The sequence below is a fragment of the Desulfoplanes sp. PS50 genome (genome assembly GCF_053851535.1).
The window spans coordinates 115,344-165,271 of sequence record NZ_JBSPZA010000002.1 but is presented as its reverse complement, the minus strand read 5'-3'; the positions used below and the strand labels follow the sequence as shown (position 1 = coordinate 165,271).

The window sequence follows — 49,928 nt, the reverse complement described above, 5'->3', positions numbered from 1 at the left end:
TCTCATTCAAGCAGCAAAAGCTAAAGCCCGTGGATACCGTTCAACTCGTAATCTCATCACCATGATTTACCTCCTCGGGGGCAAGCTCGAATTTCCCCCTACCCACACGAAATAGCGAGGAGCCAAAAATGATCCCAAAATGAACCTTGGCAAACATCAAGCTATCCCTTAAAAAACCACTTCTGAACCCTGGGCTCTCCCCCACCAAACCCAACCCCCACGTACCCCTTAACCCTTAACCCTTCAAACTCCTTACCTAAAACTTAAAACCTAAAACCTAAAACCGCCTCCCCATGCCCGATATCTCTTCCATAGACATCCTGGTCCAGCGGCTCGAAACATATAACGCAGCCTACAGGGCCGGAACCCCCCTTGTCAGCGACGAGGAATATGACAACCTGGTCGAATCCCTGCGCAGACTCGATCCCAAAAATCCGTTTCTGCATCAGGTCGAACCTGAAATCTTCAGCAACAAGCAGGAAATCCGCCATCCCGTGCCCATGCTCTCCACGGACAAGGCATACACAATCGGTGAACTCAAACGATTTGTGGACCGGGTTCACAAGGAGGCCCTTGGACGTGGTATCGACACGATCACCTTCAGGGTAACGCCCAAACTGGACGGACTTGCCGGCCGCGATGACGGACAGATCCTGGCCTCACGGGGAAACGGGCAAAGCGGTTTTGATATCACGTCAGCCCTGACCAAGGGGGTTGTGGTCGAAGGTGAACGAGGCATGGGACTCGGGGAAATAATCATCTCCCAATCCTATTTCCAGGAACATCTGGCCGACAAATTCGAACATCCCCGGAACCTGGTCGTGGGGATCGTCTCTTCGGACAATGTGAACACATTGGCTTTGCAGGCATTGGAGGACAAGGCGGTCCGGTTCGTGCCCTATGCAACCCTTCCCGATTGGCAGGGAACCGGAGAGGAGCTGCTCGCACACATCGAAACGATCAAGCACGACCTGCAAAGCAAGGTCGACTACCCCATGGACGGCCTGGTGGTCGAGGTCGTGGACCAGCCAGTCAGAGAGATCATGGGGGCGACCAGTCACCATTATCGCTGGCAGATCGCGGTCAAGGACAAGGGGGATACGGCTGAAACCCGGGTTGAAGCGATCCTCTGGCAGGTCGGCAGAACCGGCAAGGTCACCCCGGTCATGCAGGTACAGCCTGTATCCCTGTCCGGGGCGACCATCAGACGGGTTACAGCCCACAACGCGGGATTTCTGAAAAAACAGCATATCGGCATAGGATCGATCATCGAGGTTATCCGAAGCGGCGAGGTCATTCCCAAACTCGAGGCCGTGATCACACCGTCCGACAAGGTCACCATCCCGGAAAACTGCCCGGTCTGCACGACCCCTCTTGTGCAGGCAAATGATTTTCTGATCTGTCCCAACACGCAATGCCCCGCCCAGATCCGCCAGACCATCGAACATTGGTTCAAGATCCTGGGCAATGCCGACTGGTACGGAACCAAAACGGTCGAGAAACTTGTGGACAATGGAATCGATACCCTGGAACAGGTCTACGCCCTGACCGAACAGGATTTCATGGAAATGGGATTTGGACCGGTCCAATCCAGAAATCTCTTTCAGGCCTTGACCATCAGTCGGACCAAACCGGTGGAAGACTGGCGCTTCCTGGCCGCCTTCGGCATCCCGGATCTGGGCAAGGGCGACAGCCGCAAACTGCTGCAACACTATCCATTGGAAACGATCACCACGATCACGGCGGAAGATATCCTGGCCATCAACGGATTCGGTGAGATCACCAGCCGGTCCATCTCCACGGGCATTCAAGCGATCCGTTCGACCATGGAGCACATGATCGATCTGGGATTCAATCTGGAATCAACCCCGCTTCAAAAGGAGCTGGCCGCCCTGGATTCCCCCATCAAGGACAAAGGAGTCGTGTTTACGGGAAAGATGGTCCAGGGAACACGGGAGGAGATGCAGAACATGGCCCGACAACAAGGAGCCAACGTCCAGACATCCGTGTCCGGGGCAACGGATTACCTGGTCTGCGGTGAAAAGGTAGGGGCCAAAAAAATTGCCCAGGCAGAAAAGCTGGGCACAACGGTCATTTCGGAACAGGAGTTCCTGGATCTGATCGGATCGTGATCCGCCTCTCATTCCCCATCCCGAAATCCGGTCAGATCCGTCTGCAGACTACATCCTTGAAGGTTTTTCCTGAGCCCGGAAAGAAACCGGGCACGTGGAATTTCCCGGGCCCCGAAACGGAGCATATGTTCGGTTGTCTGCTGGCAGTCGATCATCCTGAATCCGAGTGTCTCCAGGTACCGGACAAAGAGGACAAACCCGACCTTGGCCGCTTCGGAACAGCGGTGAAACATGGATTCCCCAAAAAAAACCCTTCCCAGGGCCACCCCGTAGAACCCCCCTGCCAGCCGCCCATCCTTCCAGACCTCAACGGAATGGGCATATCCCTGCCGATACATGTTTTCGTAGGCCTCGATCATTTCCGGAACAAGCCAGGTCCCCTTGGTCTCCCCCCGATCCATGTCCGCGCATCCCTGGATGACCCCGAAAAAATCCCTGTCAACCGTGACCTGAAAGGGATGCTGTCTGACTAACCGGGCCAATCGCCGGGGGACATGCAGGCGGTCGGGGTAAATGACCGGCCTGGGGTCCGGAGACCACCATAAAATGGGCATCCCCTCGCTGTACCAGGGAAAAATTCCCCGGGAATAGGCAATGACCAATCGATCGACCTGCAGGTCCCCGCCAACAGCCAGAAGACCGTCCGGTTCGGCCAATTCCGGATCCGGAAACAAGGGGTCGCTGGGGAGATAGAAGATTGGCATACGGGCTCTGGGTGTTGTTTCAAAACCGATTCTGGAAGTTCTTCACACCGGGAAGGGGGACACAAAGACGCGAGCAAGGACCGCATCATCTCCCGAAAACACGGACACTGCAGCGCCATGCAACAGTGCGATACCGACAGAGCACCAATCACGAATACGTGAACGTGAGCCCCGACTTTTTGGAAAATCCCACCGTGACCTTCCCACCCCTGGACAGCCTGCCGAAAAGGATTTCATCGGTGACCACATCGCCAATCTCGCGTTCGATCAGCCGTGACAGGGGTCTGGCTCCGTAGGCCGGGTCATACCCTTTTTCCGCCAGCCATTTTCTGGCCCTGGGGGTCAGTTCCAGACGCACCTTGCGGGATGCGGAACGTTCGTTGAGTTCTTCCATGTACTTGTCGACCACCTTTTCCATGACATTCTGATCCAGGGAATGAAATTGGACAATAGCGTCCAACCGATTCCTGAATTCCGGACTGAACAACTTTTCAGCCGCCTTGAGCCCCCGGTCCGAGACATCCGATGAATCTGCGGATCCAAATCCAATGGGAGCGGATGCCATTTCACGGGCCCCGACATTGGAGGTCATCAACACAACGACATGTCGGAAATCGGCCCTGCGTCCGTTGTTGTCCGTCAGGGTGGCGTGGTCCATGACCTGAAGGAGGATATTGAACATATCCTCATGGGCCTTTTCGATTTCATCGAGCAGAAGAACGCAATAGGGATGCTTGCGCACCGCGTCCGTGAGCAATCCACCCTGTTCAAAGCCCACATAGCCCGGAGGGGCACCGATGAGTCGGGCAACGGCGTGCTTTTCCATGTATTCGCTCATGTCGAAACGGACAAATTCGACCGTCATGGCCCGGGAAAGCTGCCGGGCCAATTCCGTCTTGCCCACGCCCGTGGGGCCGACCATGAGAAAACACCCCGAGGGCTTGCGCTGATCCCCCAGCCCGGCCCGAGAGCGCTTGATGGCCTGAACCACTGTCTTCACCGCCTGATCCTGGCCGTAGACCTGATCTGCGATCCGCTGCTCGAGGTTCTTCAACTGATCCCTGTCCGAAGAGGTGATATTCTGACTGGGTATTCCGGCCATGCGCGCAACCACCTTTTCCACATCCGTCTTGGTGATGCTTTTTTTGGTCGACTTCCCCAGGCGGAACACCGCCCCGGCCTCGTCCATGACATCGATGGCCTTGTCCGGCAAAAACCGGTCGTTGATATGCCTGGCCGACAATTCAGCGGCCGCTCGCAGGGCTGAAGGCCGGTAGGTGACTTGATGGAATTTCTCGTAATGGGAGCGCAATCCTTCAAGAATTTTAACGCTCTCCTCAATAGAGGGTTCATTCAGATCGATCTTTTGAAACCGCCGGGACAGGGCTCGGTCCTTTTCAAAATGATTCTTGTATTCCTCAAACGTGGTCGATCCGATACACCGGAGTTCACCAGATCCCAGCACCGGCTTGAGGATGTTCGAGGCATCCATGGTTCCGCTGCTCGTGGCCCCGGCCCCGACAATGGTATGGATCTCGTCGATGAACAAAATGGCCTCGGGGATCTTGGTGATTTCTTTGATCACCCCCTTGAGACGAGCCTCGAAATCCCCTCTGAACTTGGTCCCGGCCAGAAGGGCGCCCATGTCCAGGGCAAAGATGCGCACGTCCTGAAACGGATCGGGCACGTCCTTCTCTGCGATGCGCAATGCCAAACCCTCGGCCATGGCGGTCTTGCCCACCCCGGGATCTCCCACAAAAACAGGGTTGTTTTTTCGCCGCCGGGCCAGAACCTGAATGATCCGGCGGAGTTCCTGCTCCCGCCCGACCAGGGGATCGATCTTGCCCTGCCGGGCCTTTTCCACCAGATCCACGCAGTACTGAGCAAGCATGGACTTTTTCCTGTCAGGACCGTCCTGTTCGGCCTTCTCCTCCAGTTCGGGGTTGTGGGAGATGTATTCGAGCACCTCCAATCGACTGACCCCCATGGAATTGAGATAATAGACGGCAAAGGAGTCTTTTTCCTCGAGCATGGCCGCCAGAAAATCCCCTGACATCACCACCTCTTTGCCGGCCGACTGGATATGATTCATGGCCCGCTGCATGACCCGTTGCACGCCGATGGTCTGGACGATCTCATAGTCCCTGCGCGGCTGGACCTCGACGTGGTCCTGAAAAAAACGGGTCAGCAGGTTCTTGAGCCGGTGCACGTCCGCCCCGACCCCGCCCAGAAGTTCCTGGCCCTCGGGATCGATGACATAGGCGAACAAAAGATGTTCCAGGGTCAGAAATTCATGCTGCCGCATCTTCACTTCCCTGATGGCCAGGGCGATGATCTTTTCCAATTCTCTGCTGATCATTTAGACCTCTTCCATTGTGCATTTGAGGGGGTACCCCTTGCCGTGGGCCATGGAATGCACCAGGGAGACCTTGGTCTCGGCAATTTCGGCCGTATAGATGCCGCACAGACCGACCCCTTTCTTGTGAATGTTCATCATGATCAGATGGGCTTCCGCCTCGTTCTTGTGAAAAACGCGTTTGAGTACCTCGACCACGAATTCCATGGTCGTGTAATCATCATTGTGCATGAGGACCTTGAACCGTCTGGGTTCATCGAGATCATCCTCGATCACGTCCTCGGGTTCCAATTCCCGCATATCATTGTTCCGGGCCATCAATCACGTCCCTTTTGGATCATTGTTGGGTTTCACGTCCTGGCTCGACGACGCATGCAACCATGAAGAGTTCTTACTCTTCCCCCTCGTCCATCCACTCCTGAAGCTTGCCGGTGATCTCCCTGGCCTGTTTGACCGAAGAGATGTTGAACTTGGAGTGGGGAAGATAGCGGCCATTTCTTTTCTGATAGCGCCCGACACGGAATTTGACCGGCCCGAATTCGCCGGTTTGGCGATTGCGCTCCTGATAGGCGAACATGATCGTGGACCAGGCACCTTTGGTCAGAACATGTTTTTTGATCTGCCTGACCTGCTGCTCGCCATCTTCATTGGTCCAATCGATGCTTATTTCGTCAACTGTTTCCGCCATTTCTCTCTCCTGAGGTTTGTGATCATCCCGTCATATGCAGGAAAAAATCTGATCAATGTATGTGTAATCCCTTCTTCGGGCTTGTAAAGTAGGAACCAAGCCGCTGGGATACAGATGCGCGATCATTGTGCATACCCTCTTAAATTTCAACCCCCAATCACATCCCCCAAGACAAAGGGGTTCGTTTTCAATCACCTGGAATATCCTGACCGGCTCACCCCTGGCATCCTTTCCGCCGGATCTACCCCCTTTTTGCACCTTACGATTTCAGACAAAACATGCTAGGGAGCACCCTTCATTCACGCCAAGGATACCATCATGCTTTATTATATGCTTCACCTCGCCGCCCTCGGGGGAATCTACATCCTGCTCGCCTCGAGTCTGAATATCATTGTCGGACTTTCCGGTCAGGTCTCTTTGGGGCACGGGGCCTTTTTCGGCATCGGGGCCTACACCTCGGCCCTGGTTTCCCAGGCCTTTCCCGAAATCCCTTTTATTCTGCTCATGCCCCTGTCGGGCATCCCGGCCCTTATGGCAGCTCTGCTCCTCAGCCCCCCGGCCCTCAAACTCAAGGATGAATATCTGGCCGTGGTCACCCTGGGATTCGGGATCATCTGTGAACTGGCCATCAAAAATCTCGACTTTACCGGCGGCCCGGACGGGTTGTACGGACTGAACAACTTCGGCATGTCCGCAGGGGGATTCATCCCCCCCATCTGGTTCTGGGTCGTCATCTGTCTCGTGGTCACCTGGAGAATGAATGCCGGACAATTCGGCAGGAACCTGACCGCCATACGTGAAGGGGAACAGACCGCCATGACCATGGGCATCTCACCCCTGCCCATCAAGGTTATCTGTTTTGGTGTTTCCGCCTATTTCGCAGCCGTGGCCGGCTCCCTGTACGCCCATTTCATCACCTTTATCCAACCCGGGGTCTTTGGTCTGTCCACGTCCATCCTCCTGCTGTGCATGGTTGTGCTCGGCGGCATGGGCACGGTCTTCGGACCGGTGGTGGGAGCGATCATTCTCTTTCTGCTTCCGGAATTCCTCCAGGCCTTTGCCGATTACCAGGAATTGATCTACGGGCTCCTGCTCATCCTGACCCTCATCTTCCGCCCCCAGGGCATCGTGGGCAAAACTTCAGGACACGGCCACGGATTGATCGGGGAGTTGGTCAAGACGGTACGGGGAAGGGGGAAGGCGGTTTTAGGTTTTAAGTTTTAGGTTTTAGGTCAAAAAACCATAGACTTGGACGTAGAATCGCGGATGTGATGACGCCGGAACCCGAACGGTACTCGGTAGGGAATGATGCTGTTCGGTAAAACGTTTTTATAGCCAACATCATCCTTAATAGATACAATGATTTCAGACTTAAAACCTAAAACGTAAAACCGAATCTAAAATGCTCAACGTCCGCAGCCTGCAAACCTATTACGGGCGGATTCATGTCCTGAAGACTGTCTCCCTGCATCTCTCTCCCGGCGAAATCGTCGCGGTTATCGGGGCCAATGGAGCGGGAAAGACCACCCTGCTCAAGACCCTGGTCGGGCTGCTTGAACAGCGATCCGGCTCCATTCAATTCGGGGACCAGGATATTTCACGCATGCCCACGGAAAAACGCCTTCAGTCCGGGCTGGTTTTATGCCCGGAAGGACGCAAGCTGTTCGGTGCGTTGAGCGTACAGGACAATCTGGCCCTGGGGGCCTATTCCAGAAAGGACCGATCCAGGATCAAGAATGATATGGAACGGCTCAGGGAACAATTTCCCATCTTGAACAAATTCTGGACCCGCCCCGCATCCAGCCTGTCCGGTGGCGAGCAGCAGATGGTTGCCCTCTGCCGCGCCCTCATGTCCAACCCCAGAGTCCTTTTGCTTGACGAACCATCCCTGGGGCTCTCACCGCTGCTCTCCCAGGAAATCCTCAAGGCCATTGTCACCCTCAATCAGGATCAGGGACTGAGTGTCCTGCTCGTGGAACAAAACGCCCGGGCCGCCCTCAAGATCTGCCACCGCGCCTATGTGCTGGAAACAGGCAGAATCGTCATGGAAGGAGAGGGCCGGGAACTCCTGCACCACAAAGGCGTCCAACGGGCCTATCTGGGGAAGGGATACGACAAGATATGGGAACGATAACCATGGACGAACATACCATCCACCCCCTTCTGACCCTGGATGGGGTGAGTAAGAATTTCGGCGGTGTCCAGGCCGTTCTGGAGGTGGGCTTTTCCATCCCCCAGGGTCGGATCACCGGGTTGATCGGCCCCAACGGTGCCGGCAAGACCACCCTGTTCAACCTCATTTCAGGAACCGTTATTCCTAGCTCCGGGTCCATCTTTTTTGCCGACCACACCATAACCAGATTCCCCCCCCAAAACCGAAGCAGACTCGGTATGATGCGCACTTTCCAGAATTTGAGCCTCTATCCCGAACTCTCCTGTCTGGAAAACGTGACCATCGGTTCCAACGCCTGGTATCGGCCGGGCCCCCTGTCGCTTGTCCGGCCAAAAGGCGGACCCGTCGAACGATCGATCATGACCCAGGCCAGGGACTATCTCGCCCTGGTCGGCCTGGAGGAAAAGAGTGGGCTCGCGCCGGACGAATTGTCCTACGGGGACCAACGCAGGCTGGAGATCGCCCGGGCCATGATGGGCAACCCGAAACTGCTTCTTCTGGATGAACCCGCTGCCGGACTGAACAACCAGGAATCTCAGGAGCTGGCCGAACTCCTGATTACCCTGCGAAAGGATACCGGACTGACCATTTTGATCATCGAGCACGACATGGACGTGGTCATGACGGTCTCGGACAGGGTCCTGGTCCTGGTGGAGGGACAGCTCCTCCTGGAGGACACCCCCCGCAAGGTCCAGCAGGACCCGCGGGTGATCGAGGCGTATCTGGGGAAGGAAGAATAACTGAAGGACGCAGTTCGCAGTACATGGTTAGTGCGCAGTACACAGTGCGCAGTGCGCAGAAAAAACCAAAAAACGGTATTTTTTCAGGACTCGTCAGCCAGCGTAATCAAACATTACAAACTATATTTCGATAGAATACTCTGCAACAGAAACATATCAACAAAAAATACAAAGCATATCTCGATTTTTTGTCGTTACTGCGTACTGCGAACTTATTTGCACTGCGAACTGCGAACTTATTTACACTACGAACTACATCAAGGAGAACTCCATGTCCCAACATATAGTCATAATAGGCGGTGTCGCCCTTGGTCCCAAGGCGGCCTGTCGTTTGAAGCGGGTTCAACCCGATGCCCGGGTGACCATGATCGACTCTCAAAAAATCATTTCCTACGGGGGATGCGGGATTCCCTACCTGGTTTCCGGGGATGTCAGCGATCCGGACCAACTGCGTTCCACGAGTTTCCATGCCCTGCGCGACGAGCAGTTTTTCAAGCAGGCCAAGGGGGTGGACATCCTTTCTGAAACAACGGTCCTGAAAATCGACCGCAGCAACAAGACAGTCCTTGTTCGGGAAAAGGATTCGGAGTCTCGTGAGATCGCTTATGACAAACTGGTCCTGGCCACAGGAAGCCGCCCCCGTTCCCTGCCCATTCCCGGGACCGACCTGCACGGATGCCTGCCCGTAGCCTCCATGGAAGACGCCCTGACCATCAGGGAAATGGTGACAACAGGTAAGGTTTCCAAGGCAGTTATCGTGGGAGCGGGATTCATCGGTTTGGAAATGGCCGAGGCCCTCACCGACATGTGGGGTATCGAGACATCGGTCATCGAGATGGCAGATCAGGTGCTGCCGGGGGTTGTGAGCAAAACCATTGCCTCCATGGCCCAGAAACACCTGACAGACAACGAAGTCACCCTGCATCTCGAAGAAATGGTCACAGCCATACAAGGAACGGGCAAGGTGGAGCGGGTCGTGACCACCAGGCGAACCATAGAAGCCGATCTGGTCATCCTGGCCGCGGGGGTGCTGCCCAATTCCGAATTGGCCAGGGAAGCCGGGCTGACCGTGTGTTCGGCAACAGGCGGCATTCTGGTCAACAAGACCATGCAGACCTCGGACCCGAATATTTACAGTGGCGGCGATTGTGTGGCCATCGAGAATCTGGTCACCGGCAAACCGGGCCTCTTTCCCCTGGGTTCCATGTCCAACCGCCAGGGCAGGGTCATCGGCACCAATCTGGCCGGTGGCCGGGTCACCTTTCCCGGTGCAGTTGGTTCCCTGTCCATCAAAATTTTCGAACTGGGGGTGGCTGGGACCGGGTTGACATTGGATCGGGCCAGGGCCGAAGGGTTCGACGCCATCAGTGCCCAGGTCATCCAATTCGATCATGCCCATTTCTATCCGGAAAAAACCCTGATCACCCTGGAACTGGTCGTTGCGAAGGGATCCCGACGGATTCTGGGCATCCAGGGGTTGAGCAAGAATCTCGAAGGCATGGCCACCCGGATCGATGCGGTTGCCGCCATGCTCAAATACCAACCCACCCTGGAAGATATCAGCAACATCGAACTGGCCTATTCGCCCCCCTTCGCCGCGGCCATGGATGTCCTGAACGTGGTTGCCAATGTGGCCGACAATATCCTTGCCGGACGGAATACGTCCATCGGCCCGGACGAATTCGCCGCCCTCTGGGAAAACCGCGACAATGAAAACTTCATCGTCCTGGACTGCCGGGACCGGGACAATGCCGTGGCCTTTCTGGAAAAACACCCTGATTTCTGGATGAACATCACCGGCGAAACCGTGCAGGAACATCTGGACGAGATCCCCAGGGACAAGAAGATCATTCTTCTCTGCAATACCGGGGCCCGTTCCTACGAGGCCCAGGTCAAATTGGCCACGGCCGGACTGACCGATACGGTCAATCTCCAGGGCGGCTGGGGCAATCTGCGCCTCTGGGGACTCGATCCCACGGCTGAGGATTGAACCACCTTGCAGACTAATTATCGTTAACCAACCTGCGCACTGCGTACTGTGCACTGCGCACTTCCCCCCAGGAGCACCGCATGTCTCCCTGCCCAGCCAAGCATCTGCGTTTGACAGTGGAAGAAATTCGACAGGTCCAACTCGAGCGGCTGCAATCCACCCTGCACAAAGTCCGCCGCAGGGTGGCCTTTTACAAGCAGCGATTCCAGGATATCGGCTTCAACCCCGACTTTTTCGAATCCCTCGAGGATCTCGCCGAAATCCCCTTTACCACTGAAAAGGATCTCTCCGACGCCTATCCCTACAACATGTTCTGCATCCCCCTGCGCGACGTTGTCCGCATCCACACGACAACGGGACGGGGAAGCGAACCCATTGTCATTGGGAATTCCGAACGCGACCTGACCAACAGGGCCAGATTGCTGGCCAGGGTGTATGAGACCCTCGGACTGAACAGCGAGGATGTCTTTCAGATCACCCTACGCTACGGGTTGGGAACAGGTGCCTTCTCCTTTCACGATGCAGCCCGGGAAATCGGCGCCTCGACCATCCCCACCTCGGTGGGACACACGGACAAGCAGCTCAAGATCATGCGCGACTTTGGGACCTCCTGTCTCATCGCTACACCGGGATATGCCAGGATTCTGCTCGAGGCCATGGAGACGCGCGGAATCACCCCCTCCATGCTCAGACTCAAGGCGGTTCTTCTGACGGGGGAGCCGTGGTCCAAAACATTGGCAGCCGATCTCGAACAAGGGTTTCAGGCCCCGGTCTACGATATCTACGGACTCAGTGCGGCCTGCGGACCGGGGATTGCGGCGCAATGCCGGGAACGGACCGGGCTGCACATTCAGGAAGACATGGTCTATGCGGAGATTGTCGATCCCCAAACAGGTGATCCGGTGAAACCCGGCGAATGGGGCGAGCTCGTCCTGACCACGCTGATGGAAGAGGCCGTCCCGGTCATCCGCTACAAAACAGGCGACAAGGCCAGGTTTTTGACCACGTCCTGTCCCTGCGGAAGCACCTTCCGCCTGCTGGATCATATCCCGGGAAGGATCGACGATGTTTTGATCGTCAAGGGAATCAACATTGCCCCGGAAATGATCGAACGGGTCCTGCTCGACCAATTGGGCACCACGGTCGATTGGGACGCACAGGTCACAGGACAGGGATCCACCCAAGAACTTGTCCTGCGTATCGGGATCACCGATTCCCTGTTCTTCGATCAGATGAAACGTCAACGAGCCATGGTGGACACCCTGCGTCACGCCTTTGCCCAATGGGTCGGCGTCACCCCCCGGGTCCTCCTGGTCGAACCCCAAACCATGAAAAAACAACCACCATTCGCCCCTATGGATTGATACCGGGATCAATCGGGCACATTGTTCAGACGTTTGGATTCATTACCACACATATGCCAGATCGAACGGGGTACATTTGCGATCATGCCAAACCACGCACACCCCATTCCCACGTAGGGGCGAACCTTGTGTTCGCCCTGTTTTTCCGAACCACGGATTGATACCGGGGTCGATCGGGCACATTGCCAATTATCGATGATGCGAAAAAAGAATGACATCCTCGCCTCAAACCGTCCACAGGACGAACCCGTCTATTTTCTCTCCCTCCGATCACGCACATAGCTGTTTCCGGGAATCGACTTGGCGTATTTCTTTATGGCCGCCGCCTGTTCGCTGAGTTCCCGCATGGTGCAATAGTCGTAGCAATCAAGAATTCCCAAGGAAACACTGACCAGGGGAAATTTGCGTTTTTTGCCGTCACGATCCTTGCCCATGATCCAGCCCTTTTTCCAGTCCTCTTTATTATAGCAGGATCGTGTCAGACGCCCGAAACATCGGGCCACAGTCTGGGCCATGGACATGATCCGCTGGGGATGAGAAATGAGCACGAAATCATCGCCTCCCACATGATAGAGGGCATCCCTGCCCGTCCCCCGTTTGTCGAGCGTCTTTGTGAGCAGCTTGGTGATCAAGAGAAGTATCTTATCCCCTTCATTGAATCCGTAGGTATCGTTGTACACCTTGAAGTTATCCAGATCCGCATACATGAGGCTGAAGGGACGACCATTCTGCAACCGCTCCTCCAATGCCTTTTCCAGGGCGATATTTCCCGGCAGACCGGAAAGCGGATTGGTCCCCTTGGCCATCTCCACCTGAACCTCGGCCAGGGTGTTCAGAAGTTTTTGTACCGAAACCGAACCCAGCAGTATGCCATCCCGGGTGACGATGATTTCGTCATAGGCCTTCATCTTGCCCCTGGCCATGGCACGTTTGGCCACTTCCTCCACCGGACAGGATTCATCCACGATCAAGGCGTCCCCGTCCATGAGGGTCGCGATATCCCGCCGCGCGTACAGGGCGTGGCCATAAGGGGCCGCCAGTTTCCTGTCCAGGGAATATCCCATGACCAGCCCCAAGGGCTCCTGCCCCTGGCAGACAACAATCCCGGTCAGCTCTGGATCCTGTTTGAACATTTTCTGGACCTCGTGGACCTCCCTGCCGGGCGCAACCGTTACGGCCTCGGCAGCGAGCAGGCCAACGGAAATGGAACAACTGAGCCGATCAAGGCTGGGCGGGCGAACAAACGACAGATTCCTGATATCGATCGGACTCTCTGCTTTGGGAAATACCGGTTTGCCCATATAGAATCCCTGCCCGTAATGCATCCCGAGTTCCACAAGACGCATGGCCTCGCTCTTCTTCTCGATACCCTCGGCTATGACCTTGGCCCCGATCCGGGTGGCAAAGGCGACAAACGTCTCCAAAAGGGCCTGCTTGACAGGATCTTTGTGCACATCGCGCACCAGCCCCATATCTATCTTGATATACTCGGGTTGCAGAGTGGCGATGGACGACAACCCCGAGTATCCGGTTCCAGCGTCATCAATAGCGATCTGAAATCCCTGGGTCCGGTAATGATCCAATGTCAGATGAAACAATTTGAAATCCTTGATACTATGGCGTTCGGTGATCTCGAAAACGACATTCTCGGGCCGCAGTCCGACCTTTTCCAGAAGATCCAGCGTGCGGCCAGGTGTGAACTTCGGATCCACCAGGGTCCGGGGATGAATATTCAAAAACAGTTTCCTGCCTTTGTGCAGCGGTCCAATCCGCTGAATCGCCTTTTCCCTGCAGACATTTTCCAGAGCAAAGAGTTCCCCGACCTGCTCGGCAAAATCAAAGAGCACCGAGGGAGAATGAAGGCACGAGTTCTTTGGGCCGCGACTCAGGGCCTCCCAGGCCAGGATCGATCCATTGGAAAAATCGAAAATCGGCTGATAGAGCGTCTGGACATTCTCCTGACAGATCACGTGATGCAGTTCCTGGGCGATATTGAGATTTTCGAGATCAAATCGTTTGAGGGACATTTCCCGAGCCCGCAGCACCGACTCGAAAAAATTCTTTTCAAATCCCCCATTGTCGTTCCCGGCCTCAAAGACCGCATAACCGGCATCGAGACCGATATCACGCCCTGTCAGGGTAATGGCCTCCTGCCGAAGGACATTCAGCACCTTCAGACGGAAGGAGTAGGCAGTATCGTGAATGGCAAGACTGGCCAGATTGTCGTTGTAGAGCAGCAGATGTTCGCCTGCGCTCAAGGACAGGACAAAGGCATCCTTGTGCAGATCACCATACTTGAAGGTAAGATTTCCAATGGCCTGGGCAATCAATCCATCCAGACGTCGGACCAACTCGTCCCCGTAAAGCTCTCTGAGCAAAAAATAGTCATGGATACGAAACAGGACCACATTGAACTGATCATGAGAGCTCAAGATAGAGGTCAGTGAAATATCCTTGCCCATATCCGCTTCACAGCATGAAAAAAAAGACATTGTTGAAACCGAATGCTCTCTTTGTGATAACTCCAGCAATCTTTTATCCATGGTCCTTCCAGGTAGTTTCAATCATGCCAAGGTACCTTGTTCAAAAAATCCTGTCATCCCAAACAAAAAAACTTCAAACCGCCAAACAGTTATCAACTCCCGGCATGTTCCCTATGCCTCGAGGGGTATGCACAGCCAGTCAACCGCCATATACGGGACATCACGAAGCAAGCGCTCTCTGGACCTCTTTGCGACCGTTATCATCTGTAAAGGCGGTTAGATACCCAGAATGCACTTCGAGATTTCCCGACGGATTCGAAGCCCCCTCTGTCTGCGAACAACGTTGTGTCACCTGCTTGAGCTGGTCCATCTCCTCGACCAGCCGGCTGATGATGCTCAGGGATTTCCGGATATCCGAGCAGGTGGTCGCGGCGAACATGTTCATCTTGTGCAAGGCGGAGTCAACCTGCTCGGCAGTGGCGGCCTGTGCTTCCGATTGAGTCAGGATCTCCCGGGAGCCTGCTTCGGCATCTCTGGAAAGAGTGACGATCTCTTCGAGACTTTCCCGGGATTGCGCAGACATGGTCACGCAATGTTCAACGGCCCTGGTAGCCTTTTCCATCCGACTCGTGCTGCTCACAATGACCGACCGGGTGGATTCCACGTTGTTCGTGACCTCTTTGGTCGCGGTCATGGTCCGTTCCGCAAGCTTGCGGACCTCGTCGGCCACAACGGCAAAACCTCGTCCGGCCTCTCCGGCCCGGGCCGCCTCGATGGCCGCATTCAAGGCCAGAAGATTGGTCTGGTCGGCGATATCTCCGATGATCCCGGCAATGGAGGTGATCTGGCCAAGCATATTCCCCAACCCGTCCATGTCGGTCTTCAACATTTCGGTGATCTCGTTGACCGAGGACACGGCATCTACGCTGGCCTGCACGCGTTGCAACCCATCATCGGCCTTCTGACGGACACTGTGGGAACCATCCACTGCAGTTCGAGCGGCCTCTGCTACACCACTGACAGCATGGAGCATGACGGCCATGGCCTCTGAAATCTGCGAGGCATGCTCTTTCTGATCCTCTGCTCCTCCACCAACGGTATTGAGTTCCATGTCGAGTTCTCCGGCCAGTTCCTGAATGACGAGAGCCAGTTGATCGGCCTTATGGACCAGGCTGTTCAGGCTCTCGAACATGTCAGCCAGCTTCTGCTGCTGGGCCTCTGTCTCCATTTCGGACGCCTCTGCACGCCTGGCATGCACTTCAGCCTGTTCCGCCTTGGCCCGGGCATCGTCGGTACGGGCGCGCAGATTGGCAACCATGGTCGAGATGGCCTGTTTGAGCGCTTCCAGCTCAGGTCGGAATCTGGCATCCATTTTTGCTTCCAGATCACCCTCTGCCACGGCACAGGCAAAATCTCTGATCCGTGCAAGGGGCTTGAACAATTCCCTGCGCAGAAAAATGACAGCCAGGATGACAACAAGGATGGACAACAAGGTTCCCAGAATGACAACCTTGTGCCGGAGCTGAACGGTCGGCTCGAGAATGGTTCCCATGTCGGCATGGGTGATGAGGGCCCAGGTGGTCGAACCCATGGTGATGGGGGTATAGGCCACCAGCAATTCGTTACCGGATCTGTCCCTGGCCGGAATGATCCCGGTCTCCCCCTGCAGCGCCAGATGGACCGGGTCGTTGGATTGGGGTAAAAAGACAGAAGCCATGGATGCATGGTGCTTGTTACGACTCCTGAGGTCCTGACCAAAAGCGAGTGTCTCCACCCCATGTCTCTGCTCGTCCTTGCTGTCCAGAATCGAGGTGAGATGGTTTGATCCGACAACGAGAATCGCAGCTCCGGCATGGCCTCCGGTATGATCCAGCACCGGGGCTCCCACAAAGGCACACAATTTACCCCCGGCCGGTTCGTACGGCAACAGATCGGAAAAGCTTTCCTTGCCCTGCATGGCCTGGCTCCAGATATGCCCCAGGGACTCGTCCCGCAGAGCACCATGTTTGAGATCGCGACCCAGATCACTTCTTTTTTTCAGGCTGAAAACGATGCGACCGTAATCATCGACAAGCAGAAGATCCTCATATCCCAAGAGGGTGTTGTACGGTTTGAACGACGAGAGCACATAGGCGTGATTGTCCTCGTATTCCGGGGTATCGACCCTGGCGGGCGCCCCTTTTTGAGCGGAAACATCACTGAAATAGTCCTGAAACATGACGATGGCATTGTAGACCTCGCTCCTGCCGGCAAGCAGAGAAACCTCCCGGGTCCAGACCTCGAGTTTTTGGCGCAAACCATTTCCCGCGATATCCCGTTCAGTTGCCAGCCGTTGTCGCGCCTGATCCACGAGGCTGTCCGCTGCCTGTCGAACAGCGATTTCTCCCACGCAAACCACTGGGATGATCGACATAAACAGACAAAAAATCAAAAAAATGAATCGAATGGAACGTTTCATGGTCACTCTCCGGGCTTTGGTGAAAAACCAATGGAGACTTACCCGGATCTGATGACATTTATTTGTCCTCTCTGTGACAATTTTACGCACACGGCACATTTGTGCTCATGCAACTGCCTGAAATATGATGGCTGGCTCGTTGCCTGACATCTTGCCCGCACGGCTTGTTTTCATTAAGCAACGGCTTGATGGCACGAGACCGGTGAGAGAGTTTCAAACCGCCCGGAACGGGGCAAGCCAGCCATGAAAACAGATTTGTCCTGATTGTACGCGAACAGGAACTTGACTAAGCGGTTCAATTGATCAATGAAAAAAATTTATCGAACACCTGGTGACATCCTCTACTGCCAACGGTACCAAGCGATGCCTGCTTCCAATCTCAGCGTTGCCTCCTCGTTCAACGATCCTCAGGTCACCGCATCCCTGAGCTCTCTGCTCCAAGGCATTGAGCGATCCCTCAGCGCCGGCAAGTACGACAAGGCTCTTCATCTCCTGGAAGAGCTGCGCGTCTCCGTGGAATCGACAAAAACAATTCAGCCACCCCCTGCCATGCCGATCCATGGCATGGCTGCAGAAATCGACACGCTTCGATCCCGGCTCGAAACCACTCAGGAAAAACTCAACACGGTCATTGCCCTGCAAGAAGCCAATGTCTCAATTTTTTCCCGCCTGACCACGGCCTTTGCCATCCTGCAGGAGGCCGAGCATTTCAGCCAGCTTCCCGACATCCTTGCAAAAATCGCTCACCAGATGGGTACAACAGGCATAGCCCTTGTCCTGGACATGGCCACCTATGGGGAATTTGTGCCCAAGGGACTGGGAACACTGCCTCAACACACCCTGAACGAGATCGCTGCCTGGATAGCATCCACTGCGGGATACAAACGCTACCTCGGGACATTCGAGGACATGGCTCCATGGCATACCATTCTGAAAGCCCTGCCCCAGCGTCCCCCCGAAGCAGGCTCCTGCCTCATCTATCCCTTTCACGAGCGTGGGAATACCGATCACATCAGCGGTCTCGTCTGCCTGTACGACAAAGATGTTGAACGATATTCGCCCGGGAAAGCCACGGACTATCTGGAACATTTCTGCACGGATCTCGGATGCACCGTCTGTCTGCTCCGGGTCCAGAAATTCCTCGAACGGGAACGATTCACCGACCCGCTCACCGGGGTTCCCAACAGGGCCTATCTCATGGCCTATGGACAGCAGATCCTTGAATTTGCTGAACGAAAATCTTTTCCGGTTACCCTGGTCTTCATTGATCTGAACGGATTCAAGGCGGTCAACGACACCTACGGCCACCTGACGGGTGACGACATCCTGCAACAGGTTGCCACCTGCCTCAAAAATCTGGTCCGCAAATACGACATGGTCGTTCGATTGAGCGGAGACGAATTCGTTGTTCTTCTTCCAGGAGTGGCCAGGGAAAAAACCGGCCAATTGATTTCCAGAATGTCCCAGCGCATTGCAACCATCGGGATGGGTGAGAAAGAATCCTCCAACCTGTCCGCCTCCATCGGCGTGGCCGGCTTTGAGCCGGGTCAGACCATCCAGGACCTGACGGCGGTTGCCGACCAGGCCATGTACGCTGACAAGCGGCGACGCAAAGGATAATCTCCCTCCCACACGTTGAATCATACCCCCTGCAAGGCTCACTTTCATCCCGACCAGACAATCCGTGTTCCCTCGAGGGTGGTTATCTCTCCAACCGCAGCCATAACCCTCTCGAAGAGCGCGTTGCGAAATCTGGGCAGGGGAAACCATTTTTTTCTGCCCGCCCCGTATAGTCGGCCTTCCTTTCTCAATCGATCAAGAATCTCCGCTCCCAAACGGTCCCGACCACCCTGATCATAGGCGAACCTCAGGGCCTCCCCCACGGTGCAGGTCGTTCCATCGAGGACCATTCCCTTGAAAAAGTTGATGATTCGTGCGGTCACAAACAAGGTGTACAGATCTTCCCTGGCGAAACAATCCGTTTCCACGGCCATGGCAGTGGATCGGGAGGTAAAGATTTCTCGTACAGACATTGGTGGGAAATCCGAGGCAATGGGACTTCCCGGGGTCAGATAGAAAATGGACGCACCGACCAGAACCGGAAGCCGGGCCAGGGTGGTCAGGGTCTGGATCATTTCTTCCAGGTTTTCACCGGGCAAACCAAGAATGAGATACGCCACCGTGTGCATCCCGGATTCCCATGCAGCCAGGGCGATTTTCTCGAACCGGGCCACGGGATGGGGGCGGTGCATCCGATTCAGGGTTTTGGCCTGCGATGAAACAAGGGAAAGATTGACATGGGTGAAACCGACCCGGCGCATCTTCACAAGGAGGTCTCTGTCCAGATGCATGTAGGAAATCCCGTTCATGGCCAGAAAACGCACAGATTGACCGGTGAAGGCATCCTCGAGCAGATCCAGAAGGGTTGAAAAATCCCGCCTGTTCAGGGTCAGATTGTCGTCCTCGAAGTCGAAAACACGATACCCTTGGGCGTAGCGTTGCTGGATCTCGTCCAGAATATCCCCGGGGTCACGGCGCTGGTACCCATGGCCAAAGGTCAGATGGACGGAACAAAAAGCGCATTTGTGCGGGCACCCCCGGGATGTGGTCACAAAACACAGGGGTTGTCCCTGGAAACGATAGGCTGCTGGATCGAGATCCGAGAGATCGGGATGAGGAAGCGAGGCAAAGGGATAATTCGCCTCCACCGGATTGAGGATGCATTGGCCCCTTTTTTTCCAGCCGAGATTGGGCACATATTCCCACTGCCGATCCCCCCTGAACGCTTGCAAAAATGCTACAAAGGGTCGCTCTCCCTCGCCCTGGACAAGAAAATCGACATGTTCATCCGCAAGCAGGGTCAACGGGGCGGCACAGGCATGACTCCCTCCCACGAGAATGGGCCGATCCAGACATTTCTTGATTGCCCGGGCACAAGTCAGAACTTCCCGATAATAAGGAGAAAACAGAGAGGAGATCCCCACGAGATCGGGTTGGAATCTGAGCACGAAATCGACAATGGTCCGGGTGTTTGCCCCAAAATGAAAATATTGGGAAAAGGATGAAAAGGGACTGTGATCACGCTGGGGATAATAGGTTGCAAGATAGCGCAACTCTCGGGGTAACGGTATGGTCCGCCGCCCGAAACCCTGATGAAAATCCTTGACCAGAACCTCTATTTCGGGAAATTCTCTCTCAATGACCGCCTTGAGATAACAGAGTCCCAGAGGCTGAAGACGGATGTCCGTGTCGTAAAAATCTTCAATGGGGGGCTGAATAAGGAGTATTTTCATTGTGGTATCGACGGTAAACCCAGTGTTGAAAGATCAAAACTCAAACGGTTTTATCCTGATCAGAAGGTGTCTGTAAGGTACGTTTAACCATTCCATTTCACAAGGAAACGTTTCGGTCGTACCCTCCTGGATTCCAGTCCTGTTCCATGTACCCGGCACAGGACACATTTGTTCTCATGCAGGTAGATGGTACGAGGCCGACGCGAGAGTTTCAAACCATCCGGAGCGGGATGAGCCCGCCATGAGAACGAATCAGCCCCGATGTGCCCGTGGAGCACTCTTGCTACGCTTCGGAGCAATTGAACACATGTTCGGCATGATCAAAATTTTCATCCCCGTGTATCTCTATCTTCGCGTCGCACCTTTCCCGCACCTGACAAGCGTCAAAATTTTCATGTTGTCATGGCTGGCCGGCACCAAGGCACGTGAACTCTTCATTCTGGACATGGCCATGTCGGGATGGGCATGCCTGCTTTTGTGCGTTCTTTTCCTCTGGGGGATCATTCTCTGCCAGGCGGACGCCCTGTCCCGGTTCCAGGAATTCAGACGGCTTTTGGTCATCATGCATCGCTACGGATTCAGACCCCGCTTCTTCCGCCTGTTCGCCTCCTCCCGATGCCAGCGTGATGCCGCCCTGGTCGCTGCCAAACAGGTCGGACACAGCCGCGTGGCCCGGGACTACTTCAAGAGTCTCGGATATAAATGGTATCACATCCTTCCCGACACCATCATCCAGAATCCCCTGCGCTTCTTCCATCCCGGGTTTCTCAAATTCACCTTCATTCCCCGCCAATTCCACAAACGGCTCGGGAGTGTCTGGATCATCAAACGACTGGCCCCCCTCGGCTGAAAGAGCGCCTTTATCCTCTGCAAGAGAACCCTCCGCCCGACCCCCCTCCTGCAGAACGCCTCCCTCCCGTCATTCTCAAACCTCGAAATCTCTTAACTCTCTCAAATTTCCAAAATTTCACCTGTTGCATCTGTCAAATTCCCATAATTTCCTTGACAAAAATTGCAGGGCCTTCTTTAGTGGAGACCGGGTGTTGATCATGCTTTTTCATTGTGTTTCCACAGCCTAGGAGGTTGTCCATGCGTGCCCTGAAAATCATTCTCATCATTCTCGCTGCCCTGGTCGTCCTTGTTGGCGGCTCCCTGGCAGCGATTTTCCTGCTGGTCGATCCCAACGATTACAAGGACGATATTGCCGCCGTAGTGACCAGGGAAACCGGCAGGGAGCTCTCCATCCCCGGGGACATCAGTCTTTCCGTGTTTCCCTGGCTCGGACTCGAAATGGGCCGGGTCAGCCTGGGCAACGCGCCCGGTTTTTCCGACCAGGTGTTCGCTGGAATCGACAAGGCCGAGTTGCGGATCAAGATCATGCCCCTGCTGAAAAAGGAAGTGCGCATTGGAACCATCGTCCTGGACGGATTCCAACTCAATCTGGAAAAAAAAGCCGATGGCACCACCAATTGGGCTGATCTGGGCAAAAAAGAAACAACTCAGGACGAATCGGCCGCTTCGCAGGAAGCTCAGGCAGCGACCTCCCCTGATGCCAAAAAAGACGGGCTGGCCCTGGCCGCCCTGACCGTAGACGGGGTCCGGATCACCAATGGTCGGGTCACGGTGCAGGACATGGCCAAAAAGACGACCACCGAACTGGGCAACGTGGAGATGTCCGCCGAGCAGATATCCTTTGGCTCTCCCTTTTCCCTGTTTTTCGGGTTCGACCTGCAGCTATCGGAACCCGAACTCAAGTCGCGTATCACCCTGAACGGCCAGCCCCTGGTCGATCCCCAGGCCGGAACCTACACCGTGCAATCAGCGGACCTGAACATCACCGGGACCGGCAAGGCCCTTCCCGGGGGGACCATGGATCTCAATCTGAAAACCGACCTGGCCGCCGATCTCACCAAAGAAACCCTGACCATTTCCAACCTTGTCCTGACCACCTACGGACTCAATCTCCAAGGCCGGATCGACGGCCAGAAGATTCTCGCACAACCCGCCTTCACCGGGGAACTGCATCTCGCCCCCTTCAATCCCAGGGAACTCATGCAGATCATGGGGCTTCCAGCTGTGGCCACGGCCGATCCCACCGCCCTGACCAGGATGCAGACCGATCTGAACTTCACGGCCGGACTCGACCAGGCCTCCCTGACCTCCCTGACCCTGCTTCTGGATGACACCACCGTACAGGGAAGCGCAGATGTCAAAAATTTCTCCAGACCGGCAATCGTCTTTGGAGTGGATGTGGACGCCATCGATGTGGACCGCTATCTGCCCCCCAAAAAGGACAAACCGGCCGATAACAAGCAGCCGGCAGAACCCAAAACCACTCAAGCTCAGCAGCAGGCAGACCAGCAGCCGGTGCCCCTGGGTCTGCCCATGGACACCCTGCGAAATCTGGACGTCACCGGCAAGCTGACCATGGGCACGGTCACGGTGAGCAAGCTCAACCTTTCCAAGATCCTGGTCCATCTTGTGGCCAAAAACGGACGCATCACCATGGACCCGATCTCCGCGAATCTGTATGAAGGCATATTTGGCGGTACCGCCCTGCTCGACGTGAGCGGAGCCACCCCGACCATAAAGGTGACCGAAGAACTCTCCTCCATGCAGGTCGGTCCCCTGCTCAAGGACCTGACCGGCAAGGACACCCTGACCGGAACCACCAGGAGCTCGGCATCCCTGACGACCTCCGGGATGAATGTGGACGAGTTGAAGGCCGGGCTGAACGGCAATCTGGCCTTTGATTTCAGCAACGGGGCCGTCAAGGGAATCAATCTGCCCAAGATGCTCAGGGACGCAGTGACCCGGATCAAGGGCGGAACGCCCGATCCTTCCGAGGTCAACCAGACGGATTTTGCCGCCCTGAACGGAACCGCACGCATCACCAACGGGGTTCTCGATAACAGGGATCTGCTCATGATGTCCCCCCTCATGCGGGTCAATGGGGCGGGAACCGTGAATCTGCCCAAAGAAGGCCTGGATTACCTGCTCAAGGCCACCGTGGTCTCCAGCCTCAAGGGACAGCAGGGCGAACCCCTGTCCGAACTTGCCGGACTGACCGTGCCCGTGCGCATCACCGGTAGTTTCGACAAACCGGCCTTCAAGCTGGATATCGCCAGTCTGCTCAGGGACAAGGGGGTTCAGGAACTCAAGGAAAAGGTTTCCGAAAAGCTGTTCAAGGACAAAAAGCCCGGGGAAATCGACCCGGAAAAAACGTTGAAGGGATTATTCAAGTAGACTGCCAGGACCGATTGGTTCTTATGGACGGTGTATCTCCACGCTCACCTCTTAAGCAAAAAACCAAAAAGGCTGCCCAATCGGGCAGCCTTTTTGGTGGAACAAACGTACACATCATGGTGGGCTGAAAATCACTCCCCCCATCCGGATATCAATCCGGTCCGTTCAATCACCCCTGCGAGCCAGAATGCGGCCATGTTGGTGAACACACCGACCACCAATCCATCGAATCCCCCGGGAGAACCGAGCACCTGATTCCACGTGATCACCCCCAGGATACCGCCCGCTGCACCCGATGCAAAGGTGAACAAGGATCCCTTGAATCCAAGGATGGTTGCGGCCAGGGGTACAAGGATGATCGGTGACCAGAAATTGTAGGCATAAATGAGCAGATCGAGCAGACTTTCTATCCTGATGGCGAAAAAAATGGCCAGTCCCCCGGTGACCAGGGTGGTCAGACGGGCGTACCACAACCCTTTGCTGGGGGTGAGTTTTTCCCTGCGCAACGGATTCACGATGTCATTTATAAATGCAATGGACGCGCTGTTCAGAAAGGAATCCGCCGAAGACATGACCACGGCGATGATCGCGGCGATGACCAGGCCTCGCACCCCCAGGGGCAGGGCATGATTCACCACATAGGGAATGGACAGGTTCGGATTGAGCTCGGGATTCATGACCAGGGCGACCAGGCCGATCAGGCCGGTGATGGCGAAAAAGGGAATGGAAAACAGTCCGCTCCACAGGGTTGCCCTGCAGGTCCCCTGAATGTCCCGGGAGATGAACAATCTGCGCACATAGGGCGGAACCAATGTCTCGCCCAGGAGAAAGGTCAGGAACAGAGAGAGGATATGCGGCCAGGACAGGTTGCCGAAGATACGCAGATGATCCGCCGGGACCCGGGTTTCAAAGACATCGATCCCGCCGATAGCCGAAAGTCCCAGAAACAAGGCCAGGGGCATGCCGATGGCCAGAACCGCGAACTGGAGCACATCCGTGGCCACCACCGCCCGCATCCCGCCGACGGTGTCGTAAATGATGATGATGGTCATGCCGATAAAAATACCTGCAGTCACCGGAATTCCCAGAAAAAGATTGAACAGGTAGCCCATGCCCCCGATCTGGGCCCCGAGAATCCCTGCGCACAGAAATACCGAGAAAATGCCGGTCACGATCCGCCCGGGTCTGCCGTAGGCCGGTTCCATGACATCACCCACGGAAATGGCATCGGGATACCTGCCCATGTGGGGGGCGATATACCTGGAGACCAGAATCTCCTTGAGGCTGAATCCCCACAGGACCACGATATTGACGATCCCCAGGGTGAAGACCTTTTCCGCATTTCCCATGGTGAACCCGCCCCCGATGAACGAGGCGGACAGGGTCGCGGCAATGATCAGAGGATTGTAGGATCGCCCGGCAACCGCATACTCCTCGAGATCCCCGACATTACGTCCCGCCCACAGCCCCACTAAAAAAACACCCAGAAGATACAGGCAGATGACAATAAGATCGATGGTACACAGCTCAGTCATACGGAATGCTCCTTGAAAATGCCCGGACACCCAGTCTCTGTCCCGACCTGCCCGGTTCGTGATTGCGACTCACCGAAATAGACCTCGGAGATCGAGTGCACAAAAAAAAAGGGCGGACCCCAAGGAACCGCCCATCGCCTTTATATGACTCCCGGAAGCAATACCACCAGAAAAACGCATCTTATCACAACAATCTCACATCGATTCATACATATTGCCCTGAACAGACTCCGGTCCACGGACTATCAGATCACTGATTGCGAACCCACAAAACATACCAGCATATCAGATAGGGCCAATTACAAAAAAGTCAGGAGCCTGTCGAGATCATCAGTGGCTTTGTTCCCATACCCTGCTCATCTTGAAACATCTTTACAACGTGCATGATTTGCCTGCATCCCCCGTGATGCGCTTCCCCGGCCACTCGGCCAGAACCATGGCCCCGAAAATGAACAAGGCCCCGACCCAGCCCCATTGCCCGAGGCGTTCGTGGGCGAAGAGATGGGCGTACAGAGCGCCAAAGACCGGTTCCAGGCAGAAAATAAGCGCGGTCTTTACCGGGGAGGTATATCGCTGCATGGATGTCTGGACCAGAAAGGCAAAAACCGTGGCGAACAACACGCAAATGGCCATAGCCCATGCAATGTCCGGTTCCCAGAAGACAATCTCGTGCCCCCTGCTCCAGGCGCAGATATTGGAACACAGGGCCACCATGCTGATCTGCACGGCCGTGAGCCAGTAGGGATCACAATTTCGGACAAACCGGGCTGTATAGATGATGTGCAGGGCAATGAACAGGGCGCAGATAATGACGATGAGATCTCCCTTGTTCGCATTCATGGTCCCCCCGGTGCAGAGGAAAAACAGCCCGGCCCCGGCCAGAGTCACACTGGTGCCGAGTTTCAGCCCCAGGGGTCTGCCAAAAAAAATTCCTCCCAGCACCGGAACCAGGATGACGTTCAATCCGGTGACAAAGGCCGTGTTGGAGGCGGTCGTGAACAAGAGTCCGATGGTCTGAAAGGCGTATCCACCGAAGAGAAGCACCCCGAGCACACCCCCCTTCCAGAGGATGTCCGGCGAGAATCCCTGACGTCGCTGCAGGCAGAACGGCAGCAGGAGCAGGGCTGAAAGGGTGAACCGTTGGCCCAGAAAGGCGAACAGATCCACCTGGACGATGGCGTCCTTGACCAGGGTGAAGGTGAGCCCCCAAAAAAAGGTCACCACCACGAGCATGGCCTCGGCAGCCCAGGGATTGTCTTGGAAAAAGGAGGGTTTCATGGTGGAGGAGCCTCTACGACACCCGGTTCAATACGGCAAGTGTTTGCGCCGTGTTTTCAGGATTTTTCCATTGCACTTTGAAGGCAGAAACTATAGAGCAATGATGTTTTTTCATTGCCTGCCATGGTGCCTCCGGCATTGTGTACCATGGCGGAAGGGATGCACCATAAACGGGGACACAACAGGACGAACGCTTTTCGCGATCGCGGTTCCCCGGTATTCCGCATCGACGCTCATACTACGACTCACTCACATCACGGAGGATGGATCATGATTCCCGACAATCTTTTGTACAGCAAATCTCACGAATGGGCCAAAATTGATGGCGACGAAGCCCTTATCGGCATTAGCCAATTCGCCCAGGAACAGCTTGGCGACCTCACCTTTGTGGAACTCCCGGCACAGGGTCAGGGAATCACAGCCGGTGAAGAAATGGGCACGGTCGAATCCGTCAAGGCGGCCAGTGAAATCTACGCCCCGATCACCGGAGAGGTCATTGCCGTGAACAACGATCTGGAAGACGCCCCGGAAATGGTCAACCAGGATCCCTACGGCCAGGGCTGGCTGATCAGAATCAAGATCACCGAGCTCCCGGACGACCTGCTTTCACCCGCCCAGTACGAGGCCCATCTCGCCGAGCAGGCCCACTAGGAGATATCCCTGACCTGCGCCTGACGGCCTCCCTTCGTTTTGAAAGGAAACCACCACCAATCAAGGCGTGCCCCAGTGGTCCGCCTTTCTTTTTTGAATCATTGGAGCGCTCTCATGCCCTATATTCCGCATACCCCAGACGAACAGCAGGAGATGCTCGCCGCCATCGGCGTCCCGGATCTGACCGCTCTGTTCGCGGACATTCCCCGGGACCTGCATCCCGCGAGCTTCGACATCCCCGAAGGCCAAAGCGAGATGAGTGTTCTTGCCCGCATGGAAGAGCTTGCCTCGCGCAACAGCACGAACCTGACCAGCTTTCTCGGGGCCGGATTCTACGACCACTACACCCCGGCAGCCATCAAGGCCCTCTCCTCGCGGGGAGAATTCTTCACCGCCTACACCCCCTACCAGCCCGAGGCCTCCCAGGGGACCCTGCAGGCCATTTTCGAATACCAGACCTCCATCTGTCGTCTGCTGGACATGGAGTATTCCAATGCCTCCCTGTACGACGGGGGAACGGCCATCTACGAGGCCATGATGATGGCGGTGCGCAAAACCAAGAACCGGTCCACCATCCTGGTCTCCGAAGGGGTCAACCCCATCTACCGGACCATGCTCGACTCCTACACCACCAATCTGAACCTGGAGTTGATCACCATTCCTCACAGGGACGGACAGACCGACGTCCAGGCCATGACCGAGAGACTGGACGCGGACATCGCCGCGATCATCGTCCAGAACCCGAATTTCTTCGGCTCGGCCAACGACTTCACCCGGCTTTTCGAGGCGGCGCGTAAACAGGGGATCGTCTCCATCCTTTCGGTCTATCCGGTCATGCAATCCGTGCTGAAAACACCGGGGGAGATGGGCGCGGACATCGCCGTGGCCGAGGGCCAGTCTTTGGGACTGCCCCTTTGTTTCGGCGGCCCCTACCTGGGCATCATGACCTGCAACAAACCACTTATCCGGCAGATGCCCGGACGGATCGTGGGCAGAACCGAGGACGTGGATGGCAAAACCGGATACGTGCTCACCCTGCAGGCCAGGGAGCAGCATATCCGCCGGCACAAGGCCACCTCGAACATCTGCTCCAACCAGTCCCTGTGCGCGGTCTGCTCCCTCATGTACCTAGCCCTGCTCGGCCCCGAGGGACTCAAACGCACGGCCGAACTCTCCATGCAGCAGGCCCATTACGCGGCCAAGCGGCTGACCGCCATTCCCGGCGTCTCCCTGTACAACACGACCCCCTTCACCAACGAATTCGTGCTCACACTGCCTTGTGAGGCATCCACCGTGGTCAACGGACTGGTAGACAGGAAATTCATCCCCGGCTTCCCCCTGGGGCGCTATTACAAGGGCATGGAGAACATGCTCCTGGTGACGTGTACGGAAAAGACTTCCAACCAGGACATCGGCATGCTGGCAGAACTCATGGGAGGTGTACTGTGAAAACCATGTTCGAGACATCCGTGCCCGGTCGCAAGGGCGTATGGCCCCAGGCCGCGAAAAAAACAGCGGACCATTTTCTCCCAGGCAACCTGCTTCGGTCCGGCAAACCCGGCCTGGCGGAATTGAGCGAGCTGGACGTGATCCGGCATTTCACCCGCCTCTCCCGACTCAATTACAGCGTGGACGGCAATATGTACCCGCTGGGTTCCTGCACCATGAAGTACAATCCGCGGTTCACCGAGGATGTGGCCGTGCTCCCGGGATTCGCCCGGCTTCATCCCCTGGTGCCCCAGATCCGGGGAGCGGGCAAGCTGACCCAGGGCGCCCTGGAGGTCATCTTTCATCTGGAGGAACTTTTGTGCGAGCTCACGGGCATGGCCGGGTACACTCTCCAGCCCATGGCCGGAGCCCACGGCGAACTCACCGGGGTCATGCTCATGGCGGCCTACCACCGGGACAAGGGGAATACAAAGACCAAGATCATTGTCCCGGACTCGGCCCACGGCACCAATCCGGCCTCGGCGACCATTGCCGGATTCGAGGTCGTGTCCATCGAGTCCAGGGACGGGATCATCGACCCTGTGGCCCTGGAGGCGGTCATGGACGACCAGGTGGCCGGAATCATGATGACCTGCCCGAACACCCTGGGACTCTTTGAACGCAATCTCCCCCAGATCGTGGCCCTGGCCCGCAAGCACGACGCCCTGCTCTATTATGACGGGGCCAATTTCAACGCCATCATGGGCAAACTCAGACCGGGCGACGCCGGATTCGACGTGGTCCATCTGAACCTGCACAAGACCTTTGCCACTCCGCACGGGGGCGGCGGTCCGGGTTCCGGACCCGTGGGCGTATCCAAACGGCTCCTGGACTATCTGCCCGTCTCCCGGGTCATCCGCCTGGAGGACGGCCAGTACTTTCTGGATTACGACTACCCAAAGTCCATCGGCTACATTGCCCCGTTCTACGGTAATTTCGGTGTCTTTTTGAAGGCCTACGCCTATATCCTCCGCCTGGGCAGACAGGGGATCATCGACGCCACGGAAAATGCGGTCCTTGCGGCCAACTATCTGCGCAAACGACTGGAAGACCATCTGGAGATCCCCTACAACCGGATCTGCATGCATGAATTCGTCTCCTCGGCGGTCAACCAGGCCAAGAACGGGATTCGGGCCCTGGACATTGCCAAGGCGCTTCTGGACAAAGGGCACTACGCCCCGACCATCTACTTCCCCCTGATCGTGCAGGAATGTCTGATGATCGAACCCACGGAGACCGAATCCAAGGAAACCCTGGATCTCTTTGTGGACGACCTGATCGAGATCCTGGCACGGGCACAAACCGATCCCGAATCCCTGCACCAGGCACCCGTGACCACCCCGGTCCGCCGCCTGGACGAGGTCAAGGCGGCCCGGTCCATGGAGTTGAAGGAATAAAGAAAAAGTGCGCAGGTCGCAGTGCGCAGCAAAAAAATCATAGGGACACCTTTTGTGGGTGCCCCTCCTGTAGACAAGTTTTCCATCCTCTGATTCCGGAGTGACCCATGCAAAGCTACGATCTGATCATCATCGGTTCCGGACCGGGCGGACATGCCGCCGCCCTGGCCGCTGGCCGGGCGGGGATGACTACCGCCCTTGTGGAATCCGGCCCGCTTGGCGGAACCTGCCTCAATTGGGGGTGCATCCCGACCAAGCTCTTTCTGGGGGCCACCGAGCCCATTGCCGGGATCAAGGCCCAGGAACGGCTCAGGCTGGCATCCGGTTCCATGAACGTGGATCTTTCCGCCCTGCAAAAACGCAAGAATGCCATTGTCACGGCCAGCCACAAGGCCATTGCGAACTCCCTGAGCACGGCAAACGTGGATCTGATCCAGGGGCGGGCGAGAATCGCCTCTCCCTCCTCGATCATCGTGAATAGCGGGACGGAAACGGAATACGGATTTGCCAGGCTCATCCTGGCCACTGGGTCGAGGCCCTCGTTCTTTCCCGGCATGGAGCCGGACCACACGACCATTCTCGATTCCACGGACCTCCTCGATCTTACGGAAACCCCCGCATCCCTGGCCATCATCGGGGCCGGGGCCATCGGTCTGGAAATGGGTCAGTTCTGGGAACGCATGGGCACGAAGATCACCCTGATCGAGGGTATGGACCGGGTCGCGCCCACCGAAGACCCGGAGATCTCCAAGGTTCTGGCCACGGCCCTCAAGCGGTCCAAATGGACGATCAGTACGGGAAAGAAGGTAGCAAAAATCACGGCGGAAAACGGTCAGGCCGTTATCAGCCTGGAAGATGGAACCGTTTTTAAGGCCGACAAGGCCCTGGTGGCCGTGGGCAGAAAACCCAATTCGGAGAGCCTGAACCTGGAGGCGGCGCATATCGCCCTTCAGGCGCGGGGATGGATCGACACGGATGAGTTTCTCCAGGCAGGAGAGAGCATCTATGCCATCGGAGATGTCAACGGCCGGACCCTGCTCGCCCATGCGGCATCGGATCAGGCCGAATACGTGATCAGACATATCCAGGGAGAAACAGGGGAGCCCTACGCCCCCGGACCGATCCCCGGATGCATCTATGGCTCCACCGAGGCCATCCGCACGGGATTCACGGCCGAGGAACTGGCACACCAAGGCAAGAAGGTGAACATTTCCACATCCATGCTCAGCGCCAACCCCATCTGCCAGTCCCACGGCGCAGCCGCCGGACTGATCAAGGTGGTCTGGTCCGAGGGCCGGGTCAGGGGCATCAGCGCGGCAGGCCATGGGGTCTCCCATCTGATCACCCTGTGCGAGGTGGCGGTCAGGGAAGGCTGGACCAGGGAAAAGGCGGAAGAGATTATCTTTGCCCATCCGACCCTGGACGAGGCATTGAAGCAGGCCCTGCTGGCGGATCAGGTGTCCATGTAAAACGTTGGGGTGATCACGAGGGCGTTCAAATATCGTGAGACGTTCAAAAGGACGATCACACGGATCGCAAGGCGTTCGAAAAGATCGTGAGGCGTTCGAAAAGATCGTGAGGCGTTCATAAAGGCGAGGGCGATCGCGAAGGCGTTCATAGATCGCGAAGGCGTTCATAGATCGCGAAGGCGTTCATAGATCGCGAAGGCGTTCATAAAGGCGAGGGCGAACACAAGGTTCGCCCCTACGTGCAACAATTAATATTTTTATCCTTCACCAATCCATGATTGATTTGATTATTCGCGGTCCGTTCAGGACCAATGATTCGCTCATTCTGGCCTCGGCCTCGCCCAGACGCCAGGCCCTGCTCAGTTCGCTGGGTATCCATTTCGAGGTCATCCCGGCCAGGACCAAGGAACCTGCGCCCGAACCGGGAGAGAATCCCGCCGCCTATGCCGAACGCATGGCCCTGTTCAAGACCGAGGAGATCGCCGCCAAACGGCCCGAGGCCGTGGTCATCGGCGCGGACACCATCGTTGTCCAGGGTTTGACCATCCTGGGCAAACCCCGATCAAAAAACGAGGCGCTGAGCATGCTCAACGGTTTGACCGGGACCACCCACGAGGTCATCACGGGATTGTGCATCATGCACAAAGCGGGCAATCGCTGCGTCCATAGCAGTGTCGTCACCCAGGTGGACATGCCCCAGAGGGATGAGGCCATCCTTTCGGCCTATGTGGCCACGGGCGAACCCATGGACAAGGCCGGAAGCTACGCCATCCAGGGAGTGGGCGGCTTTCTGGTCAGCGAAATCAGAGGCTCCTACACCAACGTCGTGGGCCTGCCCCTGGCGCGAACCCTGGAGGTTCTGCTCGCCTGGGACACTGTCCGCCCGCAAAAGGACTGAAACGCCCAACAACCTGCACATCTCTGGAGCCTACCCTTCCCGCGACCACGGGCATGCATGACCCATATCCGCCGATATCTCCGGGTTACCCGAAAAAACAGCAGTACACGTCTTCCTTGATCAGATCCAGAAACTCCTCCAGGGTCTGCACACTGAGGCAGGGTTCATAGGCAATCCACTTCCCGCTCCCACCCATCCAATAGACGTTCCACTGGTCCTGGGTCTTCACGTACCTGGCCCTGGCAAAGGGAATCCTGACCTTTTCCTTTGGCTCATCGTAATAGGGACGTATCTCGAACATCTCCACGGTCTGTTTGCCAGGCTCCACCTCAAAATCCCATTTTACCTTGTCATGCAGTTCCGGCGGCGGCCCCTGCAGGTCGCAAAACTCCTGGAGCAGTTTCTCGCAACGAAATTGTTCAAATTCACTCAGTGCCATAATGCAACTCTATCCTCTTGATTCAACGGGCAGATACAACTGCTTCTGAAACCCGACAAATACGTTTCTGATTATTTCCACACTTCCAAGAACCGCCCTGGCATCATGCATGGAACCGTATTTGATCTCCAGCAGATCCGGCAGGTTTTCCTGATCGAGTTCCCCTACGCCCTGGGCGACATAATGGCCCAGAACAAAGGAGAGAAATTCCTGTTGCCTGTCGTCATACCCGGCATAGATGCGATCCTTGTGCGTGTTCACCCGTTCTTCACGGGAAACAGGCGCCAGGGCAAAGGCGATGTAGGCGAGCACGTCATAGAGATCACTCTTATCGGCGTTGACGATCCGGCCGAGCTCCCGGAGCTGCCCGGTCCCGAACCCCTTTTCCTCGAGTCCCTGCAGCAGTTTTCTGCGGGTATCCGGCAGACTCCAGATGGCCCTCAGCTCGTCTTCATCCCTGAACAGCTCGGGCAGGGAGCCGTACAGGGCCTCAATGAACTGGGCCGAGGAGATGGGTTTTCCGTCCGGCCCCCAGAAACTGGTGGCCGTCATGTGCTCAATGATCCGCTCCTTGCCGTCGGCCAGTCTGTTCCGAATCTTCTCTTTTTTCAAGCGCTCCGTAGCAGGACGCGGTTCAAACTCTTTCAAGTCTTCATGAGCCGGAACGGACGGTCCTGGCGGCTCGGGCTCCACGGGTTCACCGTCCCATTCGGCATCGTTGAAATGCTCGTGGGCCTTCACGAAATCGTGAATGGTGAAATACTCCTTGCCCTCGAAGAGTCGGGTGCCCCGGCCGACGATCTGTTTGAACTCGACCATGGAGTTGATGGGCCGCATGAGCACGATATGGCGGACATTGCGGGCGTCCACACCGGTGGAAAGTTTCTGGGACGTGGTCAGAACCGTGGGGATGGTCTTTTCATTGTCCTGAAAGACCCGCAGCCAGCGCTCCCCTTCCGCGCCGTCATTGGCGGTCACCCGCGCGCAATAGTTGGGATCGCTGCTGGTCGCATACTGGTTGACCAGATCTCGCACGGCCGGGGCGTGGGGTTGGGTAGCGCAAAAAATCAGGGTCTTCTCGCGCGGATCGATGGTGTCCAGAAACAGCCGCACCCTGTATCGCAAAAAAATTTTATCTCAACATCCATCATCACCACCCACTACCGGCCGATCTGCGTTGCGGCTATAGATCTCCACGCCCACCCGTTTGATATGTTCTTGAAAGGGCTCATGGGTAATCTCATGCAATACCGTGACATCCAGAACCCAGGGCAGATCCAGGTCGTCCAGTTCCAGAAGAATCCTGTCCCGTTCTTTGGGTGTGATCTCTTTGCCTTGCAGGTTCAGGTCGATATCCGATCCCGGTCTGTGACAACCTTTGGCCCGTGAGCCATAGAGCACGGCCCGTTCCACGGCGGGATGCCCTGCCAGAACCGTGCGGATTCGCTCCCAAACCTGTTCACTCAGCCCAAAAGGCATCATGCCTCCCCGGTCCCGTCCAGAATCGTCTTGAACCGCTCGACCATGCGTTGAAATTCCGGATAATACTCGCCCAGAATGCGGCCTGCTATCTCCTGGGCAACATCCAGATCATAGGTGTGCGACGAACGATTCCGGTCCAGGATCATGGACATCCAGGTCTCGCCGTTTTCGATCAGACCGTTGGCAAGGGCTGAACGGACCGCTCCCTTGGAGCCGATGATATGGCCCACGCCCTGGTATTCCAGGTAATCCTTCAATACATTCCAGGCCAGTTCATGGGTGAACTCGAATGCCTGGATGAGTCCCTGTTCCTCCAGGTCGGAAAGCTCCCGCTTTTCAGCCAGTTCCACGGCCTCGGCCAGCCGGGCCAGGGCCCGCTGGTAATTGTCGAAACGCTGTTGCCAACGAATATCTTCGGTCATGACTCCCCTCCATCGGACACGATCAGGGTCTGCACCTCGCCCAGCAATTCCGCACTCTCGGCATCCAGCGCGGCGATCTCCGCCAGAATCTCCTGCGGCTCCCGAAGGTGCGCTTCTTCCGGCGCATTGGGGTTTTTCACGGACAGGTCATAGGTGGTCGTGTCGATATCCGCCACATCCACGATCCAGGACTTTTCCGAGTCAGCAAAATCCGCCTGCAGGGTGACGAATTCCTTCAAATCGTCGTCGTTCAAGGCATTGGTCTTGCCCAGGCTGCGGCCCGGATCGAGCTGATAGTACCAGATCTTCCGGGTGGGCGCGCCCTTTTCAAAAAGCAGAACAACCGTCTTCACCCCGGCCCCGAGAAAGGTCTTGGCCGGACAGTCCAGCTCCGAGGAGCATCCCGCCTCTTTCCAGAGGACATCATCTATATTCTTGAAGATTTGTTCAAACATATCTACGACTTCTTCCGCCGACTTATATTATACACCCCGCGACCCTCGGCCACGTGGACGTGGGGACTGCCCTTGGACCAGACCACCACATGGGCGTTGCCCACCTTGTTCCGCAGCAGTCTGACTTCCGCCCGTGCGCAGAGATCATCGGCCGTTGCCGGCCGCAGGTAGTCGACACTCAGGGTTATTGTGGCCACAAAATCATCCGGGCTGCAGCGTGTCCAGACGGCGAATCCTCCACAAATATCGACCAGGGTCGAGATGACGCCGCCGTGGATAAAGGATCTACCCGCATGCCCGACAAGTTCTTCTTTGAAGGGAATGTGCAGCAGGACACAGTCTTCCTGAATCGCGTCGACCCTGATCCCCAACAATCGGTGAAAAGGAAAGCCGGTTTCAATAAATGCTTCAATATCTTTAGTCTGATTCATTCTGAACGATCCCCCGAACCAACATTTACCTTGCTGCGACAAACTCCCAAACCCTGGCCAGCACATAGACGGCCAGGCCGAACAGGGTGAACATACCGATCAGAGACATGGAAACAATCTGCTGCAAAAAATGCTGCAACAGGGGCCAGGAAATGTCCTCGATCCAGAGCAGCTTGACCGGATCGATCAGATCCCGGATATGAAGCATGGTCCAGACATTGGTCAGGGCCATGATGGTCAGCTGATACAAAAAAACCAGGATCGCCGCCATCCAGAAACAATAGGCGAACCAGACCAGGGACCATTTTTTTCTTCCATCCATTGTTCATTCTCTGTATGTTCGAACCGTTGTGTGCCAAAAGGGCTTTCTTACGGCCCATTTAAACGGGACGCAAGCAAACCCGAAACCATCTCAAAAACGGAAGGTACCGTCATGAAGACCAGCAATCTCTCTCTGACCGACACCATTCTCAAGAACATCGCCACCCTGTGGATTTCCGGCCACGGCCCCAAGGCGCCAGGCACCTGGGGGTCTTTGGTGGCCATGTTCCTGGCCCCTTTTGCCTTTCTGCCTCTTTCACCGGGCTACCGGTTCCTCGTTCTGGGAATCGTCTTTATCGTCGGCGCCCTGGCAGCGGCCCGGACCGAAAAGATCATGGAAGAGAAGGACCCGGGATGCGTGGTCATTGATGAACTTCTGGGGTTGTGGGTCTGTTATCTTTTTTTCCCCCCGCTTTCGCCCCTTCTTCTGGCCATCGGCTTTGTCCTCTTCCGCATCTTTGACATCCAAAAACCCTGGCCGGTCCGCGCCTCTGAAACCTGGCTTCCGGGCGGATGGTCGGTCATGATCGACGATGTCATCGCCGGGATCTATGCGGGATTCTGCCTCTGGCTGGTCACGCTGGTGGCATAGCAAGAAGAACTCCTGCCGCAGACGTAAAGCAATACCGCCCTGCTCACTCCACAATGGCCAGAGCCCGGACCGGGGAGCCGTCGCTGTCCTGGATCTTCAGGGGCAGGGCCAGAAAGGTGAATCCCTGTGCAGGCAATTGGGTCATATGGGTCAGGTTCTCGACGATCAGAATCTCATGCTCGAGCAGAATGTGGTGAACAGGCAGCTGCTCGTCCTCCATACGGTCGATGGAGATGGCGTCCACGCCGACGCCATTGAGATGGAAACGGGTCAGCAGCCGGGCTGCCTCCTCGGTCAGACAGGGAAATCCTGAAAAATAAGCCGGATCGCCCCATTTTTCCTCCCAACCGGTTTGCAGAAGCAGAAAATCGACCCGCTGAAGCAGGGATTCCAGGGGCTCAAGATCCTCTTTGCCGATCGCGGTTTTCCCCCGGACATCCACGCAGCATCCCGGTCCCAGGAACCGATCCGCAGTAACACGGTCCAGACCGGATCGTCCCCCGAGGATATGAGAAGGGTTGTCCATGTGGGTTCCCGTGTGCGTGGTCATGGAGACGAAACACTCTTCAAATCCGTGTTCGGCAAGGGTATTGGCCGGGGCAATCCTCACCTGCGGGGTTCCCGGAAAAACGGGCATCCCCGGTCGGATCACATGGGTCAGATCGATCACCTGCATAACATTCTCCCTGCATGGGTTGCAGACAAAAACGCGGAGCCAAGCCCGAAAAGGTGTCGGCCCCGCGTTTTTCCAATCAACAGCTGATTAGGGCGGACACAAGGTCCGCCCCTACGAAGATTAACGCGTCTCCGGTCTCCCTTCCTGCGCACTGCATCCTGCGCACTTACTCCCCTACTTCTTTTTTTCATAACTCGTCGGCCCATTGGGCCAATCGGTCTTCATGTACCAATCCTTGGGATATCCGACCGGCTTGGCCATGTCCTCGGGTGAACTGATGAATCCGTCGGCATACCGGGAAACCAGCAGCCAGGCGAAATTCCACCAGTCCCTGACCACCTGGTTGGCCTGATTTTCACAAAAGGTCGTCAGCAGTTCGCGTGCCTTTTGGGAATCCTGGTTGTACAGATCAAGGGCCTTGGCATCCATGGCCTTGATGGCCTCGATCTCGGTGGTTTCGATCTGATCCTGCATCTTTTGAATATCCTTGATCATGTACTCGTATTTCAGTCCCGCCCAATTGGCCACGAAATTGAACGCCCACCAGGCGCTGTTCTGGTCGAACCGGCGTGTATCACAGGTCAGATACGGCTCGGCAACGCGCAGGGCACCCACATAAAAGGGCACATAGCAGGTGCTCATGGGCTGGTCCGCCCCGAACCAGACGATCCCGCCGATAGGATCGGGAAGCCATCCCCTGGCCTGGCACACATAGCTGTATCCGCAACGATAAATGGAGATGGGCCGTTCCCAGGCGCCTTCACGCTTGATGGACGGATCGCTCGTGTCACCCGAGGGATCCATGCCCCCGGCATACCGGTAGGGACACCCAAAGGGGCCGGCGGCCAATCCCTTGGAAAGATCGAATTCCGTGCCCTGGTAATAATCGCGGTACAGGCTCATGACATCGCGCACGTCCAGCTTCTGGTCCGGCTTGATGGTCAAGGGGTAAGCCCGGGTAAACCCATCCTCGACCCAGGGAGAAAGTTTCTTGGAAGGGGCCAATCGGAACTGCAGCCGCCAGACCCTGCGCAGGGAATAATAGGGATGGTTGTATTCGCCCTCGCTCACCGTGCGCAGCCAGTCGAGCTTGCCGTCCTCGGGCTTCCACCAGCCGTGCTTCTTGGCGATGGCGTGCAGGTCCTTTGAAAAAAGCGTGTTCGGATCATCGGGATCGATCTCCCGGATACGCAGCTCGTTGGCGGCCACAAAAACCTCGCCGTCAGGGATCTTCTTGGCCACCCAGAGGCCGCCCCGTCCTTCGGGACTCGGGGCCATCTCGATGACCCACCCCTCTTCGGGATCGCCGATGGGCAATGTCTCACCGGTGCCGTAGTATCCATAGGTTTCGATGAGTTCACCGATGAGTTCCACGGCCTCTCTGGCGGTTGTGCACCGCTCGGCCGCCACCCGCCCGAGTTCGGCACTGTAGAAGATGAGCTTGCCGGGAACCGGCTCAGCCTGGACCTTGGCCCCGTCCGTACATTCGCCGAACATGACCTGATGCTCGTTCATGATGGCGTAATCCCCATCATAATAGGCATAGGTGTGCTCGACCTGGGGGATGAATCCCAGGGGAATGGATTGTGGTTGATACGGATCGACATAGCTTGGTCCGCGATCCGTTCCCACGTATCTGGGCTGAAAATACCCATGAAACTCGGGACGTTCGCCTATGGAATAGGCGTCGTAATAGACCGGACGCATGGAACCCGGATCGTGATCGGCTGCGGGAACATAGATGAGCCGCTGATCGGCGTAGAACTCACTGTCATCGGAATGGGCCACAAAGACGGACCCGTCCTTGGAGGCCCCTTTGGTCACCAGAAGCGTCGTACAGGCCTGCACGACTGTAACGCCGAAAAAAATTCCGGCAATGACCAGCACAATGATCCTTTTCATCTCTCATCCTCCCTGCTCCACGCTGAACATTCATTGACATCCCGGCTCACACAGTTGTGATACCCATTCGGATAGATGCACGTTTTTCACTGGCAAATCAAGGGAGGATGACGAAATCAGCTCTCATGACCAGGACATTCCGTAGTCCGTCCACTGTCTGCAGCCCGATTGTCCTTGTTGACAAAAACGACCGTGGGAACATGATTTTTTGCCTGCTCATCCTCCATTTCCTGCCAGGAGGCGATGATAACCACATCCCCCTTGGCCACCAGATGGGCGGCCGCGCCATTGATGCAGACCACTCCGCTCCCGGGTGTTCCGGGAATGGCGTAGGTATGCAGCCGGGTTCCGGAGGTCACGTTCCAGACATCCACCCGCTCGTTGGGCAGGATATCGGCCAATGCCATGAGATCGGCATCCAGGGTGATGCTCCCTTCATAGTTCAGATCCGCACCGGTCACGGTGGCCCGGTGGATCTTTGATTTCAGCATGGTTCGGGTCATGATAGATACCTTGGGAAAAAAGAGGAAAGGGTTAAGGGTTAAGATAAAGTGCGCAGTACGCAGGGAATGCGAGGTTAGCAGACCTTATGCAAGGCTAAAGTGAATGCTTAGCGAGCTTGCGAGGTTAGCAGACCTTATGCAAGGCTAAAGTGAATGCTTAGCGAGCTTGCGAGGTTAGCAGACCTTATGCAAAGCTAACGGAAAACGCTTCAACTTTGTGCGACTGAAGTTACAAACTTGTAAAAAAGGTGCTTTTCAAGGCTGCAAAATAATACAATTTCGTTAAAATTTTCAAATGTCAAAGGATCGGGACCGGTCAATCGAGGAAAGCGCGCAGATCCAGATCCCATGTCGGCAGACAAAAGGCCTGAAAATCCTGCATGTGAACTTCCAGATGGTGGAGAAACATGGTAGAACTTGTTATATCCGGCGAACGCCCGTACAGGGGGTCGCCGACAATGGGATGACCGCTTGCAGCCAGGTGCGCGCGGATCTGATGGCGCTGCCCCTTGTGGATGCGGGCCCGGACCAGGGTATGATCGCCGACTTTTCCAAGAGGGGTGATCCAGGTATGGCGAAGCGGATCATCGGTGTCCGTACTTAAAACGCGGACCTTGTTCCGACGGGAGGAATCAATGGCCCGCTTGATGCATATCTCTTCATCCACCTCGTTCCAAACCATGGCCAGGTAGGTCTTTTCAACCAGGCCGCGTTCCTGAAGATGCAGGTAGAGGGACCGGGACGCAGGGGAACGACCGACAAGCACCAGCCCGCTGGTCAGATAGTCCAGCCGGTTCAGCAGAAAGGCATCCTCGCCCGGAAAAAGAGTCTTCAGGACCTCTTCAACGCTCCCCGGACGTTTTCCACGCACCGAGTGAACCCGGGCGGGCTTGAACACGGCGGCAAAGAGATCCGAGCCGGTCACGAGGTGAAGGTCTTCAAGGGAGTCGATCTGCTCTTCACGTCTCACCGCGTTCGGCAGCAGGGTAACCATCTGCCCGGAGCGGACCTTGAAAGAGGGGGGACGGGGCACATCCTGCACACGGATGTCCATGCGCTCCCACAGGGAACGTCTTTTTCTGAGCCCCAGGTCGGGAAAGGCCAGGATCAGGGCCGCATCCAATCGGGAGCCCTCGAATTCCCGAGTAACCATGAACTGTTTTTCATCGTGTAATGCCATACACTCCTCAAAAAATATCTGCTCGTGACATGCAGGTAGGTGCAAACCCCGGACTGTCGATGATCGCATTCGGGTTTCATAAACAGGTACGAATCATCGGTCCGCTCGTCACATTGGCCGACCGATCCGCCACCCGTGTGCCCCCTGTCCGGCGGTACACTTAATCCATTCCCCCTTGGTGGCAACCAGAAACATCAGCCCCGGAGAAATTATCCATGTGTCGTTTATTCGCCCTCACCAGCCAGGATCCGATCTCGCCCATGCTGGCCATCAAGGCCCTGGACGTCATGCGCGAAGGTCATGACGGATCAGGGGTCGGCCTCTTTTTGAGCGGCCTGAGCGGTCCTTTTGAAGATCTGAAAGACTGCCCGGTGCTTTCGGGCATCTTCACCACCCAAGGCATCAGACGCCTCGATCAATTCATGATGGATCACGATTTCATGACCAAATACAAGACATCCACCCGGCTTCCTGACAATCCGCCTCCAGGAACGCCCAAACGGGATGTCTATCTCGCCCGAGCCTATGAAAAACCCGAGGCCTGGAAACATCTTTCCCAGGAAAAGCAGGAGGAGGAGTTGGTCCGTATCCGACTTCAACTCCGACGCATGGGGGAGGAGAACAACGATATGACGGTGTTCAGCTTCTGGCCGGACACGATCATGATCAAGGAGCTCGGCGATCCCATGGCCGTGGGCAACTATCTGCAGCTCGACCGCAAGGAATTCTACGCCCGGGTCATCCTGGCCCAGGGCCGCCAGAATACCAACTATGCCATCAATCTGTACGCCTGCCATCCCTTTTTCATCCAGGGCATCTGCACCATGACCAATGGAGAGAACACCGCATTCGTGCCCATCCGTGAATTTCTGGAATCACGAAACATCCTCGGCTATGAAGGCTATCAGTCCGATTCCGAGGTCTTCACCCACATCCTGCACTTCACCCTCAAGCGGCTCGGCCTGGACATCGACGCGTACAAACACATCATCACCCCCCTGCAGGACACGGATCTGGACAGCCATCCGGACGGCCCGTTTCTCAAACAGCTCAAGGCGACCTGCCGCAAGCTGATCATCGATGGCCCCAACTGCATCATCGGGTGCCTGCCTGACAAGTCCCTGTTCATGGTCCAGGACAGCAAGAAGCTTCGCCCCGGTGTCGTGGGCGGCAAACCGGGCATCTACGCCTTTTCCTCGGAAGTCTGCGGACTCGATGCCGTGCTTCCGGACAGGGATGTCAAAAAGGACATCCAGCCCATGCATCTCGACACCGTGATCGTACCCCCAACCCTCCAGGAGATCCGCATATGCCGTCAAACAGACCCATTACACCTTCAACACTAAGCCCCAAGGACCTTCCCTGGCAGATCGACTGGGACATGGCCAAGTGCACCCTGTGCGGCCAGTGTACCACGGTCTGTCCGGTCAAGGCCATCGAACTCGGGGTCTTTCGCAAGCGAGAGGTCAAAACATCCATCGGGCTCCTGACCCCGCCCAAGAACGAATTTTCCATCTATTACGGGATCAGGCAGAAGACCGATCCGGCCTTCTCCTGTATCGGCTGCGGCATGTGTTCCATGGTCTGTCCCAACCAGGCGATCATGCCCCGGCGCAACGATGAAAAGGACAAACTCGGCTTTCACAAGAACATCGGTGGCAAGCCCAGAACCCGGGGCGGCAGGCGCAATGACAGCGATTCACTGCTCGACCGGATCAAGTTCATCCGCATTTCCATGCTCACGGACCCGGCCCTTGATGCCGGGCGGCATGAATTCAACCTGCGCACTCTGCTCGGTCGCGTGCTTCCGCCCGAAGAAGGACTGCAAACCTTTCAGGAAAAGGGATGGGCCCCGCCGGTACGCGAAATCTACCCTCTGGTCATCGGCGGAATGTCCTTTGGCGCTCTTTCCCCGAACATGTGGGAGGGGTTGCAGATGGGTGTGGCCTATTTGAACGAGGAGATGGGCATGCCCGTGCGCATCTGCACGGGCGAAGGCGGCTGCCCGCCCAGACTGCTGCGCTCCCGGTTCCTCAAATATGTGATCCTGCAGATCGCCAGCGGGTATTTCGGATGGGACGAGATCATCCATGCCATTCCACACATGAAAGAAGACCCCTGTGCCATCGAGATCAAATACGGTCAGGGGGCCAAGCCCGGCGATGGCGGTCTGCTCATGTGGCACAAGGTGAATACACTCATCGCGGCCATTCGCGGGGTCCCTGCGGGGGTCAGTCTTCCGAGCCCGCCCACCCATCAGACCCAGTATTCCATCGAGGAGTCCGTGGCCAAGATGATCCAGTCCATGAGCATGGCCTGGGGATTCCGGGTCCCGGTCTATCCCAAGATCTCGGCCTCTTCCACCTCCCTGGCGGTGCTGAACAATCTCACCCGCAACCCCTACGCGAGCGCACTGGCCATCGACGGGGAGGACGGAGGAACCGGCGCGGCCTACAACGTATCCATGAACCACATGGGTCATCCCATCGCCTCGAACATTCGCGACGCCTATCTGAACCTGGCCCGGCTCGGCAAACAGAACGAAATCCCCATCTTTGCCGGGGGCGGCATAGGGAAAAACGGCAACCTGGCCGCCAATGCCGCGGCATTGATCATGCTCGGGGCGAGCGGCATCCAGATCGGCAAATACATCATGCAGGCCGCGGCCGGCTGTCTGGGATCGGAGTCCGACCGGTGCAACGTGTGCAATATCGGGGTCTGCCCCAAGGGGATCACCTCCCAGGACCCGCGGATCTACCGCCGCCTGGACCCGGAAAAGGTGGCCGAGCGGGTCGTTGAAACCTACCTGAGCTTTGATACGGAACTCAGAAAAATCATCGCCCCCCTGGGCCGGTCCACCTCCCTGCCCATCGGCATGTCCGACGGCCTGGGCATCAACGACAAATCGGCAGCGGATCGATTGAGCATCAAGTATGTGGTATAAATAAAGTGCGCAGGGCACAGTGCACAGTGCGCAGTTGGGGTGCTTCCGAAATATCTCCACCATGCACCAATCCCGGAAACTCCGTAGGGGCAATTCACGAATTGCCCGTTTGAACGAGCCCCGGGAGGCGAGTGCAAACAAGCGCTGCGCCCCACATAAATACATATTCCGCCATATACCGCGACCATGAACGAATCGGTTTTTACCTGCGCACTGCGCACTGTGTACTGCGCACTTCCTACTGCGCAGTGCGAAATTAAAAACTCGAAACCCACCGAGCCCTTACCATGACAAAAACAATACATATATCAGGCCTGCAAAACGGCGAGCGCATTGAATCCCGCATCCTGGAGGAACAGATCCAGAACGCCGTGAACACGGGTGCCCGGATTCTCGAAGTCGAGGCACTGGGTCAGCACGGTATCGGGGGAAGACTTCCGGTGAGCGAGCAGGAACCCGTGCATATCACCATCACCGGATCTTCGGGCCAGCGGACCGGATCCATGGGATTCCCCGGGACCTTTATCGACATCCATGGCCCGGCCTCGGATGACATCGGCTGGCTGAACGCCGGGGCCGAGATCACGGTCCGGGGCAACGCCTCCAACGGCGCGGCCAACGGCATGGCCCAGGGCAGGATCTTTGTGGACGGTTCCATCGGGGCCCGGGGCATGACCATGACCAAGCGCAATCCCCGGTTCGATCCGCCCGAGCTGTGGATCAAGGGATCGGCGGGCGATTATTTCGCTGAATTCATGGCCGGGGGCATCGCGGTTGTCTGCGGGATCGACGCTCAGACACCGGACAATGTTCTGGGCTATCGCCCCTGTGTGGGCATGGTCGGAGGGAAAATCTATTTTCGCGGCCCCATCCAGGGATTCAGTGAGGCCGATGCCAAGCTCGTGCCCATGGATGATGCCAATTGGGACTGGCTGTCGGCCAATATCAACATCTTTGCCGACCGGATCGACCAGCCCGGAATCATCGACCAGCTGACAAACCGGGATGAGTGGCAGATCATCGAGGCCCGGCTTCCCTTTGAAAAGGTCGAAAAGCGTCATCTCTCCATGGCCGAATTTCATCGCAATGTCTGGGACCAGGAGCTGGGTCGCGGCGGACTTGTGGGTGACCTGACCGACCTCGACCGCTCGCCCATTCCGCTGATCACAACGGACACCCTGCGCCGATTCGTTCCTGTGTGGGAAAACCACAAGTACATGGCTCCGTGTCAGGCCAGCTGTCCCACGGGCATCCCGGTTCAAAAGCGATGGCAGCTGATCCGGGAAGGCAACCTTGAACAGGCCATTGACATGGCCCTCAGATACACCCCCTTTCCGGCCACGGTGTGCGGGTATCTCTGTCCCAATCTGTGCATGCAGAACTGCACCCGGCAGATCCAGCGCATGTCCCCCATTGACGTCCATGTCCTGGGCCAAAAGTCCATCGAGGCCAGGATGCCCGAACTTCCCCCACGCACGGACAAAAAAATTGCGGTCATCGGCGGCGGTCCGGCTGGAATATCCGTTGCCTGGCAGCTGCGCCTTGCCGGGCACAACGTGATCGTATTCGACCGGGACACGTCCCTTGGCGGCAAGATCACCTCGGCCATTCCGGAATCACGCATTCCCAGAGAGGTCCTGGAGGCGGAGCTCGCCCGGGTCAGGGAGGTCATCGAGCACGTCCAGCTCGAAGAAGACATGAGCGCTGAAAAATTCGCCGAGCTCCAGAGCGACTTCGATTTCGTGGTCGTGGCCTCGGGTGCGTCTTCGCCGAGAACTCTGCCCGTACCAGGCAAGGAACATCTGATCACGGCCCTTGATTTCCTGAAACAAGCCAAGGCCGGGACCATCCAACCCGGCAAGCAGGTGGTCATTATCGGGGCGGGCAATGTGGGCTGCGACGTGGCCACAGAGGCCGGGCGTCTCGGGTGCAGGGACATCACCCTCATCGACATCCAGGAACCCGCATCCTTTGGCAAGGAACGCGAAGAGGCGGAAAAATACGGGGCCGTGTTCAAATATCCCTGCTTCACCAAAGAAATCACGGACCAGGGTGTCGTGCTGACCACCGGGGAACTCGTACCCGCGGACATGGTCATCGTGTCCATCGGCGATCAGCCCGAACTCTCCTTCCTTCCCAGGACCGTTGCCACTAAACGGGGTTGGATAACGGTGAACGACGTTTTCCAGACCACTGATCCCAAGGTGTTCGCCATCGGGGATATCGTCAAACCCGGCCTGATCACCGACGCCATCGGCGCGGGAAGACGGGCGGCCCTGGCCATCGACGCCATGCTCACGGGCAGTCGCCCCACGGGCGATCCCGCTACCATGCTCGAACATACGGCCACCAGCCTCGAATACGTTCAGAGAGACGGGGAACAGTCGGAAATGATCGACTACTCCCGCATGACCCTGGAATATTTCAATCCCAGGGTCACAGAGTTTGAATCCCTTGACCGCTGCGCCGAGGAATGCTCCTCCTGCGGCTCGTGCAGGGATTGCGGCCTGTGCGTGGCCATCTGCCCGCAGGAAGCCATCTCCAGAAACGCCCTGGACAACGGAGACTTCGAAATGGTCTCCGACCCCAAGCGGTGCATCGGATGCGGCTTTTGCGCGGATGCCTGCCCGTGCGGGATATGGACATTGGTTCCCAATACGCCGATGGGGTAACTACGGTTTTAGGTTTTAAGTTTTAAGTTTTAGGTGTTAGGTGGTTAGGACGGGAAAAGGGAAAAGTGAATGCTTAGCGAGTTTGCGAGCCTTAGCAGACCTTATGCAGAGCTGACGGGAGACGGGAAAGGACCTAAAACCTAAAACCTAAAACCTAACACCTAAAACCGCTCTTTCTTGACATACACCGTCTCTCCGCCTATGCAGACCGGGTTTCAACCGATCAATTTCAACCACACAATCGACATGCACATCTCCGGTATCGCGTACCCATACTATTATTACCGTATGAACATGATGTCGGGGGTATGCTGACCTGAACCCAAAGGCCGCACACCACCCAGTTGCGGTCATATATGTTCCCAGGAGGCCGTGACGCGAACACGGCCTTTTTTATTGCCAAGGAGAACGATCAGATGAACGTGCTTGAAGAACTCACACAACGGGGATTTATCGAGAACACCACCCATGACAAGGAACTTGCCGAGTATATCGAGGCGGGCAACGCGACCTGTTATATAGGGTTCGATCCCACCGCCTCGAGCCTGCACGTGGGACATCTCATCCCGATCATGTCCCTGACCCATATGCAGCGGCATGGTCACCGTCCCATCGCCCTGGTGGGCGGGGGCACTGCCCGGATCGGCGATCCCAGCGGTCGGAGCGAGTTGCGGCAGATGATGACCTACGAGACCATCAAGCAGAACGTGGCCGGGATCAAGAGCCAGCTGTCCAACTTTCTGGACTTCTCCGAGGACAGGGCCCTCCTGGTCAACAATGCCGACTGGCTGGCCAAGCTGGAATACATCCCCTTTCTCCGGGATATCGGCCGTCACTTCAGCGTCAACCGAATGATCAAGTTCGAAAGCTACAAGCAGCGGCTCAATTCCGAGGAAGGCCTCAATTTCATCGAATTCAACTACATGCTCCTGCAGTCCTATGATTTCCTGAATCTCTTCGACACCTATGGATGCCGCATGCAGATGGGCGGGTCCGACCAGTGGGGCAACATTGTCGCCGGGATCGAACTGACCCGCAAGATGCGCCAGGAAACCGTGTTCGGCATGACCTTCCCCCTGATCACCAAGAGCGACGGCTCCAAAATGGGCAAGACGGCCCAGGGCGCGGTCTGGCTCGATCCGGAAAAGACCTCCCCTTACGAATACTTCCAGTTCTGGGTGAACACCCAGGATGCGGACGTAGCCAGATTCATGAAGCTGTTCACCCTGCTCCCCCTGGAAGAGATCGAGGAAGTCGAGACCATCGAAGACGCGGCCATCAACCAGGCCAAGACCATCCTCGCCTATGAGGCCACCAAACTGGCCCACGGCCGGGAAGAGGCGGACAAGGCCCAGGCGGCGGCCGCATCCATGTTCGGGTCCCGAGAAATACCCGTCACCCTGCTGCCCTCGAGCACCATCCCCCGCACAGCCAAGTCCACCGAAGAGGCGGTTCCCGGCTCAACGATCCCGGCTTCGGAACTCGAAGCGGGCATTACCGCGTTCAAGCTCTTTCAGATGACAGGACTCTGCGCCTCCGGCGGCGAGGCCAAGCGACTCATCAAACAGGGCGGGGCGAGCATCAACGGCACCAAGGTGGACAATTTCGACGAGATCATCACTCCTGCCCACGTCCAGGATGGCAGTCTGCTCCTCAAGGCGGGTAAAAAACGCTTCCACAGAATCGACCTGACCAGCTAGGCTGGAATCCCGATTCCAACGAACAAATACGCGAGGTCCGCATCCTTTTCTGGGTGCGGACCTGGTTTGTTTGTATCTCAGAATGATCCTGACAGGATTTTGGGCGGACACAAGGTACGCCCCTACGATGAAAACGTAAAACCGTGAACCTTCTCCACCCGTACCGCACATTCCTTGAACGCCGGGATGCCTGAATCGGGGTCTGTGACATCGCTGGTCAGGCGATTGACGGGTACCTCCCTGAAATGGAAGGTTGCAAAAACCTGGCCCGGGGCGCAGCGATCCGTGAGCACACAGGAGGCAGTGACCGATCCCCTGCGGGAGGTGATCCGGACATGGTCACCATCGATCAGGCCGAGCCGTTTGCCGTCATCGGGATGGATCTCGACCCGTTCCTCCGGGGCCATCCGGTCGAGATCCTCAGAACGGCGGGTCATGGTTCCGGTATGGTAATGATATCTCGACCTTCCCGTGGTCAGATACAGGGGATAGTCGGTGTCGGGCGTTTCCAGGGGCTTACGGTATGCAATAGGGAACAGACGCGCCCTGCCCCCGGGAAAACCCCGGGCGTACAGAAAACGCGTGCCCGGATGTTCCGCCGTGGGACAGGGCCATTGCAGACCCCCCTCCTCTTCCAGCCGCCCGTAGCTTATTCCCGCATAACTCGGCACATGGGCCCGGATTTCCTCGAACACATCCCAGGCCGATTCATGATTCCAGGCAGCAAGCTCCTTGCTCCTGCCCATGCGCCGAAGCATGTTTCTGGCCAGTTCGGTGATGATTTTCCACTCCGACCGGAATCCGTTTCCGGGAGGGATACCCCTGCGCACACGCTGAACCCGCCGTTCGGTGTTGGTGAAGGTCCCGTTTTTTTCGGCAAAACTCACCCCCGGCAGAATCACATGGGCGTGGCGGGCTGTTTCCGTGAGAAAGAGATCCTGGACCACAAGAAAATCGAGGCTTGCAAGCCCCTTGATCACCTGGTCGCCATCGGCCTCGCTCAAGGCGGGATTCTCTCCCATGATGTACATGGCCCTGATCTTTCCGGCGCTGGCCGCCTCGAACATGCGGGGAGCGTGCAGACCCGGTTTCCGGGGCAAAACACCTGCATATCCGCTGATTTCAGCCAGCTGACGCGCCTGCTCCGATCCCACAGGGACATATCCGGGCAGAACGTCGGGCAGGGCCCCCATGTCACAGGCCCCCTGCACGTTGTTCTGCCCGCGCAGGGGATTGATCCCGGTTCCCGGACGCCCTATCTGCCCGCAGGCCAGGCACAGATTGGCCAGGCTCTTGACGTTGTCCGTGCCGCGCGCATGCTGGGTGATGCCCATGGTGTACAGGATCATGGCCCGGGAGGAACGGGCATACACAAGCGCGGCCCGAACCAGATCGTCCGCCGGTATCCCGGTGATCCGCGCCACCCGGTCCGGGGGATAGTCGCGCACCATGTCTTGCAGTTTTTCCAGTCCGGTGCAGTGTTCACGCACAAAGGACTCGTTCCACAATCCTTCCTTGAAAATAAAATGAAGCATCCCGTTGATCCAGGCCACATCCGTGCCCGGCCGGGGACGCAGCCAGACATGGGCGAACCGGACCAGGTCGACCTTGCGGGGATCGACGACAATGAGTTTGGCCCCCTTTCGATCCACGGCCCTGCGGATTTGAGCCGCGATCAGCGGATGGGTGGCCGTGGTGTTGCTCCCGGCGACCAGGATGCAGTCGGTCTCCTCGATCTCGGCCATGGAATTGGTCATGGCCCCGCTCCCCAGTGCTGCGGCCAGACCGGCCACAGTGGGAGCGTGTCAGAGTCGGGCACAATGGTCCACGTTGTTCGTTCCGACAACCGTTCGAAACAGTTTCTGG

At 56.7% G+C, this 49,928-nt stretch carries 41 protein-coding genes (1 of these 41 only partly in view); 19 read left to right on the top strand and 22 right to left on the bottom strand.

What is annotated here, in order from left to right; translation table 11 throughout:
• Positions 1-293: 293 nt before the first annotated feature.
• Entirely contained in the window at positions 294-2,132 is a 1,839-nt protein-coding gene (locus ACTVJH_RS02030; protein WP_455986944.1) for a BRCT domain-containing protein, read from the top strand.
• 8 nt (positions 2,133-2,140) lie between these two features.
• Here the strand turns inward: ACTVJH_RS02030 and aat are convergent, their stop codons facing one another.
• The 4 genes from aat to ACTVJH_RS02010 form a co-directional block, all read right to left on the bottom strand.
• Entirely contained in the window at positions 2,141-2,836 is a 696-nt protein-coding gene (gene aat, locus ACTVJH_RS02025; RefSeq protein WP_455986942.1) for a leucyl/phenylalanyl-tRNA--protein transferase, read from the bottom strand.
• A gap of 148 nt (positions 2,837-2,984) precedes the next feature.
• A complete protein-coding gene (clpA, locus tag ACTVJH_RS02020) occupies positions 2,985-5,195 on the bottom strand; it encodes an ATP-dependent Clp protease ATP-binding subunit ClpA (RefSeq protein ID WP_455986941.1) in 2,211 nt (736 codons plus the stop codon).
• The gene (locus ACTVJH_RS02015; protein ID WP_455986939.1) at positions 5,196-5,510 is read right to left on the bottom strand and encodes an ATP-dependent Clp protease adaptor ClpS; all 315 of its coding nucleotides are present in this window, start codon (positions 5,508-5,510) and stop codon (positions 5,196-5,198) included.
• 73 nt (positions 5,511-5,583) lie between these two features.
• Positions 5,584-5,880 (bottom strand): hypothetical protein, encoded by a 297-nt coding sequence (locus ACTVJH_RS02010; protein ID WP_455986937.1) that lies wholly within the window; start codon positions 5,878-5,880, stop codon positions 5,584-5,586.
• A gap of 318 nt (positions 5,881-6,198) precedes the next feature.
• Here ACTVJH_RS02010 and ACTVJH_RS02005 point away from each other — a divergent pair, with 318 nt between their 5' ends.
• The 5 genes from ACTVJH_RS02005 to ACTVJH_RS01985 all read left to right on the top strand — a co-directional run bounded on the left by ACTVJH_RS02005 (position 6,199) and on the right by ACTVJH_RS01985 (position 12,147).
• Positions 6,199-7,104: a branched-chain amino acid ABC transporter permease gene (locus ACTVJH_RS02005; protein WP_455986935.1), complete on the top strand. Its 906-nt coding sequence runs from the start codon at positions 6,199-6,201 to the stop codon at positions 7,102-7,104.
• Positions 7,105-7,282: 178 nt separating this feature from the next.
• Entirely contained in the window at positions 7,283-8,014 is a 732-nt protein-coding gene (locus tag ACTVJH_RS02000; protein WP_455986933.1) for an ABC transporter ATP-binding protein, read from the top strand.
• Positions 8,002-8,793, top strand: a complete 792-nt coding sequence (locus ACTVJH_RS01995) for an ABC transporter ATP-binding protein (RefSeq protein WP_455986931.1) — start codon at positions 8,002-8,004, stop codon at positions 8,791-8,793. The genes ACTVJH_RS02000 and ACTVJH_RS01995 overlap by 13 nt, the downstream gene beginning before the upstream one ends.
• A 271-nt stretch (positions 8,794-9,064) precedes the next feature.
• On the top strand, positions 9,065-10,783 hold the full coding sequence (locus ACTVJH_RS01990) for an FAD-dependent oxidoreductase (protein ID WP_455986929.1): 1,719 nt from the start codon (positions 9,065-9,067) through the stop codon (positions 10,781-10,783).
• An 80-nt stretch (positions 10,784-10,863) separates the two neighbouring features.
• Positions 10,864-12,147 (top strand): phenylacetate--CoA ligase family protein, encoded by a 1,284-nt coding sequence (locus ACTVJH_RS01985; protein ID WP_455986927.1) that lies wholly within the window; start codon positions 10,864-10,866, stop codon positions 12,145-12,147.
• 8 nt (positions 12,148-12,155) lie between these two features.
• On the opposite strand, the gene ACTVJH_RS01980 is transcribed toward ACTVJH_RS01985, so the two are convergent.
• From ACTVJH_RS01980 to ACTVJH_RS01970, 3 genes are all read right to left on the bottom strand, one after another.
• Complete coding sequence (locus ACTVJH_RS01980) at positions 12,156-12,365, bottom strand: hypothetical protein (protein ID WP_455986925.1); 210 nt, start codon at positions 12,363-12,365, stop codon at positions 12,156-12,158.
• 33 nt (positions 12,366-12,398) lie between these two features.
• On the bottom strand, positions 12,399-14,639 hold the full coding sequence (locus tag ACTVJH_RS01975; RefSeq protein ID WP_455986923.1) for an EAL domain-containing protein: 2,241 nt from the start codon (positions 14,637-14,639) through the stop codon (positions 12,399-12,401).
• A 211-nt stretch (positions 14,640-14,850) separates the two neighbouring features.
• Positions 14,851-17,088 carry a methyl-accepting chemotaxis protein gene (locus tag ACTVJH_RS01970; RefSeq protein WP_455986921.1) on the bottom strand — a complete coding sequence of 746 codons (2,238 nt, stop codon included), beginning with the start codon at positions 17,086-17,088 and terminating at the stop codon, positions 14,851-14,853.
• A gap of 363 nt (positions 17,089-17,451) precedes the next feature.
• Between ACTVJH_RS01970 and ACTVJH_RS01965 the strand changes: the two genes are divergently transcribed.
• Positions 17,452-18,708 carry a diguanylate cyclase domain-containing protein gene (locus ACTVJH_RS01965; RefSeq protein WP_455986919.1) on the top strand — a complete coding sequence of 419 codons (1,257 nt, stop codon included), beginning with the start codon at positions 17,452-17,454 and terminating at the stop codon, positions 18,706-18,708.
• 44 nt (positions 18,709-18,752) lie between these two features.
• Here ACTVJH_RS01965 and ACTVJH_RS01960 read toward each other — a convergent pair whose 3' ends face one another.
• A complete protein-coding gene (locus tag ACTVJH_RS01960; RefSeq protein WP_455986917.1) occupies positions 18,753-20,381 on the bottom strand; it encodes a B12-binding domain-containing radical SAM protein in 1,629 nt (542 codons plus the stop codon).
• A 307-nt stretch (positions 20,382-20,688) separates the two neighbouring features.
• Between ACTVJH_RS01960 and ACTVJH_RS01955 the strand changes: the two genes are divergently transcribed.
• On the top strand, positions 20,689-21,231 hold the full coding sequence (locus ACTVJH_RS01955; RefSeq protein WP_455986915.1) for a hypothetical protein: 543 nt from the start codon (positions 20,689-20,691) through the stop codon (positions 21,229-21,231).
• Positions 21,232-21,470: 239 nt separating this feature from the next.
• Complete coding sequence (locus ACTVJH_RS01950; protein ID WP_455986913.1) at positions 21,471-23,627, top strand: AsmA family protein; 2,157 nt, start codon at positions 21,471-21,473, stop codon at positions 23,625-23,627.
• Between the two features lie 131 nt (positions 23,628-23,758).
• Here the strand turns inward: ACTVJH_RS01950 and ACTVJH_RS01945 are convergent, their stop codons facing one another.
• Both ACTVJH_RS01945 and ACTVJH_RS01940 read right to left on the bottom strand, forming a co-directional pair.
• Positions 23,759-25,162, bottom strand: coding sequence for a sodium:solute symporter family protein (locus ACTVJH_RS01945; RefSeq protein WP_455986912.1), 1,404 nt, complete (start codon positions 25,160-25,162; stop codon positions 23,759-23,761).
• Between the two features lie 372 nt (positions 25,163-25,534).
• Positions 25,535-26,440 (bottom strand): DMT family transporter, encoded by a 906-nt coding sequence (locus ACTVJH_RS01940; protein ID WP_455986910.1) that lies wholly within the window; start codon positions 26,438-26,440, stop codon positions 25,535-25,537.
• A 270-nt stretch (positions 26,441-26,710) separates the two neighbouring features.
• On the opposite strand from ACTVJH_RS01940, the gene gcvH reads away from it, so the two are divergent.
• From gcvH to ACTVJH_RS01915, 5 genes are all read left to right on the top strand, one after another.
• Positions 26,711-27,091, top strand: a complete 381-nt coding sequence (gene gcvH / locus ACTVJH_RS01935) for a glycine cleavage system protein GcvH (RefSeq protein WP_455986908.1) — start codon at positions 26,711-26,713, stop codon at positions 27,089-27,091.
• A gap of 114 nt (positions 27,092-27,205) precedes the next feature.
• Positions 27,206-28,540 carry an aminomethyl-transferring glycine dehydrogenase subunit GcvPA gene (gcvPA, locus tag ACTVJH_RS01930; RefSeq protein ID WP_455986906.1) on the top strand — a complete coding sequence of 445 codons (1,335 nt, stop codon included), beginning with the start codon at positions 27,206-27,208 and terminating at the stop codon, positions 28,538-28,540.
• Complete coding sequence (gene gcvPB / locus ACTVJH_RS01925; RefSeq protein ID WP_455986904.1) at positions 28,537-29,976, top strand: aminomethyl-transferring glycine dehydrogenase subunit GcvPB; 1,440 nt, start codon at positions 28,537-28,539, stop codon at positions 29,974-29,976. The genes gcvPA and gcvPB overlap by 4 nt, the downstream gene beginning before the upstream one ends.
• Positions 29,977-30,083: 107 nt before the next feature.
• Entirely contained in the window at positions 30,084-31,445 is a 1,362-nt protein-coding gene (locus ACTVJH_RS01920) for a dihydrolipoyl dehydrogenase family protein (RefSeq protein ID WP_455986902.1), read from the top strand.
• Positions 31,446-31,719: 274 nt separating this feature from the next.
• The gene (locus ACTVJH_RS01915) at positions 31,720-32,343 is read left to right on the top strand and encodes a Maf family protein (RefSeq protein ID WP_455986900.1); all 624 of its coding nucleotides are present in this window, start codon (positions 31,720-31,722) and stop codon (positions 32,341-32,343) included.
• Between the two features lie 85 nt (positions 32,344-32,428).
• Here ACTVJH_RS01915 and ACTVJH_RS01910 read toward each other — a convergent pair whose 3' ends face one another.
• The 7 genes from ACTVJH_RS01910 to ACTVJH_RS01880 are packed head-to-tail and all read right to left on the bottom strand — an operon-like array spanning position 32,429 to position 35,894.
• Positions 32,429-32,782 (bottom strand): DUF3024 domain-containing protein, encoded by a 354-nt coding sequence (locus tag ACTVJH_RS01910; RefSeq protein WP_455986898.1) that lies wholly within the window; start codon positions 32,780-32,782, stop codon positions 32,429-32,431.
• Between the two features lie 9 nt (positions 32,783-32,791).
• Positions 32,792-33,895, bottom strand: coding sequence for a type I restriction-modification enzyme R subunit C-terminal domain-containing protein (locus tag ACTVJH_RS01905; protein WP_455986896.1), 1,104 nt, complete (start codon positions 33,893-33,895; stop codon positions 32,792-32,794).
• A gap of 24 nt (positions 33,896-33,919) precedes the next feature.
• The gene (locus ACTVJH_RS01900; RefSeq protein WP_455986894.1) at positions 33,920-34,264 is read right to left on the bottom strand and encodes a nucleotidyltransferase domain-containing protein; all 345 of its coding nucleotides are present in this window, start codon (positions 34,262-34,264) and stop codon (positions 33,920-33,922) included.
• Positions 34,261-34,686 (bottom strand): nucleotidyltransferase substrate binding protein, encoded by a 426-nt coding sequence (locus tag ACTVJH_RS01895; protein WP_455986892.1) that lies wholly within the window; start codon positions 34,684-34,686, stop codon positions 34,261-34,263. Before ACTVJH_RS01895 ends, ACTVJH_RS01900 begins: the two co-directional genes overlap by 4 nt.
• The gene (locus tag ACTVJH_RS01890) at positions 34,683-35,141 is read right to left on the bottom strand and encodes an N-6 DNA methylase (protein WP_455986891.1); all 459 of its coding nucleotides are present in this window, start codon (positions 35,139-35,141) and stop codon (positions 34,683-34,685) included. The genes ACTVJH_RS01895 and ACTVJH_RS01890 overlap by 4 nt, the downstream gene beginning before the upstream one ends.
• A gap of 2 nt (positions 35,142-35,143) precedes the next feature.
• Positions 35,144-35,572, bottom strand: coding sequence for a PaaI family thioesterase (locus ACTVJH_RS01885; RefSeq protein ID WP_455986889.1), 429 nt, complete (start codon positions 35,570-35,572; stop codon positions 35,144-35,146).
• A gap of 25 nt (positions 35,573-35,597) precedes the next feature.
• A complete protein-coding gene (locus ACTVJH_RS01880) occupies positions 35,598-35,894 on the bottom strand; it encodes a hypothetical protein (protein ID WP_455986887.1) in 297 nt (98 codons plus the stop codon).
• Between the two features lie 111 nt (positions 35,895-36,005).
• On the opposite strand from ACTVJH_RS01880, the gene ACTVJH_RS01875 reads away from it, so the two are divergent.
• Positions 36,006-36,485 carry a phosphatidylglycerophosphatase A family protein gene (locus ACTVJH_RS01875; RefSeq protein ID WP_455986885.1) on the top strand — a complete coding sequence of 160 codons (480 nt, stop codon included), beginning with the start codon at positions 36,006-36,008 and terminating at the stop codon, positions 36,483-36,485.
• A gap of 43 nt (positions 36,486-36,528) precedes the next feature.
• Here ACTVJH_RS01875 and ACTVJH_RS01870 read toward each other — a convergent pair whose 3' ends face one another.
• The 4 genes from ACTVJH_RS01870 to ACTVJH_RS01855 all read right to left on the bottom strand — a co-directional run bounded on the left by ACTVJH_RS01870 (position 36,529) and on the right by ACTVJH_RS01855 (position 40,746).
• Positions 36,529-37,161 (bottom strand): cyclase family protein, encoded by a 633-nt coding sequence (locus ACTVJH_RS01870; RefSeq protein ID WP_455986883.1) that lies wholly within the window; start codon positions 37,159-37,161, stop codon positions 36,529-36,531.
• Positions 37,162-37,335: 174 nt separating this feature from the next.
• Positions 37,336-39,063 carry a dipeptidase gene (locus tag ACTVJH_RS01865; RefSeq protein ID WP_455986881.1) on the bottom strand — a complete coding sequence of 576 codons (1,728 nt, stop codon included), beginning with the start codon at positions 39,061-39,063 and terminating at the stop codon, positions 37,336-37,338.
• A 116-nt stretch (positions 39,064-39,179) separates the two neighbouring features.
• Positions 39,180-39,566 (bottom strand): aspartate 1-decarboxylase, encoded by a 387-nt coding sequence (gene panD, locus ACTVJH_RS01860; RefSeq protein ID WP_455986879.1) that lies wholly within the window; start codon positions 39,564-39,566, stop codon positions 39,180-39,182.
• A gap of 316 nt (positions 39,567-39,882) precedes the next feature.
• Positions 39,883-40,746: a pseudouridine synthase family protein gene (locus tag ACTVJH_RS01855; protein ID WP_455986877.1), complete on the bottom strand. Its 864-nt coding sequence runs from the start codon at positions 40,744-40,746 to the stop codon at positions 39,883-39,885.
• Between the two features lie 215 nt (positions 40,747-40,961).
• Between ACTVJH_RS01855 and ACTVJH_RS01850 the strand changes: the two genes are divergently transcribed.
• From ACTVJH_RS01850 to tyrS, 4 genes are all read left to right on the top strand, one after another.
• On the top strand, positions 40,962-42,092 hold the full coding sequence (locus ACTVJH_RS01850; protein WP_455986875.1) for a glutamate synthase: 1,131 nt from the start codon (positions 40,962-40,964) through the stop codon (positions 42,090-42,092).
• Positions 42,056-43,690: a glutamate synthase-related protein gene (locus ACTVJH_RS01845; RefSeq protein ID WP_455986873.1), complete on the top strand. Its 1,635-nt coding sequence runs from the start codon at positions 42,056-42,058 to the stop codon at positions 43,688-43,690. The genes ACTVJH_RS01850 and ACTVJH_RS01845 overlap by 37 nt, the downstream gene beginning before the upstream one ends.
• 287 nt (positions 43,691-43,977) lie before the next feature.
• Entirely contained in the window at positions 43,978-46,362 is a 2,385-nt protein-coding gene (locus ACTVJH_RS01840) for an FAD-dependent oxidoreductase (RefSeq protein ID WP_455986871.1), read from the top strand.
• Positions 46,363-46,718: 356 nt separating this feature from the next.
• Positions 46,719-48,062 (top strand): tyrosine--tRNA ligase, encoded by a 1,344-nt coding sequence (gene tyrS / locus ACTVJH_RS01835; RefSeq protein ID WP_455986869.1) that lies wholly within the window; start codon positions 46,719-46,721, stop codon positions 48,060-48,062.
• 122 nt (positions 48,063-48,184) lie between these two features.
• Here tyrS and fdhF read toward each other — a convergent pair whose 3' ends face one another.
• On the bottom strand, positions 48,185-49,928 hold the 3' portion of the coding sequence (gene fdhF / locus ACTVJH_RS01830; RefSeq protein ID WP_455986954.1) for a formate dehydrogenase subunit alpha. Its footprint extends 1,016 nt past the window's final position; only the last 1,744 of its 2,760 coding nucleotides appear in the window; its start codon lies off the right edge, out of view — the gene reads right to left on this strand; the stop codon is at positions 48,185-48,187.

Coding starts and splice junctions, on each gene's coding strand:
- ACTVJH_RS02030 (WP_455986944.1), top strand. CDS start 294: ATGCCCGATATCTCTTCCATAGACATCCTGGTCCAGCGGCTCGAAACA.
- aat (WP_455986942.1), bottom strand. CDS start 2,836: ATGCCAATCTTCTATCTCCCCAGCGACCCCTTGTTTCCGGATCCGGAA.
- clpA (WP_455986941.1), bottom strand. CDS start 5,195: ATGATCAGCAGAGAATTGGAAAAGATCATCGCCCTGGCCATCAGGGAA.
- ACTVJH_RS02015 (WP_455986939.1), bottom strand. CDS start 5,510: ATGGCCCGGAACAATGATATGCGGGAATTGGAACCCGAGGACGTGATC.
- ACTVJH_RS02010 (WP_455986937.1), bottom strand. CDS start 5,880: ATGGCGGAAACAGTTGACGAAATAAGCATCGATTGGACCAATGAAGAT.
- ACTVJH_RS02005 (WP_455986935.1), top strand. CDS start 6,199: ATGCTTTATTATATGCTTCACCTCGCCGCCCTCGGGGGAATCTACATC.
- ACTVJH_RS02000 (WP_455986933.1), top strand. CDS start 7,283: ATGCTCAACGTCCGCAGCCTGCAAACCTATTACGGGCGGATTCATGTC.
- ACTVJH_RS01995 (WP_455986931.1), top strand. CDS start 8,002: ATGGGAACGATAACCATGGACGAACATACCATCCACCCCCTTCTGACC.
- ACTVJH_RS01990 (WP_455986929.1), top strand. CDS start 9,065: ATGTCCCAACATATAGTCATAATAGGCGGTGTCGCCCTTGGTCCCAAG.
- ACTVJH_RS01985 (WP_455986927.1), top strand. CDS start 10,864: ATGTCTCCCTGCCCAGCCAAGCATCTGCGTTTGACAGTGGAAGAAATT.
- ACTVJH_RS01980 (WP_455986925.1), bottom strand. CDS start 12,365: ATGTCATTCTTTTTTCGCATCATCGATAATTGGCAATGTGCCCGATCG.
- ACTVJH_RS01975 (WP_455986923.1), bottom strand. CDS start 14,639: ATGTCTTTTTTTTCATGCTGTGAAGCGGATATGGGCAAGGATATTTCA.
- ACTVJH_RS01970 (WP_455986921.1), bottom strand. CDS start 17,088: ATGAAACGTTCCATTCGATTCATTTTTTTGATTTTTTGTCTGTTTATG.
- ACTVJH_RS01965 (WP_455986919.1), top strand. CDS start 17,452: ATGCCTGCTTCCAATCTCAGCGTTGCCTCCTCGTTCAACGATCCTCAG.
- ACTVJH_RS01960 (WP_455986917.1), bottom strand. CDS start 20,381: ATGAAAATACTCCTTATTCAGCCCCCCATTGAAGATTTTTACGACACG.
- ACTVJH_RS01955 (WP_455986915.1), top strand. CDS start 20,689: ATGTTCGGCATGATCAAAATTTTCATCCCCGTGTATCTCTATCTTCGC.
- ACTVJH_RS01950 (WP_455986913.1), top strand. CDS start 21,471: ATGCGTGCCCTGAAAATCATTCTCATCATTCTCGCTGCCCTGGTCGTC.
- ACTVJH_RS01945 (WP_455986912.1), bottom strand. CDS start 25,162: ATGACTGAGCTGTGTACCATCGATCTTATTGTCATCTGCCTGTATCTT.
- ACTVJH_RS01940 (WP_455986910.1), bottom strand. CDS start 26,440: ATGAAACCCTCCTTTTTCCAAGACAATCCCTGGGCTGCCGAGGCCATG.
- gcvH (WP_455986908.1), top strand. CDS start 26,711: ATGATTCCCGACAATCTTTTGTACAGCAAATCTCACGAATGGGCCAAA.
- gcvPA (WP_455986906.1), top strand. CDS start 27,206: ATGCCCTATATTCCGCATACCCCAGACGAACAGCAGGAGATGCTCGCC.
- ACTVJH_RS01920 (WP_455986902.1), top strand. CDS start 30,084: ATGCAAAGCTACGATCTGATCATCATCGGTTCCGGACCGGGCGGACAT.
- ACTVJH_RS01915 (WP_455986900.1), top strand. CDS start 31,720: ATGATTGATTTGATTATTCGCGGTCCGTTCAGGACCAATGATTCGCTC.
- ACTVJH_RS01910 (WP_455986898.1), bottom strand. CDS start 32,782: ATGGCACTGAGTGAATTTGAACAATTTCGTTGCGAGAAACTGCTCCAG.
- ACTVJH_RS01900 (WP_455986894.1), bottom strand. CDS start 34,264: ATGATGCCTTTTGGGCTGAGTGAACAGGTTTGGGAGCGAATCCGCACG.
- ACTVJH_RS01895 (WP_455986892.1), bottom strand. CDS start 34,686: ATGACCGAAGATATTCGTTGGCAACAGCGTTTCGACAATTACCAGCGG.
- ACTVJH_RS01890 (WP_455986891.1), bottom strand. CDS start 35,141: ATGTTTGAACAAATCTTCAAGAATATAGATGATGTCCTCTGGAAAGAG.
- ACTVJH_RS01885 (WP_455986889.1), bottom strand. CDS start 35,572: ATGAATCAGACTAAAGATATTGAAGCATTTATTGAAACCGGCTTTCCT.
- ACTVJH_RS01880 (WP_455986887.1), bottom strand. CDS start 35,894: ATGGATGGAAGAAAAAAATGGTCCCTGGTCTGGTTCGCCTATTGTTTC.
- ACTVJH_RS01875 (WP_455986885.1), top strand. CDS start 36,006: ATGAAGACCAGCAATCTCTCTCTGACCGACACCATTCTCAAGAACATC.
- ACTVJH_RS01870 (WP_455986883.1), bottom strand. CDS start 37,161: ATGCAGGTGATCGATCTGACCCATGTGATCCGACCGGGGATGCCCGTT.
- ACTVJH_RS01865 (WP_455986881.1), bottom strand. CDS start 39,063: ATGAAAAGGATCATTGTGCTGGTCATTGCCGGAATTTTTTTCGGCGTT.
- panD (WP_455986879.1), bottom strand. CDS start 39,566: ATGACCCGAACCATGCTGAAATCAAAGATCCACCGGGCCACCGTGACC.
- ACTVJH_RS01855 (WP_455986877.1), bottom strand. CDS start 40,746: ATGGCATTACACGATGAAAAACAGTTCATGGTTACTCGGGAATTCGAG.
- ACTVJH_RS01850 (WP_455986875.1), top strand. CDS start 40,962: ATGTGTCGTTTATTCGCCCTCACCAGCCAGGATCCGATCTCGCCCATG.
- ACTVJH_RS01845 (WP_455986873.1), top strand. CDS start 42,056: ATGCCGTCAAACAGACCCATTACACCTTCAACACTAAGCCCCAAGGAC.
- ACTVJH_RS01840 (WP_455986871.1), top strand. CDS start 43,978: ATGACAAAAACAATACATATATCAGGCCTGCAAAACGGCGAGCGCATT.
- tyrS (WP_455986869.1), top strand. CDS start 46,719: ATGTTCCCAGGAGGCCGTGACGCGAACACGGCCTTTTTTATTGCCAAG.